Annotated in this window: 65 protein-coding genes (1 of these 65 cut by a window edge); 54 read left to right on the forward strand and 11 right to left on the reverse strand. The window is 70.4% G+C overall.

Annotated elements, in window-relative coordinates:
• The first annotated feature begins 171 nt into the window (after positions 1-171).
• The 36 genes from rpsJ (at position 172) to ACIGXJ_RS26090 (ending at position 24481) form a co-directional block, all read left to right on the forward strand.
• Positions 172-480 (forward strand): 30S ribosomal protein S10, encoded by a 309-nt coding sequence (gene rpsJ / locus ACIGXJ_RS25915; protein ID WP_003948644.1) that lies wholly within the window; start codon positions 172-174, stop codon positions 478-480.
• Between the two features lie 17 nt (positions 481-497).
• The gene (gene rplC / locus ACIGXJ_RS25920) at positions 498-1142 is read left to right on the forward strand and encodes a 50S ribosomal protein L3 (RefSeq protein ID WP_014674369.1); all 645 of its coding nucleotides are present in this window, start codon (positions 498-500) and stop codon (positions 1140-1142) included.
• 8 nt (positions 1143-1150) lie between these two features.
• On the forward strand, positions 1151-1801 hold the full coding sequence (rplD, locus tag ACIGXJ_RS25925; RefSeq protein ID WP_399649775.1) for a 50S ribosomal protein L4: 651 nt from the start codon (positions 1151-1153) through the stop codon (positions 1799-1801).
• Positions 1801-2220 carry a 50S ribosomal protein L23 gene (gene rplW / locus ACIGXJ_RS25930; protein ID WP_399649779.1) on the forward strand — a complete coding sequence of 140 codons (420 nt, stop codon included), beginning with the start codon at positions 1801-1803 and terminating at the stop codon, positions 2218-2220. Before rplD ends, rplW begins: the two co-directional genes overlap by 1 nt.
• Positions 2221-2259: 39 nt before the next feature.
• Positions 2260-3096, forward strand: a complete 837-nt coding sequence (rplB, locus tag ACIGXJ_RS25935) for a 50S ribosomal protein L2 (protein ID WP_399649782.1) — start codon at positions 2260-2262, stop codon at positions 3094-3096.
• A 12-nt stretch (positions 3097-3108) separates the two neighbouring features.
• Positions 3109-3390 (forward strand): 30S ribosomal protein S19, encoded by a 282-nt coding sequence (gene rpsS, locus ACIGXJ_RS25940; RefSeq protein WP_003992359.1) that lies wholly within the window; start codon positions 3109-3111, stop codon positions 3388-3390.
• 43 nt (positions 3391-3433) lie between these two features.
• On the forward strand, positions 3434-3781 hold the full coding sequence (gene rplV, locus ACIGXJ_RS25945; protein WP_003998827.1) for a 50S ribosomal protein L22: 348 nt from the start codon (positions 3434-3436) through the stop codon (positions 3779-3781).
• Positions 3781-4608, forward strand: coding sequence for a 30S ribosomal protein S3 (gene rpsC, locus ACIGXJ_RS25950; RefSeq protein WP_399649785.1), 828 nt, complete (start codon positions 3781-3783; stop codon positions 4606-4608). The genes rplV and rpsC overlap by 1 nt, the downstream gene beginning before the upstream one ends.
• A gap of 5 nt (positions 4609-4613) precedes the next feature.
• Entirely contained in the window at positions 4614-5033 is a 420-nt protein-coding gene (gene rplP / locus ACIGXJ_RS25955; RefSeq protein ID WP_009190136.1) for a 50S ribosomal protein L16, read from the forward strand.
• Positions 5033-5257, forward strand: a complete 225-nt coding sequence (gene rpmC / locus ACIGXJ_RS25960; protein WP_007494763.1) for a 50S ribosomal protein L29 — start codon at positions 5033-5035, stop codon at positions 5255-5257. Before rplP ends, rpmC begins: the two co-directional genes overlap by 1 nt.
• Positions 5254-5541 carry a 30S ribosomal protein S17 gene (gene rpsQ, locus ACIGXJ_RS25965; protein ID WP_020941675.1) on the forward strand — a complete coding sequence of 96 codons (288 nt, stop codon included), beginning with the start codon at positions 5254-5256 and terminating at the stop codon, positions 5539-5541. Before rpmC ends, rpsQ begins: the two co-directional genes overlap by 4 nt.
• Before the next feature lie 127 nt (positions 5542-5668).
• A complete protein-coding gene (gene rplN / locus ACIGXJ_RS25970; RefSeq protein ID WP_055718836.1) occupies positions 5669-6037 on the forward strand; it encodes a 50S ribosomal protein L14 in 369 nt (122 codons plus the stop codon).
• Between the two features lie 2 nt (positions 6038-6039).
• Positions 6040-6351 carry a 50S ribosomal protein L24 gene (gene rplX, locus ACIGXJ_RS25975; protein WP_399649790.1) on the forward strand — a complete coding sequence of 104 codons (312 nt, stop codon included), beginning with the start codon at positions 6040-6042 and terminating at the stop codon, positions 6349-6351.
• Complete coding sequence (gene rplE, locus ACIGXJ_RS25980) at positions 6348-6905, forward strand: 50S ribosomal protein L5 (protein ID WP_399650220.1); 558 nt, start codon at positions 6348-6350, stop codon at positions 6903-6905. The genes rplX and rplE overlap by 4 nt, the downstream gene beginning before the upstream one ends.
• 5 nt (positions 6906-6910) lie before the next feature.
• Positions 6911-7096: a type Z 30S ribosomal protein S14 gene (locus ACIGXJ_RS25985; RefSeq protein WP_003948630.1), complete on the forward strand. Its 186-nt coding sequence runs from the start codon at positions 6911-6913 to the stop codon at positions 7094-7096.
• Between the two features lie 212 nt (positions 7097-7308).
• Entirely contained in the window at positions 7309-7707 is a 399-nt protein-coding gene (gene rpsH, locus ACIGXJ_RS25990) for a 30S ribosomal protein S8 (protein WP_014674378.1), read from the forward strand.
• 24 nt (positions 7708-7731) lie between these two features.
• On the forward strand, positions 7732-8271 hold the full coding sequence (gene rplF / locus ACIGXJ_RS25995; RefSeq protein WP_399649792.1) for a 50S ribosomal protein L6: 540 nt from the start codon (positions 7732-7734) through the stop codon (positions 8269-8271).
• Between the two features lie 3 nt (positions 8272-8274).
• The gene (gene rplR / locus ACIGXJ_RS26000; RefSeq protein ID WP_399649794.1) at positions 8275-8655 is read left to right on the forward strand and encodes a 50S ribosomal protein L18; all 381 of its coding nucleotides are present in this window, start codon (positions 8275-8277) and stop codon (positions 8653-8655) included.
• A 36-nt stretch (positions 8656-8691) separates the two neighbouring features.
• Positions 8692-9297, forward strand: a complete 606-nt coding sequence (gene rpsE / locus ACIGXJ_RS26005; RefSeq protein WP_019753099.1) for a 30S ribosomal protein S5 — start codon at positions 8692-8694, stop codon at positions 9295-9297.
• A 2-nt stretch (positions 9298-9299) separates the two neighbouring features.
• Positions 9300-9482: a 50S ribosomal protein L30 gene (rpmD, locus tag ACIGXJ_RS26010; RefSeq protein WP_003998814.1), complete on the forward strand. Its 183-nt coding sequence runs from the start codon at positions 9300-9302 to the stop codon at positions 9480-9482.
• Between the two features lie 2 nt (positions 9483-9484).
• Complete coding sequence (gene rplO / locus ACIGXJ_RS26015; RefSeq protein WP_067018996.1) at positions 9485-9940, forward strand: 50S ribosomal protein L15; 456 nt, start codon at positions 9485-9487, stop codon at positions 9938-9940.
• Positions 9941-10174: 234 nt separating this feature from the next.
• Positions 10175-11488: a preprotein translocase subunit SecY gene (gene secY, locus ACIGXJ_RS26020; RefSeq protein WP_399649800.1), complete on the forward strand. Its 1314-nt coding sequence runs from the start codon at positions 10175-10177 to the stop codon at positions 11486-11488.
• Complete coding sequence (locus tag ACIGXJ_RS26025) at positions 11488-12144, forward strand: adenylate kinase (RefSeq protein WP_399649802.1); 657 nt, start codon at positions 11488-11490, stop codon at positions 12142-12144. Before secY ends, ACIGXJ_RS26025 begins: the two co-directional genes overlap by 1 nt.
• A 136-nt stretch (positions 12145-12280) precedes the next feature.
• Positions 12281-13117, forward strand: coding sequence for a type I methionyl aminopeptidase (gene map / locus ACIGXJ_RS26030; RefSeq protein ID WP_399649805.1), 837 nt, complete (start codon positions 12281-12283; stop codon positions 13115-13117).
• 220 nt (positions 13118-13337) lie between these two features.
• Positions 13338-13559: a translation initiation factor IF-1 gene (infA, locus tag ACIGXJ_RS26035; protein WP_003948620.1), complete on the forward strand. Its 222-nt coding sequence runs from the start codon at positions 13338-13340 to the stop codon at positions 13557-13559.
• 60 nt (positions 13560-13619) lie between these two features.
• The gene (gene rpmJ, locus ACIGXJ_RS26040) at positions 13620-13733 is read left to right on the forward strand and encodes a 50S ribosomal protein L36 (RefSeq protein WP_004984509.1); all 114 of its coding nucleotides are present in this window, start codon (positions 13620-13622) and stop codon (positions 13731-13733) included.
• A gap of 202 nt (positions 13734-13935) precedes the next feature.
• Positions 13936-14316 (forward strand): 30S ribosomal protein S13, encoded by a 381-nt coding sequence (gene rpsM / locus ACIGXJ_RS26045; RefSeq protein ID WP_208899296.1) that lies wholly within the window; start codon positions 13936-13938, stop codon positions 14314-14316.
• A gap of 65 nt (positions 14317-14381) precedes the next feature.
• The gene (gene rpsK, locus ACIGXJ_RS26050; RefSeq protein WP_003956432.1) at positions 14382-14786 is read left to right on the forward strand and encodes a 30S ribosomal protein S11; all 405 of its coding nucleotides are present in this window, start codon (positions 14382-14384) and stop codon (positions 14784-14786) included.
• 147 nt (positions 14787-14933) lie between these two features.
• Complete coding sequence (locus ACIGXJ_RS26055) at positions 14934-15956, forward strand: DNA-directed RNA polymerase subunit alpha (protein ID WP_003966937.1); 1023 nt, start codon at positions 14934-14936, stop codon at positions 15954-15956.
• Positions 15957-16134: 178 nt separating this feature from the next.
• Entirely contained in the window at positions 16135-16620 is a 486-nt protein-coding gene (gene rplQ, locus ACIGXJ_RS26060) for a 50S ribosomal protein L17 (RefSeq protein ID WP_399649809.1), read from the forward strand.
• 132 nt (positions 16621-16752) lie between these two features.
• On the forward strand, positions 16753-18156 hold the full coding sequence (locus ACIGXJ_RS26065) for a hypothetical protein (protein ID WP_399649812.1): 1404 nt from the start codon (positions 16753-16755) through the stop codon (positions 18154-18156).
• 64 nt (positions 18157-18220) lie between these two features.
• Positions 18221-19084, forward strand: coding sequence for a tRNA pseudouridine(38-40) synthase TruA (truA, locus tag ACIGXJ_RS26070; RefSeq protein WP_399649815.1), 864 nt, complete (start codon positions 18221-18223; stop codon positions 19082-19084).
• A 187-nt stretch (positions 19085-19271) separates the two neighbouring features.
• Positions 19272-20888: a glycosyltransferase family 2 protein gene (locus ACIGXJ_RS26075; RefSeq protein WP_399649818.1), complete on the forward strand. Its 1617-nt coding sequence runs from the start codon at positions 19272-19274 to the stop codon at positions 20886-20888.
• Entirely contained in the window at positions 20885-21904 is a 1020-nt protein-coding gene (locus ACIGXJ_RS26080) for a glycoside hydrolase family 26 protein (protein WP_399649821.1), read from the forward strand. The genes ACIGXJ_RS26075 and ACIGXJ_RS26080 overlap by 4 nt, the downstream gene beginning before the upstream one ends.
• Complete coding sequence (locus tag ACIGXJ_RS26085) at positions 21904-23661, forward strand: glycosyltransferase family 39 protein (protein ID WP_399649823.1); 1758 nt, start codon at positions 21904-21906, stop codon at positions 23659-23661. The genes ACIGXJ_RS26080 and ACIGXJ_RS26085 overlap by 1 nt, the downstream gene beginning before the upstream one ends.
• Before the next feature lie 73 nt (positions 23662-23734).
• Complete coding sequence (locus tag ACIGXJ_RS26090) at positions 23735-24481, forward strand: polyprenol monophosphomannose synthase (RefSeq protein ID WP_399649825.1); 747 nt, start codon at positions 23735-23737, stop codon at positions 24479-24481.
• Positions 24482-24484: 3 nt separating this feature from the next.
• On the opposite strand, the gene ACIGXJ_RS26095 is transcribed toward ACIGXJ_RS26090, so the two are convergent.
• Complete coding sequence (locus ACIGXJ_RS26095) at positions 24485-25366, reverse strand: hypothetical protein (RefSeq protein WP_399649828.1); 882 nt, start codon at positions 25364-25366, stop codon at positions 24485-24487.
• A 296-nt stretch (positions 25367-25662) separates the two neighbouring features.
• Between ACIGXJ_RS26095 and rplM the strand changes: the two genes are divergently transcribed.
• The 3 genes from rplM to glmM all read left to right on the forward strand — a co-directional run bounded on the left by rplM (position 25663) and on the right by glmM (position 28336).
• Positions 25663-26106, forward strand: coding sequence for a 50S ribosomal protein L13 (gene rplM, locus ACIGXJ_RS26100; RefSeq protein WP_019526965.1), 444 nt, complete (start codon positions 25663-25665; stop codon positions 26104-26106).
• A 42-nt stretch (positions 26107-26148) separates the two neighbouring features.
• Complete coding sequence (gene rpsI / locus ACIGXJ_RS26105) at positions 26149-26661, forward strand: 30S ribosomal protein S9 (protein WP_399649832.1); 513 nt, start codon at positions 26149-26151, stop codon at positions 26659-26661.
• A 316-nt stretch (positions 26662-26977) separates the two neighbouring features.
• Positions 26978-28336 carry a phosphoglucosamine mutase gene (gene glmM, locus ACIGXJ_RS26110; RefSeq protein WP_399649835.1) on the forward strand — a complete coding sequence of 453 codons (1359 nt, stop codon included), beginning with the start codon at positions 26978-26980 and terminating at the stop codon, positions 28334-28336.
• 110 nt (positions 28337-28446) lie between these two features.
• On the opposite strand, the gene ACIGXJ_RS26115 is transcribed toward glmM, so the two are convergent.
• Together ACIGXJ_RS26115 and coaA are read right to left on the reverse strand one after the other, a co-directional pair.
• Complete coding sequence (locus ACIGXJ_RS26115; protein WP_399649838.1) at positions 28447-29367, reverse strand: DUF389 domain-containing protein; 921 nt, start codon at positions 29365-29367, stop codon at positions 28447-28449.
• Positions 29368-29386: 19 nt separating this feature from the next.
• Complete coding sequence (coaA, locus tag ACIGXJ_RS26120) at positions 29387-30355, reverse strand: type I pantothenate kinase (RefSeq protein ID WP_399649841.1); 969 nt, start codon at positions 30353-30355, stop codon at positions 29387-29389.
• A 189-nt stretch (positions 30356-30544) separates the two neighbouring features.
• On the opposite strand from coaA, the gene glmS reads away from it, so the two are divergent.
• A complete protein-coding gene (gene glmS / locus ACIGXJ_RS26125; RefSeq protein WP_399649844.1) occupies positions 30545-32392 on the forward strand; it encodes a glutamine--fructose-6-phosphate transaminase (isomerizing) in 1848 nt (615 codons plus the stop codon).
• Between the two features lie 136 nt (positions 32393-32528).
• Here glmS and ACIGXJ_RS26130 read toward each other — a convergent pair whose 3' ends face one another.
• Together ACIGXJ_RS26130 and ACIGXJ_RS26135 are read right to left on the reverse strand one after the other, a co-directional pair.
• On the reverse strand, positions 32529-33962 hold the full coding sequence (locus tag ACIGXJ_RS26130; RefSeq protein WP_399649847.1) for an NAD(P)H-hydrate dehydratase: 1434 nt from the start codon (positions 33960-33962) through the stop codon (positions 32529-32531).
• Between the two features lie 16 nt (positions 33963-33978).
• The gene (locus ACIGXJ_RS26135; RefSeq protein WP_399649849.1) at positions 33979-34350 is read right to left on the reverse strand and encodes a holo-ACP synthase; all 372 of its coding nucleotides are present in this window, start codon (positions 34348-34350) and stop codon (positions 33979-33981) included.
• Positions 34351-34598: 248 nt separating this feature from the next.
• Between ACIGXJ_RS26135 and ACIGXJ_RS26140 the strand changes: the two genes are divergently transcribed.
• From ACIGXJ_RS26140 to ACIGXJ_RS26160, 5 genes are all read left to right on the forward strand, one after another.
• A complete protein-coding gene (locus ACIGXJ_RS26140; protein ID WP_399649852.1) occupies positions 34599-35483 on the forward strand; it encodes a L,D-transpeptidase family protein in 885 nt (294 codons plus the stop codon).
• A 49-nt stretch (positions 35484-35532) separates the two neighbouring features.
• Positions 35533-36705, forward strand: coding sequence for an alanine racemase (alr, locus tag ACIGXJ_RS26145; RefSeq protein WP_399649855.1), 1173 nt, complete (start codon positions 35533-35535; stop codon positions 36703-36705).
• Between the two features lie 50 nt (positions 36706-36755).
• Positions 36756-38006 carry an alpha/beta fold hydrolase gene (locus ACIGXJ_RS26150; protein WP_399649858.1) on the forward strand — a complete coding sequence of 417 codons (1251 nt, stop codon included), beginning with the start codon at positions 36756-36758 and terminating at the stop codon, positions 38004-38006.
• Positions 37975-38484, forward strand: a complete 510-nt coding sequence (gene tsaE, locus ACIGXJ_RS26155; RefSeq protein ID WP_399649861.1) for a tRNA (adenosine(37)-N6)-threonylcarbamoyltransferase complex ATPase subunit type 1 TsaE — start codon at positions 37975-37977, stop codon at positions 38482-38484. Before ACIGXJ_RS26150 ends, tsaE begins: the two co-directional genes overlap by 32 nt.
• 87 nt (positions 38485-38571) lie before the next feature.
• Positions 38572-38712: a hypothetical protein gene (locus ACIGXJ_RS26160; protein WP_399649863.1), complete on the forward strand. Its 141-nt coding sequence runs from the start codon at positions 38572-38574 to the stop codon at positions 38710-38712.
• 18 nt (positions 38713-38730) lie between these two features.
• Here the strand turns inward: ACIGXJ_RS26160 and ACIGXJ_RS26165 are convergent, their stop codons facing one another.
• Positions 38731-39285 (reverse strand): hypothetical protein, encoded by a 555-nt coding sequence (locus ACIGXJ_RS26165; protein WP_399649866.1) that lies wholly within the window; start codon positions 39283-39285, stop codon positions 38731-38733.
• 108 nt (positions 39286-39393) lie between these two features.
• On the opposite strand from ACIGXJ_RS26165, the gene tsaB reads away from it, so the two are divergent.
• The 4 genes from tsaB to ACIGXJ_RS26185 are packed head-to-tail and all read left to right on the forward strand — an operon-like array spanning position 39394 to position 41879.
• Entirely contained in the window at positions 39394-40050 is a 657-nt protein-coding gene (tsaB, locus tag ACIGXJ_RS26170) for a tRNA (adenosine(37)-N6)-threonylcarbamoyltransferase complex dimerization subunit type 1 TsaB (RefSeq protein ID WP_399649869.1), read from the forward strand.
• Positions 40047-40553, forward strand: a complete 507-nt coding sequence (gene rimI, locus ACIGXJ_RS26175; protein WP_399649873.1) for a ribosomal protein S18-alanine N-acetyltransferase — start codon at positions 40047-40049, stop codon at positions 40551-40553. Before tsaB ends, rimI begins: the two co-directional genes overlap by 4 nt.
• Entirely contained in the window at positions 40546-41631 is a 1086-nt protein-coding gene (gene tsaD, locus ACIGXJ_RS26180) for a tRNA (adenosine(37)-N6)-threonylcarbamoyltransferase complex transferase subunit TsaD (protein WP_399649876.1), read from the forward strand. Before rimI ends, tsaD begins: the two co-directional genes overlap by 8 nt.
• Positions 41628-41879 carry a hypothetical protein gene (locus tag ACIGXJ_RS26185; protein WP_399649879.1) on the forward strand — a complete coding sequence of 84 codons (252 nt, stop codon included), beginning with the start codon at positions 41628-41630 and terminating at the stop codon, positions 41877-41879. Before tsaD ends, ACIGXJ_RS26185 begins: the two co-directional genes overlap by 4 nt.
• Before the next feature lie 60 nt (positions 41880-41939).
• On the opposite strand, the gene ACIGXJ_RS26190 is transcribed toward ACIGXJ_RS26185, so the two are convergent.
• Genes ACIGXJ_RS26190 through ACIGXJ_RS26205 form a run of 4 tightly spaced genes read right to left on the reverse strand, consistent with a single transcriptional unit; the run spans position 41940 to position 47437 of the window.
• Positions 41940-44234: a glycoside hydrolase family 3 N-terminal domain-containing protein gene (locus tag ACIGXJ_RS26190; protein WP_399649882.1), complete on the reverse strand. Its 2295-nt coding sequence runs from the start codon at positions 44232-44234 to the stop codon at positions 41940-41942.
• A 44-nt stretch (positions 44235-44278) separates the two neighbouring features.
• Complete coding sequence (locus ACIGXJ_RS26195) at positions 44279-45184, reverse strand: carbohydrate ABC transporter permease (protein ID WP_399649885.1); 906 nt, start codon at positions 45182-45184, stop codon at positions 44279-44281.
• A 4-nt stretch (positions 45185-45188) separates the two neighbouring features.
• Positions 45189-46067 carry a carbohydrate ABC transporter permease gene (locus ACIGXJ_RS26200; protein ID WP_399649887.1) on the reverse strand — a complete coding sequence of 293 codons (879 nt, stop codon included), beginning with the start codon at positions 46065-46067 and terminating at the stop codon, positions 45189-45191.
• Positions 46064-47437, reverse strand: a complete 1374-nt coding sequence (locus ACIGXJ_RS26205; protein WP_399649891.1) for an ABC transporter substrate-binding protein — start codon at positions 47435-47437, stop codon at positions 46064-46066. The genes ACIGXJ_RS26200 and ACIGXJ_RS26205 overlap by 4 nt, the downstream gene beginning before the upstream one ends.
• Positions 47438-47576: 139 nt before the next feature.
• Here ACIGXJ_RS26205 and ACIGXJ_RS26210 point away from each other — a divergent pair, with 139 nt between their 5' ends.
• From ACIGXJ_RS26210 to ACIGXJ_RS26230, 5 genes are all read left to right on the forward strand, one after another.
• Complete coding sequence (locus ACIGXJ_RS26210) at positions 47577-48629, forward strand: LacI family DNA-binding transcriptional regulator (RefSeq protein WP_399649894.1); 1053 nt, start codon at positions 47577-47579, stop codon at positions 48627-48629.
• A gap of 126 nt (positions 48630-48755) precedes the next feature.
• Positions 48756-50123: an endo-1,4-beta-xylanase gene (locus ACIGXJ_RS26215; protein ID WP_399649896.1), complete on the forward strand. Its 1368-nt coding sequence runs from the start codon at positions 48756-48758 to the stop codon at positions 50121-50123.
• Between the two features lie 96 nt (positions 50124-50219).
• Positions 50220-51272: an LCP family protein gene (locus tag ACIGXJ_RS26220; RefSeq protein WP_399649899.1), complete on the forward strand. Its 1053-nt coding sequence runs from the start codon at positions 50220-50222 to the stop codon at positions 51270-51272.
• Positions 51273-51403: 131 nt separating this feature from the next.
• The gene (locus ACIGXJ_RS26225; RefSeq protein WP_399649901.1) at positions 51404-51769 is read left to right on the forward strand and encodes a YciI family protein; all 366 of its coding nucleotides are present in this window, start codon (positions 51404-51406) and stop codon (positions 51767-51769) included.
• A gap of 294 nt (positions 51770-52063) precedes the next feature.
• Positions 52064-53278 carry an RNA polymerase sigma factor gene (locus tag ACIGXJ_RS26230; RefSeq protein ID WP_399650222.1) on the forward strand — a complete coding sequence of 405 codons (1215 nt, stop codon included), beginning with the start codon at positions 52064-52066 and terminating at the stop codon, positions 53276-53278.
• 27 nt (positions 53279-53305) lie between these two features.
• Here the strand turns inward: ACIGXJ_RS26230 and ACIGXJ_RS26235 are convergent, their stop codons facing one another.
• On the reverse strand, positions 53306-53891 hold the 3' portion of the coding sequence (locus ACIGXJ_RS26235; RefSeq protein ID WP_399649903.1) for a methyltransferase domain-containing protein. 581 nt of this gene lie beyond the right edge of the window; the window shows 586 of its 1167 coding nt (coding positions 582-1167); its start codon lies off the right edge, out of view — the gene reads right to left on this strand; the stop codon is at positions 53306-53308.

The raw sequence follows: 53891 nt of genomic DNA on the forward strand, positions 1-53891 counted from the left end.
CCCGGCTTGCGGTTCCGGAAGGGCCGTGTGCATTCCCCGCAGGGATGTTCGGACAAGGGACATTCGTGTCAGCGGGAGCGCGACACGCCCGACCGCGTGGGTCGGAGAAAGAAGGCGGAAACACAACCGCCGGGTTCCAGAGCTGTAGAGAGACAGGACTACTGAGTAGCCATGGCGGGACAGAAGATCCGCATCCGGCTCAAGGCCTACGACCACGAGGTCATCGACAGCTCGGCGAAGAAGATCGTCGAGACGGTGACGCGCACTGGTGCGTCGGTCGCGGGCCCGGTGCCGCTGCCCACTGAGAAGAACGTGTACTGCGTCATCAAGTCGCCGCACAAGTACAAGGACTCGCGCGAGCACTTCGAGATGCGCACGCACAAGCGCCTGATCGACATCCTCGACCCCACCCCCAAGACCGTTGACTCTCTGATGCGACTCGACCTCCCGGCCGGTGTCGACATCGAGATCAAGCTCTGAGGGTCGGTGAGCTGAGAATGGCTAAGCAGATCAAGGGCATCCTGGGCGAGAAGCTCGGCATGACGCAGGTGTGGGACGAGAACAACCGTGTTGTTCCGGTCACCGTCGTCAAGGCCGGCCCCAACGTCGTGACCCAGGTTCGTACGAACGACGTCGACGGCTACGAGTCCGTTCAGATCGCCTTCGGCGAGATCGACCCGCGCAAGGTGAACAAGCCCCTCAAGGGCCACTTCGCCAAGGCCGACGTCACCCCCCGTCGCCACCTCGTCGAGATCCGCACCGCGGACGCCTCCGAGTACACGCTGGGCCAGGAGATCACCGCTGAGGTGTTCGAGGCCGGCGTGAAGGTCGACGTCACCGGCAAGAGCAAGGGCAAGGGCTTCGCCGGTGTCATGAAGCGCCACAACTTCCGTGGCCTCGGCGCCGGACACGGCACCCAGCGCAAGCACCGCTCGCCCGGTTCCATCGGTGGCTGCGCCACCCCGGGCCGTGTGTTCAAGGGCCTCCGCATGGCGGGTCGTATGGGCAACGAGCGGGTCACCACCCAGAACCTGACCGTCCACGCCGTTGACGCGGAGAAGGGTCTGCTGCTCATCAAGGGCGCGGTTCCCGGTCCGAACGGCGGCCTCGTCCTGGTCCGCACCGCGGCCAAGGGGGCCTGAGGTAACCGATGAGCACTGTTGACATCCTTTCGCCGGCGGGCGACAAGGCCGGTTCCGTCGAGCTCCCCGCGGAGATCTTCGACGCCAAGGTCAGCGTTCCGCTGATCCACCAGGTCGTCGTCGCGCAGCTGGCCGCTGCCCGCCAGGGCACGCACAAGACCAAGACCCGTGGCGAGGTCCGTGGTGGTGGCAAGAAGCCTTACCGCCAGAAGGGCACCGGTCGCGCCCGTCAGGGTTCGACCCGCGCGCCGCAGTTCGCCGGCGGTGGCGTCGTCCACGGCCCGCAGCCGCGTGACTACTCGCAGCGGACCCCGAAGAAGATGAAGGCCGCCGCCCTGCGCGGTGCCCTCACCGACCGGGCCCGCCACAACCGCATCCACGTCGTCTCCGGCGTGGTCGAGGGCGAGGTTTCCACCAAGGCCGCCAAGACGCTGTTCGGCAAGATCTCGGAGCGCAAGAACCTGCTCCTGGTCGTCGAGCGCTCCGACGAGGCCGCGTGGCTCTCCGCCCGCAACCTGCCCCAGGTCCACATCCTGGAGCCGGGCCAGCTGAACACGTACGACGTTCTCGTCTCGGACGACGTGGTCTTCACCCAGGCCGCTTTCGAGTCCTTCGTCGCCGGCCCGAAGGCCAACGACACCGAAGGGAGCGAGGTCTGATGGCCATCCGTCACCCCGCTATCGCCTCGAAGGCCGCCAAGGCCGCCAAGGCCGCGCGCGTCGCCAAGGCGCGTCGTCACGCCGCCGAGGGCAAGAACACCGTCGAGACCCCGCTCAGCAAGTCGTTCACGGACCCCCGTGACATCCTGCTGAAGCCGGTCGTCTCCGAGAAGAGCTACGCGCTCCTGGACGAGAACAAGTACACGTTCATCGTCGACCCGCGCTCCAACAAGACCCAGATCAAGCAGGCCGTCGAGACGGTCTTCGAGGTCAAGGTCACCGGGGTGAACACGATCAACCGCGTGGGCAAGCGCAAGCGCACCCGCACCGGTTTCGGCCAGCGTGCCGCGACCAAGCGCGCGATCGTGACCCTCGCCGAGGGCGACCGTATCGACATCTTCGGCGGTCCGACCGCGTAAGCGGTCAGGATCGTCCGAATATCGGACGAGGACTGAGAAATGGGTATCCGCAAGTACAAGCCGACGACTCCTGGCCGTCGTGGCGCCAGCGTCGCCGACTTCGTCGAGGTCACGCGGTCCACGCCGGAGAAGTCGCTGGTTCGCCCCCTGCACAGCAAGGGTGGCCGTAACAACTCCGGTCGCGTGACCGTCCGCCACCAGGGTGGTGGCCACAAGCGCGCCTACCGCGTGATCGACTTCCGTCGTCACGACAAGGACGGCGTGCCGGCGAAGGTCGCTCACATCGAGTACGACCCCAACCGCACCGCGCGCATCGCGCTCCTGCACTACGCGGACGGCGAGAAGCGCTACATCCTGGCCCCCAAGGGCCTCAACCAGGGCGACCGGATCGAGAACGGCCCCGCGGCCGACATCAAGCCCGGCAACAACCTGGCGCTGCGCAACATCCCCGTCGGTACGACGATCCACTCCGTGGAGCTTCGTCCCGGTGGCGGCGCCAAGTTCGCCCGCTCCGCCGGTGCCTCCGTGCAGCTGCTCGCGAAGGAGGGCACCATGGCCCACCTCCGCATGCCCTCCGGTGAGATCCGCCTGGTCGACGTGCGCTGCCGCGCCACCGTCGGCGAGGTCGGCAACGCCGAGCAGAGCAACATCAACTGGGGTAAGGCCGGCCGTAAGCGGTGGCTGGGCGTTCGCCCGACCGTCCGTGGTGTGGTCATGAACCCGGTCGACCACCCGCACGGTGGTGGTGAGGGCAAGACCTCCGGTGGTCGCCACCCGGTCAGCCCGTGGGGCAAGAAGGAAGGCCGTACTCGTTCGCCCAAGAAGGCGTCGAACAAGTACATCGTCCGCCGCCGCAAGACGAACAAGAAGCGCTAGGAGCGGGTTTAGATGCCGCGCAGTCTCAAGAAGGGGCCCTTCGTCGACGACCACCTGATCAAGAAGGTGGACGCCCAGAACGAAGCTGGCACCAAGAACGTCATCAAGACCTGGTCCCGTCGCTCCATGATCGTGCCGGCCATGCTGGGCCACACGCTGGCGGTGCACAACGGCAAGACCCACATCCCGGTGTTCGTCACCGAGTCGATGGTCGGCCACAAGCTCGGCGAGTTCTCGCCGACGCGCACCTTCCGGGGCCACGTCAAGGACGACCGGAAGTCGAAGCGCCGCTAGCAGCGGATCGCATTCAGACACGTAAGAAACTGAAGGGACAACCATGGAAGCCAGGGCCCAGGCGCGGTACATCCGCGTCACGCCCATGAAGGCCCGCCGCGTGGTGGACCTCATCCGTGGCATGGACGCCACGGAGGCCCAGGCCGTCCTGCGATTCGCTCCGCAGGCTGCCTCCGTGCCCGTCGGCAAGGTGCTCGACAGCGCCATCGCCAACGCCGCGCACAACTACGACCACACGGACGCCTCCTCGCTGTTCATCAGCGAGGCGTACGTCGACGAGGGCCCGACCCTGAAGCGGTTCCGTCCGCGTGCCCAGGGCCGTGCCTACCGGATCCGCAAGCGGACCAGCCACATCACCGTGGTCGTCGCCAGCAAGGAAGGAACCCGGTAATGGGCCAGAAGGTAAACCCGCACGGGTTCCGGCTCGGTGTCACGACCGACTTCAAGTCGCGTTGGTACGCCGACAAGCTGTACAAGGACTACGTCAAGGAAGACGTCGCCATCCGTCGGATGCTGACGTCCGGCATGGAGCGCGCCGGTATCTCGAAGGTTGAGATCGAGCGCACCCGTGACCGTGTCCGCGTGGACATCCACACCGCGCGTCCGGGCATCGTCATCGGCCGCCGTGGTGCGGAGGCCGACAAGATCCGCGGTCAGCTGGAGAAGCTGACGGGCAAGCAGGTCCAGCTGAACATCCTCGAGGTCAAGAACCCCGAGACCGACGCTCAGCTGGTTGCTCAGGCCGTCGCCGAGCAGCTGTCCTCCCGCGTCTCCTTCCGTCGGGCCATGCGCAAGAGCATGCAGTCCGCCATGAAGGCCGGCGCCAAGGGCATCAAGATCCAGTGCGGTGGCCGCCTCGGCGGCGCCGAGATGTCCCGCTCGGAGTTCTACCGCGAGGGCCGCGTGCCCCTGCACACGCTCCGCGCGAACGTGGACTACGGCTTCTTCGAGGCCAAGACGACCTTCGGCCGCATCGGCGTGAAGGTCTGGATCTACAAGGGCGACGTCAAGAACATCGCCGAGGTCCGCGCCGAGAACGCTGCGGCCCGTGCGGGTAACCGCCCGGCCCGTGGTGGCGCCGACCGCCCGGCCCGCGGTGGCCGTGGTGGAGAGCGTGGCGGGCGCGGTCGCAAGCCGCAGCAGGCTGCCGGTGCCGAGGCCCCCAAGGCCGAGGCTCCCGCCGCCGCTCCGGCTGAGAGCACCGGAACGGAGGCCTGACCGTCATGCTGATCCCCCGTAGGGTCAAGCACCGCAAGCAGCACCACCCGAAGCGCAACGGTATGTCCAAGGGTGGAACGCAGGTTGCGTTCGGCGAGTACGGCATCCAGGCGCTGACCCCGGCCTACGTCACGAACCGCCAGATCGAGGCGGCTCGTATCGCCATGACCCGCCACATCAAGCGTGGCGGCAAGGTCTGGATCAACATCTACCCGGACCGTCCCCTCACCAAGAAGCCGGCCGAGACCCGCATGGGTTCCGGTAAGGGTTCTCCGGAGTGGTGGATCGCCAACGTCAAGCCCGGACGCGTCATGTTCGAGCTGTCGTACCCCAACGAGAAGATCGCCCGTGAGGCGCTGACTCGTGCGGCCCACAAGCTGCCGATGAAGTGCCGGATCGTCAAGCGCGAGGCAGGTGAAGCGTGATGTCGGCCGGTACCAAGGCGTCCGAGCTGCGCGAGCTGGGCAACGAGGAGCTTCTGGCGAAGCTCCGCGAGGCCAAGGAAGAGCTGTTCAACCTCCGCTTCCAGGCGGCGACGGGTCAGCTCGAGAACCACGGCCGGCTGAAGGCCGTCCGTAAGGACATCGCGCGGATCTACACCCTGATGCGCGAGCGCGAGCTGGGCATCGAAACGGTGGAGAACGCATGAGCGAGAACAACGTGACTGAGCAGAACACCGAGGCGCGCGGCTTCCGCAAGACGCGCGAGGGCCTCGTCGTCAGCGACAAGATGGACAAGACCGTCGTCGTCGCCGTCGAGGACCGCGTCAAGCACGCGCTGTACGGCAAGGTCATCCGCCGTACCAACAAGCTCAAGGCGCACGACGAGCAGAACGCCGCGGGTGTCGGCGACCGTGTCCTCCTCATGGAGACCCGGCCGCTGTCCGCGACGAAGCGCTGGCGCGTCGTCGAGATCCTCGAGAAGGCCAAGTAGGCAATTCCCGCAAGGGAATTCCAACAAGTACGCCTGCGGGGTTTCCCGCAGGACAGTTCCGCCAGGCTCGGCAGGGGTCCGGTAACAGGACCCCTGCCGGGAACCGGCAGACGATCAGGAGATAGACGTGATCCAGCAGGAGTCGCGACTGCGTGTCGCCGACAACACTGGTGCGAAGGAGATCCTTTGCATCCGTGTGCTCGGTGGCTCCGGTCGCCGCTACGCGGGCATCGGTGACGTCATCGTCGCCACCGTCAAGGACGCGATCCCCGGTGGCAACGTGAAGAAGGGCGACGTCGTCAAGGCTGTCGTCGTGCGCACCGTCAAGGAGCGCCGTCGTCCGGACGGCTCGTACATCCGCTTCGACGAGAACGCCGCCGTCATCCTCAAGAACGACGGCGACCCTCGCGGCACCCGCATCTTCGGCCCGGTCGGCCGTGAGCTGCGCGAGAAGAAGTTCATGAAGATCATCTCGCTCGCGCCGGAGGTGCTGTAAGCATGAAGATCAAGAAGGGCGACCTGGTCCAGGTCATCACCGGCAAGGACAAGGGCAAGCAGGGCAAGGTCATTGCCGCTTACCCGCGCGACGAGCGTGTCCTGGTCGAGGGTGTCAACCGGGTCAAGAAGCACACGAAGACCGGTCCCAACCAGGCCGGCGGCATCGTGACCACCGAGGCGCCGATCCACGTCTCCAACGTCCAGCTGGTCGTTGAGAAGGACGGTCAGAAGGTCGTCACGCGTGTCGGTTACCGCTTCGACGAAGAGGGCAACAAGATCCGCGTTGCCAAGCGGACGGGTGAGGACATCTGATGGCTACCACCACTCCGCGTCTGAAGACGAAGTACCGCGAGGAGATCGCGGGCAAGCTGCGTGACGAGTTCAAGTACGAGAACGTCATGCAGGTTCCCGGCCTCGTCAAGATCGTGGTCAACATGGGTGTGGGCGACGCCGCCCGCGACTCCAAGCTGATCGAGGGCGCCATCCGCGACCTCACCACGATCACCGGTCAGAAGCCGGCCGTCACCAAGGCCCGCAAGTCCATCGCGCAGTTCAAGCTGCGCGAGGGTCAGCCGATCGGTGCTCACGTCACGCTCCGTGGCGACCGCATGTGGGAGTTCCTGGACCGCACCCTGTCGCTCGCGCTCCCGCGCATCCGCGACTTCCGCGGCCTGTCCCCCAAGCAGTTCGACGGCCGTGGCAACTACACCTTCGGTCTCACGGAGCAGGTCATGTTCCACGAGATCGACCAGGACAAGATCGACCGCGTCCGGGGTATGGACATCACCGTGGTCACCACGGCGACCAACGACGCTGAGGGCCGCGCGCTCCTTCGTCACCTCGGCTTCCCGTTCAAGGAGGCGTGAGCGAGATGGCGAAGAAGGCTCTGATCGCTAAGGCTGCTCGCAAGCCCAAGTTCGGTGTGCGTGGCTACACCCGCTGCCAGCGCTGCGGCCGTCCGCACTCCGTGTACCGCAAGTTCGGCCTGTGCCGCGTGTGCCTTCGTGAGATGGCTCACCGTGGCGAGCTGCCGGGCGTGACCAAGAGCTCCTGGTAATCCCCTAAACAAGGGATTCCTGGACCTCTCGGTAAGCAACCGGGGACGGCAGGGGCACCAGCCCTCATGGCTTAGGCTAGGAGGGTTGGGCCTCTGCCGCCCTGAACGACTTACTACGCCGTAGGTCCCCGCACCGCACCCGCCCCGTCCCTGTATGGGGAGAGGGATGGCGCATATAGGAAACCCCGGCGAGAAAGGCCACAGGCCAATTCATGACCATGACTGATCCGATCGCAGACATGCTGACGCGTCTGCGTAACGCGAACTCGGCATACCACGACTCGGTGTCGATGCCGCACTCGAAGATCAAGTCCCACATCGCGGAGATCCTCCAGCAGGAGGGCTTCATCACGGGCTGGAAGGTCGAGGACGCCGAGGTCGGCAAGAACCTCGTTCTCGAGCTGAAGTTCGGCCCGAACCGTGAGCGCTCCATCGCGGGCATCAAGCGGATCTCCAAGCCCGGTCTCCGGGTTTACGCGAAGTCCACCAACCTGCCGAAGGTGCTGGGCGGCCTCGGCGTGGCGATCATCTCCACGTCGCACGGGCTCCTCACCGACAAGCAGGCCGGCAAGAAGGGCGTGGGTGGGGAAGTCCTCGCCTACGTCTGGTAGCAGAAGGGAACGGAGGAAACAGCTATGTCGCGCATCGGCAAGCTCCCCATCGCGGTTCCCGCCGGCGTGGACGTCACCATCGACGGCCGTACGGTCAAGGTCAAGGGCCCCAAGGGCGAACTGACCCACACCGTCGTGGCGCCGATCGAGATCGCCAAGGGCGAGGACGGCACCCTGCAGGTGACCCGCCCCAACGACGAGCGTCAGAGCAAGGCCCTGCACGGCCTCTCCCGCACGCTGGTGGCGAACATGATCACCGGCGTGACCCAGGGTTACGTGAAGAAGCTCGAGATCAGCGGTGTCGGTTACCGCGTCACGGCCAAGGGCTCGAACCTCGAGTTCGCGCTCGGCTACAGCCACCCGATCGTCGTCGAGGCGCCCGAGGGAATCACCTTCAAGGTGGAGACCCCGACCCGCTTCCAGGTCGAGGGCATCGACAAGCAGAAGGTCGGCGAGGTTGCGGCCAACATCCGCAAGCTGCGCAAGCCCGACCCGTACAAGGCCAAGGGCGTCAAGTACGAGGGCGAAGTCATCCGCCGCAAGGTCGGAAAGGCGGGTAAGTAAGCCATGGCATACGGGCAGAAGATCCTGAAGGGCGACGCCTACAAGCGCGCCGCGATCAAGCGCCGCCACCTGCGGATCCGCAAGCGGATCAACGGTACGGCGGAGCGTCCCCGTCTCGTCGTGACCCGCTCGAACCGCCACATCGTGGCGCAGGTGATCGACGACCTGAAGGGCCACACCCTCGCGTCGGCGTCGTCTCTGGACGCGTCGATCCGCGGTGCCGAGGACAAGTCCTCGCAGGCCAAGAAGGTCGGCGCCCTGGTCGCCGAGCGTGCCAAGGCCGCCGGTGTCGAGGCCGTCGTGTTCGACCGTGGTGGCAACCAGTACGCCGGGCGCATCGCCGCCCTGGCGGACGCCGCCCGCGAGGCCGGGCTCAAGTTCTGAGCCGCTTGTAGCTAGCGGAAAGAGAGAGGTAATCCAATGGCTGGACCCCAGCGCCGCGGAAGCGGTGCCGGTGGCGGCGAGCGGCGGGACCGGAAGGGCCGTGACGGCGGCGCTGCTGCCGCCGAGAAGACCGCGTACGTTGAGCGCGTAGTCGCGATCAACCGCGTCGCCAAGGTTGTCAAGGGTGGTCGTCGCTTCAGCTTCACCGCGCTGGTCGTGGTGGGCGACGGTGACGGCACCGTGGGTGTCGGCTACGGCAAGGCCAAGGAGGTGCCGGCCGCCATCGCCAAGGGCGTTGAGGAGGCCAAGAAGCACTTCTTCAAGGTCCCCCGTATCCAGGGCACCATCCCGCACCCCATCCAGGGTGAGAAGGCTGCCGGCGTCGTCCTGCTCAAGCCGGCTTCGCCGGGTACCGGTGTTATCGCCGGTGGTCCCGTGCGCGCCGTGCTGGAGTGCGCCGGTATCCACGACGTGCTGTCGAAGTCGCTCGGCTCCGACAACGCCATCAACATCGTGCACGCGACCGTGGAGGCCCTCAAGGGCCTGCAGCGTCCCGAGGAGATCGCGGCCCGCCGCGGTCTGCCCCTCGAGGACGTCGCCCCCGCGGCTCTCCTTCGTGCGCGTGCCGGGGCGGGTGCGTAATCATGGCGCAGCTCAAGATCACGCAGGTCAAGTCCTACATCGGCAGCAAGCAGAACCACCGTGACACGCTTCGGTCGCTTGGTCTCAAGGGGATCAACACCGTGGTCGTCAAGGAGGACCGCCCCGAGTTCCGCGGCATGGTGCACACCGTCCGCCACCTCGTGACGGTCGAGGAGGTCGACTGATCATGGCGGAGAACAACCCGCTGAAGATCCACAACCTCCGTCCCGCCCCGGGCGCCAAGACCGCCAAGACCCGTGTCGGTCGTGGTGAGGCGTCGAAGGGTAAGACGGCCGGTCGTGGTACCAAGGGCACCAAGGCCCGCTACCAGGTTCCGGAGCGCTTCGAGGGTGGCCAGATGCCCCTCCACATGCGCCTCCCGAAGCTGAAGGGCTTCAAGAACCCGTTCAAGACCGAGTACCAGGTCGTGAACCTCGACAAGCTGGCCGCGCTGTACCCGGAGGGTGGCGAGGTCACCGTCGAGGGTCTCGTCGCCAAGGGTGCCGTTCGCAAGAACAGCCTCGTCAAGGTCCTCGGCCAGGGCGAGATCTCCGTGGCGCTGCAGGTGACGGTCGACGCCGTCTCCGGCTCCGCCAAGGAGAAGATCACCGCCGCCGGCGGTACCGTCACCGAGCTCGTCTGAGTCCCTCAGGCGTCTCGATGACTTGAGCGATCCCGACCGGGGATACCCCACAAATGGGGTATCCCCGGTTGGTCGTTCCTAGGGTGGCAGTCTCGCCGGTAAGGTGGCCTGCACTGCCAACTTCCACTGGATGCCTCACATGGGGCACCCTGAGCGGCAGTTGACCGTTACTTATTCGTCGAACCTCAAGACCGTCACCCTTGACGCACTGGCGCGGGGGTCGCAGGAGGCACCGTGCTCACCGCGTTCGCCCGGGCGTTCAAGACGCCCGACCTGCGCAAGAAGCTGCTCTTCACGCTCGGCATCATCGTGGTCTACCGGGTGGGTACGCACATTCCGATCCCCGGTGTCGACTACCGAGCCGTGCAGGCGTGTGTGGATCAGGCATCCGGGAACCAGGGCCTGTTCGGCCTGGTCAACATGTTCAGCGGCGGTGCGCTGCTCCAGATCACGATCTTCGCGCTCGGCATCATGCCGTACATCACGGCGAGCATCATTCTGCAGCTGCTGACCGTGGTCATCCCGCGCCTCGAAGCCCTCAAGAAGGAGGGCCAGGCCGGCACCGCGAAGATCACCCAGTACACCCGGTACCTCACGGTGGCCCTCGCCATCCTGCAGGGCACCGGCCTCGTCGCCACCGCCCGCAGCGGCGCGCTGTTCCAGGGCTGCCCGCAGGCCGCCTCGATCGTGCCGGACCAGTCGATCTTCATCACCATCACGATGGTGATCACCATGACCGCCGGCACCGCCGTCGTCATGTGGCTCGGTGAGCTGGTCACCGACCGCGGCATCGGCAACGGCATGTCCATCCTGATGTTCATCTCGATCGCCGCGACCTTCCCCTCCGCCCTGTGGGCGATCAAGGAGTCGGGCGACCTCGCGGACGGCTGGATCGAGTTCGGCACCGTCATCCTCGTCGGCCTCGTGATGGTCGGCCTGGTGGTCTTCGTCGAGCAGGCCCAGCGCCGTATCCCGGTGCAGTACGCGAAGCGGATGATCGGCCGTCGCTCCTACGGCGGTACGTCCACCTACATCCCGCTCAAGGTGAACCAGGCAGGTGTGATTCCTGTCATCTTCGCCTCGTCGCTGCTCTACATTCCCGCCCTGATCGCGCAGTTCTCGAACAGCACCGCAGGCTGGAAGACCTGGATCGAGAGCACTCTGGTCAGCGGCAACCACCCGATTTACATCAGCTTGTACTTCTTGCTCATCGTGTTCTTCGCTTTCTTCTATGTGGCGATCTCGTTCAACCCCGAGGAAGTCGCCGACAACATGAAGAAGTATGGTGGCTTCATCCCGGGCATCCGGGCTGGCCGACCGACCGCTGAGTACCTCTCGTACGTGCTCAACCGGATCACCTGGCCGGGTTCGCTGTACTTGGGCCTGATCGCTCTCGTGCCGACGATGGCGTTGGTTGGTTTTGGGGCGAACCAGAACTTCCCGTTCGGCGGGACCAGCATCCTGATCATCGTGGGTGTCGGTCTCGAGACGGTGAAGCAGATCGAGAGCCAGCTCCAGCAGCGCAATTACGAAGGGTTCCTCCGCTGATGCGAATCGTCCTCGTCGGGCCGCCGGGTGCCGGTAAGGGTACGCAGGCCACGCGCCTCGCTGAGAAGCTGCGGGTACCGCACATCTCCACGGGCGACCTGTTCCGGGCCAACATCAGCCAGCAGACCGAGCTGGGCAAGCTCGCGAAGTCCTACATGGACGCCGGCAACCTCGTCCCCGACGAGGTCACCATCGCCATGGCCAAGGACCGCATGGAGCAGCCCGACGCGGCGAACGGCTTCCTGCTGGACGGCTTCCCGCGCAACGTCTCGCAGGCCGAGGCGCTGGACGAGCTGCTGACCGACGAGGGCATCAAGCTGGACGCGGTGCTGGACCTGGAGGCCCCCGAGGAGGAGGTCGTCAAGCGGATCGCCGGCCGGCGCATCTGCCGCAACGACTCCGCCCACGTCTTCCACGTCACGTACAAGAAGCCCGCCGAGGAAGGCGTCTGCGACGTCTGCGGCGGCGAGCTGTACCAGCGTGACGACGACACCGAGGCGACCGTCCGCAACCGGCTCGAGGTCTACCACACGCAGACCGAGCCGATCATCGACTACTACAAGGCCCAGAGCCTGGTGGTCACGATCGAGGCCATGGGCCCGGTCGAAGAGGTCACCGAGCGCGCTCTCGCCGCGCTCACACGCGAAGACGCGTAAGCGTCCACGGCGTCCGTACGCTCCTGTAGCCGCGGTTCCCTGGGAAGGGGCCGCGGCTGCGGTGTGCCGAAGGGGTGCGTGGATACCTCGTATCGTTGGAAGCGCCCACCCGTTTATCCGAAAGGCCCCCGCCACCATGGTGCAGATCAAGTCCCCCGAGCAGATCGCCAGAATGCGAGCCGCGGGCCTGGTCGTCGCAGCCATCCACGCGGCCACGCGTGAGGCCGCCGTCCCGGGGGCCACGACCAAGGACCTCGACGAGGTCGCGCGCAAGGTGCTCGCCGAGCACGGCGCGAAGTCGAACTTCCTCGGCTACGGCGGCTTCCCCGCCACGATCTGCACCTCGGTCAACGAGGTCGTCGTCCACGGCATCCCCTCGGAGGACGTCGTCCTGAAGGACGGCGACATCATCTCCATCGACTGCGGCGCGATCGTCGACGGCTGGCACGGCGACGCCGCCTACACGGCCTTCGTCGGCTCCGGCCATGCCCCGGAGCTGATCGAGCTCTCCCGGGTGACCGAGGAGTCGATGTGGGCCGGCATCGCCGCGATGAAGCAGGGCAACCGGCTGATCGACATCTCCAGGGCCATCGAGACGTACATCCGCCGCCAGCCGAAGCCGGGCGGCGGCCGGTACGGGATCATCGAGGACTACGGCGGCCACGGCATCGGCACCGAGATGCACATGGACCCGCACCTGCTGAACTACGTCGACCGGCGCCGCGGCAAGGGACCCAAGCTGGTCCCCGGCTTCTGCCTGGCCATCGAGCCGATGGTGTCGCTGGGCACGCCCCGCACCGAGGTCCTGTCGGACGACTGGACCGTCATCACCACCGACGGCACGTGGTCGTCGCACTGGGAGCACTCGGTCGCGCTGACGGCGGAGGGGCCGCTCGTCCTGACTGCTCCCGACGGGGGCAAGGCCAAGCTGGCCGAGTACGGAGTGACCGCCGCTCCCGACCCGCTGGCCTAGGCCGCGTGCGGTCCGCGGACCGGTGGGGGCCGGCCGCGCAGTGCCCGCGCCCCTGGGTGGGCTGTGCTTAGGGATCTCCCCAGCAGGGCAGACTCCTCTGAACCCGGTCGATTCGTGTTTCTGGATGCGCTGACGTAGACTGACTCGTCGGCTCTCGTGTATCGGCATGTCCGCATGCCTCACGGAAGCCGATCAAGGTAGTCGATTCGAAGGGCGAAGCGTGGCCAAGAAGCAAGGTGCCATCGAGATCGAGGGCACTGTCGTCGAGTCTCTGCCGAACGCCATGTTCAAGGTCGAGCTCCAGAACGGCCACCAGGTCCTGGCACACATCAGCGGCAAGATGCGTATGCACTACATCCGCATCCTCCCTGACGACCGGGTCGTGGTGGAGCTGTCTCCGTACGACCTGACGCGTGGCCGGATCGTCTACCGGTACAAGTAGATCTTGCCCGCGCCCCGGGGCTTCCCGTGGCGATGGCACTGACCCGGAGAACCTCACCCCATGAAGGTCAAGCCGAGCGTCAAGAAGATCTGCGACAAGTGCAGGGTGATCCGCCGTCACGGCCGGGTCATGATCATCTGCGAGAACCCGCGCCACAAGCAGCGCCAGGGCTGATCGCAGCAGATCACACCCTCTGCACCTCTATTGCAGAGTCTTCGCGCGACGCGAGCTGAATTTGTTCATACGCAGAATCCAGGCGGGGGCTTTTTCCTGTCTGACACCCCCGGTTCGGAGGCCGGGGACCCAGTTCGTACCTGGTACGGCGGCTGGGAGTCGGTTCTGCGGAAGACCTCCGAAGATCACCAGGAGCCATTGAATGGCACGCGTTTCCGGTGTTGACATCCCGCGCGACAAGCGCGTGGAGGTCGCCCTCACCTACGTGTTCGGCATCGGCCGGACCCTCTCGAAGGAGACGCTGGCTGCGACCGGCGTCGACCCGAACACCCGCGTCCGCGACCTCTCCGAGGAGCAGCTCGTCGCGATCCGCGAGTACGTCGACAACAACATCAAGACCGAGGGTGACCTCCGTCGCGAGATCCAGGCCGACATCCGCCGCAAGGTCGAGATCGGCTGTTACCAGGGTCTGCGTCACCGTCGCGGTCTGCCCGTCCGCGGTCAGCGCACCAGCACCAACGCTCGTACCCGCAAGGGCCCGCGTCGCGCCATCGCCGGCAAGAAGAAGCCGGGCAAGAAGTAGTCCGCAGCGGACACCTGTCCACGGTCTTCGCTGTAGGACCGACCACCTCCCGTAGGAGTTAAAGGATGCCCCCCAAGGGACGTCAGGGCGCTGCCAAGAAGGTGCGCCGCAAGGAAAAGAAGAACGTCGCTCACGGCCACGCGCACATCAAGAGCACGTTCAACAACACGATCGTGTCGATCACGGACCCGTCCGGCAACGTGATCTCCTGGGCCTCCGCCGGCCACGTCGGCTTCAAGGGCTCCCGGAAGTCCACGCCGTTCGCCGCGCAGATGGCCGCCGAGTCGGCTGCCCGCCGCGCCCAGGAGCACGGCATGCGCAAGGTCGACGTGTTCGTCAAGGGCCCGGGCTCCGGTCGTGAGACCGCGATCCGCTCCCTGCAGGCCACGGGCCTCGAGGTCGGCTCCATCCAGGACGTCACCCCGACCCCGCACAACGGCTGCCGTCCGCCCAAGCGTCGTCGCGTCTGACGTTCGCTTTTCGGACTTCTCGGGCGGTACGGCTCCGTAAAGGGGCCGTATCGCCCGTACCCTTGCAGTACCCGCACTTTTCACCGGGTGCGGTTTCCGTCGGACGTCAAATAGCGGGCGTCCACGAAAGAAGGATCTGATCCACACATGCTGATCGCTCAGCGTCCCTCGTTGACCGAAGAGGTCGTCGACGAGTTCCGCTCCCGGTTCGTGATCGAGCCGCTGGAGCCGGGCTTCGGCTACACCCTCGGCAACTCCCTCCGCCGTACCCTCCTCTCCTCGATCCCCGGCGCTGCTGTCACCAGCATCCGGATCGACGGCGTGCTGCACGAGTTCACCACCGTGCCGGGCGTCAAGGAGGACGTCACCGACCTGATCCTCAACATCAAGCAGCTGGTCGTCTCCTCGGAGCACGACGAGCCGGTCGTGATGTACCTGCGCAAGCAGGGCCCGGGTCTGGTCACCGCCGCCGACATCGCGCCCCCGGCCGGTGTCGAGGTGCACAACCCCGACCTCGTCCTCGCCACGCTCAACGGCAAGGGCAAGCTGGAGATGGAGCTCACGGTCGAGCGTGGCCGCGGTTACGTCTCCGCCGTGCAGAACAAGCAGGTGGGCCAGGAGATCGGCCGTATCCCGGTCGACTCCATCTACTCGCCGGTGCTGAAGGTCACGTACAAGGTCGAGGCCACGCGTGTCGAGCAGCGCACCGACTTCGACAAGCTGATCGTCGACGTCGAGACCAAGCAGGCGATGCGTCCCCGTGACGCCATGGCCTCCGCCGGTAAGACGCTGGTCGAGCTGTTCGGTCTCGCCCGCGAGCTGAACATCGACGCCGAGGGCATCGACATGGGTCCGTCCCCGACGGACGCCGCGCTCGCCGCCGACCTGGCGCTGCCGATCGAGGAGCTGGAGCTCACCGTTCGGTCGTACAACTGCCTCAAGCGCGAGGGCATCCACTCCGTGGGTGAGCTCGTGGCGCGTTCCGAGGCCGACCTGCTCGACATCCGCAACTTCGGTGCGAAGTCGATCGACGAGGTCAAGGCGAAGCTGGCCGGCATGGGCCTGGCCCTCAAGGACAGCCCGCCCGGATTCGACCCGACCGCCGCCGCGGACGCCTTCGGCGCCGACGACGACGCGGACGCGGGCTTCGTCGAGACCGAGCAGTACTAGGAGCTCGGGCCTTCGGGCCCGTACTCGGGTGCGGGTGCACTGTGCTTTCCCGCGCAGTTCCCCGCGCCCCTTCCGGGGCTCCCTTCGGGGACGCCCCGGATCTCTGACGGACGACCGTCTGCTCAGATACTGACCCCGGTACCTCATACGGCCGGGGCAGACACCTAGGAGAAACACCATGCCGAAGCCCACCAAGGGTGCCCGTCTGGGCGGCAGCGCCGCGCACGAGAAGCTGCTCATCGCGAACCTCGCGAAGAGCCTCTTCGAGCACGGCCGCATCACCACCACCGAGGCGAAGGCGCGCAAGCTGCGTCCGTACGCCGAGCGTCTGATCACCAAGGCGAAGAAGGGCGACCTTCACAACCGCCGCCAGGTGCTTCAGGTCATCACGGACAAGAGCATCGTCCACACGCTCTTCACCGAGATCGGCCCGCGCTACGAGAACCGTCCCGGTGGTTACACCCGCATCACCAAGATCGGCAACCGTCGTGGCGACAACGCGCCCATGGCTGTCATCGAGCTGGTCGAGGCGCTGACGGTCGCGCAGCAGGCGACGGGTGAGGCCGAGGCCGCCACCAAGCGTGCGGTCAAGGAGACCGAGGAGACCAAGGTCGAGCAGACCGAGGCCGCCGAGGCTCCCGCCGAGGAGTCGAAGGACGCGTAAGCGTTCTGCGCCCCTCGAGGCGACTGCGGGCCCGCTCCCTTTCCCGGGGGCGGGCCCGTTCGCGTGTCCGGGGCAACCCTCCCGGAGGTTCGCGGGTCATGTATGTGTCTCGTTCAACTTTCGGGGGGTTTCATGGCCACCTACGCCGCCGTGCGGCGCAGCATGTCCGCTCTCGCTCTGGTCGTACTGGCCGGGACGGCCTTCGCCGGGCCCGCGCAGGCGCAGGAGGAGCCGTTGCCGGTGTCCGTCACCGGGCCGGACAGCGTGAGTCTGTCGCTGCACCCGGAGCCGGATGAGCCGGCCGAGCCGCAGGTGGAGCTGGGGCTGCGGGCGCCCGGGGAGCCGGTGCCCGACGAGAACGGGGTGATCTGGCCGGTCCACACCGGGGTCTACACGGTGACGGTGGACGCCAGTGCGCTGGCCGGGGTGGCCGCGGTGGACTTCTCCGCTCTGGGCGGCTGCTCGGTGCAGGGTCTGGTCGCCACCTGCCACGGGTCCGAGATATACGCGGGCGGGGACTACAACCGGCTCGGCGGGGTCCGCCTGGACGTGACGGACGAGAGCACCGCGGGTGACGTCGGCAGCATCGAGGTGACGGCCGAGGGGGAGGGGCTGGCCTTCACCGGGCACACGGTGGACGTGCTGGTCGGCGGGCCCGAGCTGCGGATGCGGCAGCTGGCCGAGCCGGATGGGTTCCGGGCCGGTGACACCTTCCAGGCGCCGCTGGGCTTCCGCAACGCCGGCGGCCTGGGCGGCGACGGCGTGGTGCTGCGGGTGTCCGGCAGCCGGGGCCTGTCCTTCCCGGGCACGTTCGGGAACTGCTGGTACGACCCGCGCGACCCCGAGGACCTGCTCGGGCGGTCGGCGGCGCTGTGTGTCCTCGACGGCCCCTTCGCCGGTGAGACGGCCTACGGGCTGAGCACGCCCTTCCCGGTCGCGACGGCCGGGTTCGCGCTCCAGGACGCCCTGTCCTACAGCTTCAGCGCGATGCCCGCCGCGCAGGCGAAGGAGTTCCTCGCCCAGGGCGACTACCAGCCGGGTGACGGGCCGGAGCTGCGGCTGGTGCCCCTGCCGGAGGCGGATCCGGCCGGGTACACGCGCTGGGCGGAGCTGGACCTGCCGACGGGGAACACCTTCGACCTGGACCTGACCGGTGAGCGGCTGCGGGCCCGCAAGGGCGACACCGTGTCGGTGGACGTCGGCTTCGCCAACCACGGACCGGCGTGGCTGGCGCTGCTGCGCTCCGGCGGCGAGCCGGTGACCTTCTGGGTGGACCTGCCCGCGGGGACCACGGCCACCACGGTCCCGGAGGGCTGCCGGGCCGCCGGCTGGGAGGGCGCAGAGGGCGACTACCTGTGCTTCCTGTCCACGCCGATCCTGGAGGACGACTCGCGCACCTTCACCTTCGGCCTGCGCGTCGACGAGGTGATCCGCAACGCCACGGGCCGGGCGTTCTTCTCGTACACGATGCCGAACGAGGGCGACCCGGCGAACGACTCCGGGGAGATCGTGCTGAACCCCACGGGCAGGCTGTGAGGGCCGCACCGTACGGCCCGCCCTGCGGGGCGGGCCCGCTCGCCGTTCCTGAGAGGATTCAGGGGTGAGTGACGAAGTGCAGCCCGGCCATGTCCGTGTCCGACTCGACCTGTCCTACGACGGGACCGACTTCTCCGGCTGGGCCAAGCAGGCCGGCGGGCGGCGGACCGTGCAGGGCGAGATCGAGGACGCGCTGCGGACGGTGACGCGGTCGCGGGAGACGTACGAGCTGACCGTGGCGGGCCGGACGGATGCCGGGGTGCACGCGAGGGGGCAGGTGGCGCATGTGGACCTGCCCGAGGACGTGTGGCGGGAGCATCACGAGAAGCTGCTCAAGCGGCTCGCCGGGCGGCTGCCGAAGGACGTGCGGGTGTGGGCGCTCCGGGAGGCGCCCAGCGGCTTCAACGCGCGGTTCTCCGCGGTGTGGCGGCGCTACGCCTACCGGGTCACCGACAACCCGGGGGGTGTGGACCCGCTGCTGCGGGGCCATGTGCTGTGGCACGACTGGCCGCTGGACGTGGACGCCATGAACGAGGCGGCCCGGGGGCTGCTGGGGGAGCACGACTTCGCGGCGTACTGCAAGAAGCGCGAGGGTGCCACGACCATCCGCACGCTCCAGGAGCTGAGCCTGGTCAAGGGCGCGGACGGGATCATCACGGCGACCGTGCGGGCGGACGCGTTCTGCCACAACATGGTGCGCTCGCTGATCGGCGCGCTGCTGTTCGTCGGGGACGGCCACCGGGCGCCGGACTGGCCCGCCGAGGTGCTGGCCGCGGGGGTCAGGGACTCGGCCGTCCATGTCGTACGACCGCACGGGCTGACGCTGGAAGAGGTCGGCTATCCGGCGGACGAGCTGCTCGCCGCGCGCAGCCGGGAGGCACGGAACCGGCGGTCTCTGCCCGGTTCGCCCGGCTGTGAAACCTGCTAGTTACCTGCATTTCTCACGAGAACTTCCGGCATATGGCGACATACCGGACGTAAGCCCTCACTCACCTCTTACGGCATTCACACCTCTCGTATAGCCTTTCCCCGCTCGGTCGTCGGTTCGAATGGGGAGACCGGGTCAGGGGTGGGGATCGACGGGCCCGTGACGGCCCAGGGTGGGTTTCTTTGGCATGAGTTCTGTGGGACCCGTGCGTACCGGCGGCCGTCGGGCCGTACGGCAGAGCGGTGGCCGGCGCAGGGCGGGGCGTGGGGGACAGGCTTCACTGGGCCTGCTGCCGCTGCCGCCGACGGACCGGGAGAAGTACTCGTACACCCGAAGGCATCTGTGGATCCTGACGGTCAGTTCGCTCGTCAGCTTCTGCTGTCTGACGGTGAGCCAGTTCAAGCTGGCGCAGTCCACGCCCATCCTGTGGGCGTACACGCCGCTGCTGGTCTTCACGGTGCTCTACTACCTGGTGTCGCTGCGGGTGAACGGCTTCACCCGCGACTTCGACATCGGCCACCACAAGCGCCTGGTGCACAACTGGCGCCCCGAGGTCTACCCGACCGTGGACGTCTTCCTGCCGGTGTGCGGTGAGCCCATCGAGGTGCTGCACAACACCTGGAAGCATGTGCGGCAGATGGCCGACCACTACCCGGGCCTGTGTGTGCCGTTCGTGCTCGACGACTCCGCCAGCCCCGAACTGGAGGCCATGGCGCGGGACTTCGGGTTCCGCTACGGCACCCGGGAGAACCGCGGCTGGTTCAAGAAGGCCGGCAACCTGCACTTCGGGTTCGCCCGGTCCGACGGCGAGTTCATCCTCATCCTGGACGCCGACTTCACCCCGCGCGCCGACCTCCTCGAAGAACTGCTGCCGTACATGGCCGAGGACCCGCGCGTCGGCATCGTCCAGTCGCCGCAGTACTTCCGGGTGCTGGACTCGCAGAACTGGATCGAGCGCGGCGCGGGAGCCGTGCAGGAGCTGTTCTACCGGTCCGTGCAGGTCTCCCGGCAGGGCAGCGACGGCGCGATCTGCGTCGGCAGCTGCGCCGTCTACCGGCGGGCCGCCCTGGAGACCAACGGCGGCACGACCCTCATCGAGCACTCGGAGGACGTGCACACCGGCTTCGACCTGCGCGGCCTCGGCTGGGACCTGCGCTATGTGCCGGTCGCCGTGTCCACCGGCGTGTGCCCCGACAACGCGGGCGCCTTCTTCAACCAGCAGTACCGCTGGTGCTCCGGCTCCATGAGCCTGCTCGGCAGCCGCAAGTTCTGGCAGGCGAGGATCAAGTTCTCCAGCCGGCTCTGCTACATGTCCGGCTTCTTCTACTACATCCACACGGCGCTGTTCACCTTCGCCGCCCCGGTCATCCCGATCGTGCTGCTGCTGGCCATGCCGGAGAAGCTGATGGTGGAGCATCTGCTGCTGGTCGCGCCCAGCATCCTCTACACCACCATCGTCTTCCCCATGTGGCACCGCGCCCCCTACCGGCTGGAGGCCTGGGCCGCCCGCATGATGTACGGCTGGGCGCACGTCTTCGCCATCTGGGACATCCTGCGCAAGAACCGCATGGGATGGCAGCCGACCGGCTCCTCGGGAGCCAAGAAGAACAAGACCCGGCGCTTCTGGACCGGCATGTGGGTCTGGAGCGGCGGCACGGCCCTCGTCTGGGTCCTCGCCGCGGTGTACCGCACCTTCACCATGGACGCCCCCGACTTCGCGCTGATCCTGTCCTCCGGACTCTTCTACGCGCTCGTCGTCGGGCGAGTCCTGGTCCAGCCCCGCGCGGAGGCGACGGCCCCATGACCTTCCTCACCCGTACCCGTACGGCCCTCGCGGCCCTGCTGATCTCGGTGCTCGCGCTCAGCGGCTGCTCGCTCCTCGGCGACGACGGCGCCGCCGGCGGCCCGGCGAACGGCGGCGGCAAGGGCGGCCCCCGGGTCTCCGAGAGCGCCGGGGCGGCCGTCCCCTACGACGTCGTCCCGCTGCTGCGGCCGCAGAAGAAGTACTTCGGCGCCGCCGTCGAGGGCGCGCCGAACTCGATGGACGGCTACCGCGCCTACTCCGGCATGGTCGGCAAGAAGCCCAACCTCATCGAGTACTACGCCGCCTGGGGCGACGGCTTCGACGCGACCGGGGTGCGCAACGCCTGGCGCGAGGGCGCCCTCACCCTGGTGTCCTGGGAGCCGTTCGACGTGTCCCTCGCCGACATCGCGGCGGGCAGGTCCGACACCTACCTCACCGAGTACGCGACGGCGGTCCGCAGGCTGAACCTGCCGATCGTGATCTCCTTCGCCGACGAGTTCAACGGCCACTGGGAGAAGTGGGGCACCGAGTACGCCACCCCCGGCCAGTACGTCGGCGCCTGGCGCCACATCCATGACGCGTTCGCCGAGGCCGGCGCCACCAACGTGATCTGGGCGTGGTCGCCGAACATCGTCAACCCGGTGGCGGGCGTCAAGCTCAAGCCGTACTACCCCGGCGACGGCTACGTCGACTGGGTCGGTCTGATCGGCTACTGGACCATCGAGCAGCCCAACGCCTTCGACAGCGTCTTCGGGCCCACCGTCGACCAGGTCCGCACCTTCACCGAGAAGCCGATGATCCTGCTGGAGACCGCCGCCATGGCCGGTGAGCGGCGCCGGGCCGACATCCGCGTCCTCTTCGAGAGCGTGGCCGCGGACGACGACCTCCTGGGCTTCATCTGGTTCAACCACAACAAGCGCGCCGACTGGCGGCTGGAGGCGAGCCCGCTGGCCCTCGAGGAGTTCAAGCGCCTGGCCGCCGACGACCGGTTCGGCTTCGACGTACGGACGCCGTGATGACCTCCCGATACGAGCACTACACGCCTCAGCCGTACGACCCTTACGCCGACCAGTACGACCAGTCCGAACAGTACGACCAGCCGTACCACCAGGAGACCTACCAGCAGCCCTCCTACGGCTACGACGTCCGGGCCGAGCCGTACCAGCAGCAGTACTGGCAGCAGCAGCCGGTGCAGGACCCCGCGCCCCAGGAGTTCTGGGAGCCGGAGCAGCCCGCGTACCACGTGCCCGAGACGCCCGACGCCGGCTGGGACGACAAGCCGAGCAGGCGCCGGGACTGGGTCAGCCGGGGCATCCTCCTGGTGATCCTGGCGGTCCAGGCGGCGCTGTCGCTGAGGCTGTCCAACACGGCCTTCCAGGACGAGGCGCTCTATGTGGCGGCCGGGCACAACATCATCGACCACTGGACCGACGGCACCCCGCTGAACAACGGCTACGAGAAGTACTTCTCCGGCTCGCCGATGCTCTACCCGGTGGCGGCCGCGTTTGTCGACGGCTACTTCGGCCTGACCGGGGCCCGGCTGCTCAGCCTCGCCTGCATGCTCGGCGCGACGGCCCTGCTGTACTCCTTCACCCGGCGCCTGTTCAACGAGCGCGTGGCCCTCGCCGCCGCGGCCCTGTTCGCGGTGACCCAGCCCAGCATCGTCCTCGGCTTCTTCGCCACCTACGACGCCCCGGCGATCTTCCTGCTGGCGCTCGCGGCGTGGATCGTCGTGCGCACCGGCCGGGGCCCGGTCCTCGCCGTGCTGCTCGCCGCGCCGGTCATGGTGCTGGCCGTCGCCGTGAAGTACGCCTCCGGGCTCTATCTGCCGACACTCGTCGTGCTCGCCGCGCTCACCGCCTGGCACCACCGGGGCTGGGGCAGCCTGCTGCGCGCCTTCGTGCTGGGCCTCGGCACCGCCGCCCTGGCCGGGGTGGGCCTGATGTACACCGACGTGCTCGCCGGTGTACGGCAGACCACCACCAACCGGCAGCACGGCACCGACTCCGCGATGTCGCTGATCGAGAAGTCCGTCGAGTGGGGCGGCCTGATGTTCGCCACCGCCGTCGCGGGCGCCCTCGCCTACATGCTGCGCGGCCGGATGAACGAGTCCCCGCGCTCCTACGGCCTGATGGGCCCCGGCTGGCGCTGGCGCGCCCTGCTCGGCACGGTGCTCACCTGCACCGCACTGCTGGCCCCGGCGTACCAGATCCATCTGCAGACCTCGGTCTCGCTGTACAAGCACCTCGACTTCGGACTGCTGTTCGCCGCACCGATGGCGGGCGTCGGGGTGATACGGCTGGTCGGCAAGCACTTCCGCTACCCGCAGCTGGGCATCCTGCTGTGGGTCTCCGCCCTGTGCCTCGGCGTCTCCCAGTCCGAGTGGCGGTTCGGGCTGTGGCCCGACTCCAGGGCGATGGTCCAGGCGATCGAGCCGTACATGAAACCCGACGGCCACTACCTCGGCGCGACCTACGAGGTGCCGACGTACTACCTGCGCGACAGGACCGGGCACGCCCAGTGGTCGTCGACGTACGGCTTCGGCTACTCGGACGACAAGGGCAGGCCCCACGAGGGCCGGGAGGCGTACCGCCTGGCCATCAGGGACGGCTACTTCGATCTCGTCCTGCTGGACGGCATCGCCACCCCGGACCTGGAGGAGTTCCTCGCTCGGGAGATCACCCTGAGCGGGCACTACCGGCTGATCGGCAAGATCCCGCACGAGATGCCGGGGGCGACCACCTCCTACCGGATCTGGGTCAAGACGTCCTGAGCGGCCGAGGGGGGCCGCAGCGGGTTTCGGGCGCAGGGGAGGACCGCGCCCGCAGGGGAGGGGAAGAAGAGAGATGACGTACGGCTCGGAGGGCGTCCGCGTCACCGTGGTGATGCCCACCTACAACGAGGCGGCGAATCTGCCGCGCATGGCCGAGGCGGTGCTGGCGCTGCCGCTGCCGGGGCTGCACCTGAAGATCGTCGACGACTCCAGCCCGGACGGCACCGGGCGGATCGCCGAGGAGCTGGCCGAGAAGTACGGCATCGACGGCCCGCGGATGAGCGTCCTGCACCGCACGGAGAAGGACGGCCTCGGCCGCGCCTACGTCGCCGGCATGAGCGCGGCGCTCGCCGAGGGCGCCGACTACGTCGTCCAGATGGACGCCGACGGCAGCCACCCCGTGGAGGCCGTGCCGCGCATGCTGCAGGCGGCCCTGGACGAGGGCGTCGGCCTGGTGATCGGCAGCCGGTACGTCGAGGGCGGAGCCCTGGACGAGGAGTGGGGCCGGCACCGGGTGCTGCTGTCCCGGTTCGCCAACCGCTACGCCCGGACCGTGCTCGGCACCGACATCCGGGACATCACGGCCGGCTTCAACCTGTGGTCGGCCGCCACGCTGCGCGACGTCGACCTGGCCGCCCTGGACAGCGCGGGCTACAGCTTCCAGGTGGAGCTGAAGTACAAGGCCGTACGCGCCGGGCACCGGGCGGTGGAGGTCCCCATCCGCTTCGAGGAGCGGATGGAGGGCACCTCCAAGATGACGCTGCGCACCCAGCTGGAGTCGGCGGTCGTGCCGATCCGGCTGCGGCTCAAGCACCGCTGACGGCTACGGCTGGGCCGCCGCCGACGCCTGGGCCTCACCGCGGCGGCGGATCTGGCGGAAGGCGAACTCGGCCAGGTCGTCGCCCTGCTTGAACACGGCCGTGTCCTTGGTGGTGACGTCCTTGCCGCTGGTGAACCCGGCGACGGTGAAGTAGGCGTAGCGGCCGTAGCTGTTCGTCGTCGAGCGGCACACGGCACCGTTGCAGAAGTCCTTGACGCCGTTGCCGGACAGCGACCGCACGAGGCTCTTGGAGTCGGCCTGCCCCTTGGCCCGGGTCGCCTGCGCCTCGGTGTCGAACACGGCCACGCCGACGGTCACCGCGACGCCGTCCTTGACATAGGTCACCCGCAGCAGGCGCCGGCAGGCGTTCGCCTTCAGGACGTTCGGGAGGGTGCCCTGGGTGGCCGAGGCGCAGTCGGGCGTGTCCGCGGTCGGGCCCTTGCGGTACACGGTCTCGCCCATGGTCAGCTGCGTGCCCGGGAAGAGGATGTCCGGGCTCAGCGGTGCCGTGTCCTTGTTCTTGCTGGACACGAAGTCCTTCGGGTCCAGCGGCGGCGGCGCGGTCGTCGGCTCGAAGGACGGCGCCGGGGCGGTGGAACCGGGGATGTCCGCCGTCGCGGGCAGCTGCGAGGACGGCGCGTCAGCCTCGGGTCCGCCGTCGTTCGCCGAGACGACGGCCACGGCGACGACCGCGCCCACCGCGACGGTGGCCAGCGCTCCGCCGACGACCATCAGCAGCCGGCGCCGCTTCTTGCGCGCCTCCGACGCCTCGGCCAGTGCCGCCCAGTCCGGGGTCCCGTCGGTGCCGCTGTTCCAGGACTGCTGCTGCGAATGCGGTGTCCAGGGATCCCACTGGGACTGGGGTCCCCCCTGCCCATAGTTCATGGGGGTGCATCTTAGAGGGGGCCGTCGCGGGCGTTGCCCGTAGACTGGGTGACTCGAACAGCGCAGTCCCGGTGGCGCTTCCGGCTCGTTTTGACCCGGCAGTGGCGCCCCAGGTATTCTGCGTGTTCGTTGTGTATTGGCTTGCTCATTCTCACGGGACGGGCCCTTACACCGGTCCACCGGGCCGATGACCAGCGACCAGCACGCGGTTTGCGTCACCGCAGTGCGGTCAGGGCTGTCGTGATCGTTTCGGTGACCTGTTCAGGACCATTCACTCGAAGCGAAGGCTACGAACCGTGCGTACGTACAGCCCCAAGCCCGGCGATGTGACGCGCCAGTGGCACGTCATCGACGCCCAGGACGTTGTCCTCGGCCGTCTCGCCAGCACCGCCGCCTCCATCCTGCGGGGCAAGCACAAGCCGATCTACGCGCCCCACGTCGACACCGGTGACTTCGTCATCATCATCAACGCCGACAAGGTGCACCTCTCCGGCAACAAGCGGACCCAGAAGATGGCGTACCGCCACTCCGGCTACCCGGGTGGTCTGCGTTCCGTCCGCTACGACGAGCTGCTGGCGAAGAACCCCGAGAAGGCCATCGAGAAGGCCGTCAAGGGCATGCTCCCCAAGAACACCCTGGGCCGTCAGATGCTCTCCAAGCTGAAGGTCTACTCGGGCGACCAGCACCCCCACGCTGCCCAGCAGCCGGTGCCGTTCGAGATCACCCAGGTCGCGCAGTAAGTCCGGCCACCCCCTAAGACTGAAGAGAATCTGAGGAGCATCGTGGCCGAGACCACTGCCGAGCAGCCGCTCGAAGAGCTTGACATCGACAGCTACACCACCGAGTCCGAGGTTCCGGTGGAGGGCGAGTACACCTCCGAGTCCCTCGCCTCCCGCTTCGGCGAGCCCCAGCCGGCCGCCGGCCTGGGCCGTCGCAAGAACGCCATCGCCCGCGTCCGGATCGTCCCGGGCACCGGCAAGTGGAAGATCAACGGTCGCACCCTCGAGGACTACTTCCCGAACAAGGTGCACCAGCAGGAAGTCAACGAGCCGTTCAAGGTTCTCGAGCTCGAGGGCCGCTACGACGTCATCGCCCGCATCTCCGGCGGCGGCGTCTCCGGCCAGGCCGGCGCCCTGCGCCTCGGCGTGGCCCGTGCGCTGAACGAGGCCGACGTCGACAACAACCGCGGCCCGCTGAAGAAGGCCGGCTTCCTCAAGCGCGACGACCGTGCGGTCGAGCGCAAGAAGGCCGGTCTCAAGAAGGCCCGCAAGGCCCCGCAGTACAGCAAGCGCTAAGCTTCGCTGCCTGCTCGTACGTCTGCGGGGCCCCGCCCCGCCCGCGTACTTCGAACGCCCCGGCGGCACGCCACTGTGCCGTCGGGGCGTTCGTCTATCCCCTCGCCGGGCCCTGCCCGGCGAGGGGCTTGTCCCAGGGACGCTTTTCCCGGGGATGGTTTTTCCCAGTGATGGGCGTATAACGACACAAGGCGATCGTGGGCCTGTGTCATCTGAACACCGGGCATCGAGTCCCTCGTGCGCCCGGTACGGAAGCGGTGTGCGCGAGCCGCACCGGCACGCCCTTCCCGAACTGACGCTTTTCTCAGGAGGACAAGTGGGACGACTCTTCGGCACGGACGGCGTGCGCGGTGTCGCCAACGCGGATCTGACGGCCGAGATGGCTCTCGGTCTCTCCGTCGCGGCGGCCCACGTGCTGGCCGAGGCGGGCACCTTCGCGGGCCACCGGCCGACCGCGGTGGTCGGGCGGGACCCGCGCGCGTCCGGGGAGTTCCTGGAGGCAGCGGTCGTCGCGGGCCTGGCCAGTGCCGGGGTGGACGTGCTGCGCGTCGGTGTGCTGCCCACGCCGGCCGTCGCGTACCTGACCGGTGCGCTCGGCGCCGACCTGGGCGTCATGCTCTCCGCCAGCCACAACGCCATGCCCGACAACGGCATCAAGTTCTTCGCGCGCGGCGGCCACAAGCTCGCCGACGAGCTGGAGGACCGCATCGAGTCCGTCTACGAGGAGCACCGCACCGGCGCGCCCTGGGACCGGCCGACCGGCTCGGGCGTGGGCCGGGTCCGCAACTACGACGAGGGCTTCGACAAGTACGTCGCCCACCTCGTCGGCGTGCTGCCGAACCGCCTCGACGGCCTGAAGATCGTCCTCGACGAGGCGCACGGCGCCGCCGCGTGGGTGTCGCCCGAGGCGTTCTCCCGGGCCGGCGCGGAGGTCGTCACCATCGGCGCCGAGCCCGACGGCCTCAACATCAACGACGGCTGCGGCTCGACCCACCTCGACAAGCTCAAGGCAGCGGTCGTCGAGCACGGGGCCGCCCTCGGTATCGCGCACGACGGCGACGCCGACCGGTGCCTCGCCGTGGACCACACCGGTGAGGAGGTCGACGGCGACCAGATCCTGGCCGTCCTCGCCCTCGCCATGCGGGAGTGGGGCGCGCTGCGGTCCGACACCGTCGTCGCCACCGTCATGTCCAACCTCGGGTTCAAGCTGGCCATGGAGCGTGAGGGCATCCAGCTGGTGCAGACCGCGGTCGGTGACCGGTACGTGCTGGAGTCGATGAAGGAGCACGGGTACGCGCTCGGCGGTGAGCAGTCCGGGCACGTGATCATCCTCGACCACGCGACCACGGGTGACGGCACTCTGACCGGCCTCATGCTGGCCGCGCGCGTGGCCGAGACCGGGAAGCCGCTGCAGGAGCTGGCCTCCGTGATGGAGCGGCTGCCTCAGGTGCTGATCAATGTGCCTGACGTGGACAAGTCCCGGGTGAAGACGTCCGGGGAGCTGGCCGCGGCCGTCACCGAGGCCGAGCGGGAGCTGGGGGCCACCGGGCGGGTGCTGCTGCGTCCCTCGGGCACCGAGCCGCTGGTGCGGGTCATGGTGGAGGCGGCCGACATCGAGCAGGCTCGGAGTGTTGCCGGGCGGCTGGCCGACGTCGTGAAGTCCGCGCTCGGATAGGGCCGACCCGGGTTCGGGGTGCGGGGTTGTGAGTCGCGGCCTTTCCGTCGTCGGTGGCTGCTCGCGCGCACGCGGCGGTAGCCGTATGTCGGACACAGCCCCGCGCCCCCTCAGAGGCGCTTCCGCCAGAGCCACTTCTGGATGAGCAGGGTCATCGTCCCCGCCACCACGATGCCGCCCAGGTTGGCCAGGAGCTGGCCGGCCGAGCCCCAGGTCTGGGAGTAGTCGCTGTAGGTGAACGCCATGGCGGCGTTGGCGGCGGCGGGGACGGTCGTGACCGAGATGGCGACGCCGATGAGGGCGCCGGACTTGGCCGAGGTCAGGGAGAGCGTGCCGGCGATGCCTGCGAGGAAGGCGACCACGAAGGACATCGAGTCCGGCTGCCAGATGAAGGCCGTGTTGGGGCGGGCCCCCTCGATCATGTCCTTGTTGAACAGGCCGACGGCGTCCATGAGCCAGCCGAACCCCGCGGTGAGGAGCATGGCGGCGGCGAAGCCGGCCAGCAGCGCCCACAGACAGCGCCACACGCGCTGCGGGGCGCGCTGGACCAGGGCCGTGCAGACGCCCGCCAGCGGGCCGAACTCCGGGCCGACCGCCATCGCGCCGACGATCAGGATCGCGTTGTCGAGCATCACACCGCAGGCCGCGAGCATGGTCGCCACCGCCAGGAAGCAGACGTAGGTGACGCTGAGCGTCGACTCCTCGTGGGTCATGTCCGTCAGGTGGTCCCACAGGACCGCGTCGGCCGCTTCGCCGGGGGCCTCCTCCTCGGCCTTGTCGGCGCGCTTGGACAGCGACAGGTCGATGTTCTCCACGGCGATCGAACCGGTCGCGTCCAGGCCCAGTTCCTGCAGCTCGCCGATGAGTTCGTCGGCGGCCTCGCGGGCCACGTCGCACAGGACGACGTCCCCGGCGGGGTTGCGGGCCGCGCCCGGCACCACCACCAGATGTGTGGTGCCCACCGTCTTCTCGAGCAGTCGGACCACGGTGTCGGTCCGGTCGGCCGGTGTGATCAGGCGCAGATGCAGCATGCGCCATTTGTAGCAGTGGTCAGAGCTTGCGCAGGCTGAGCCTCTGCACCTTGTGGTCCGGGCCCTTGCGCAGCACCAGGGCGGCGCGGCCGCGGGTCGGGGCGATGTTCTCCACCAGGTTCGGCTTGTTGATCGTGCGCCACATCGTGCGGGCGTAGTCCAGGGCCTCCTCCTCGGAGACCTGGGTGTAGCGGCGGAAGTACGAGGACGGGTTCTGGAACGCCGTCTCGCGCAGCCGCTTGAAGCGGTTGAGGTACCAGCGCTCGATGTCCTCGGTGCGGGCGTCGACGTACACGCTGAAGTCGAAGTAGTCGGCGAGGCCGACCCGGGTGCGGCCGTCCTTGCCGGGCAGGGCGGGCTGCAGGACGTTCAGGCCCTCGACGATCAGGATGTCCGGGCGGCGGACGGAGAGCTTCTCGCCGGGGACGATGTCGTAGATCAGGTGCGAGTAGACGGGTGCGGTCACCTCGCCCTTGCCGGCCTTGATGTCGGCGACGAACCGGGTCAGCGCCCGGCGGTCGTACGACTCCGGGAAGCCCTTGCGGGACATCAGGCCGCGCGCCTGGAGCTCGCGGGTCGGCAGCAGGAAGCCGTCCGTGGTGACCAGCTCGACGCGCGGGTGCTCGGGCCAGCGCGACAGGAGGGCCTGGAGCAGACGGGCCACGGTCGACTTGCCCACGGCGACCGAACCGGCGACCCCTATGACGAAGGGGGTGCCCGACTGGGAGCCCTGCTCGCCGAGGAAGGTGTTCAGGGCGCCGCGCAGGCCGTCCGTGGCGCCGACGTAGAGATTGAGGAGCCGGGACAGCGGCAGGTAGATGTCCCGCACCTCGTCGAGGTCGATGACATCGCCGAGACCGCGCAGTTTCTCGACCTCCTCGGCGCTGAGCGGCAGCGGCGTCTTGTCGCGCAGCGCGCTCCATTCCGCTCGGGTGAGGTCGACGTAGGGAGTCGCCTCCGGCCTGGGCCGGTGGGCGCTCCGGGGCATCGAGGGGACCGGAGAGATCACAGTCCATTGTTAACGGAGTTTGAACGGGGTGGTGGGTGTGCTCCGTCACGCCCGGTCGGGCGTACAGGCGGAAGTGGTCGTTCCGAAGGGCTGAACGGGGCTGATTTTTTCCGAATTCGGGCACGCGGAGGGGTGTTCGGGTGTTGATCCGCCCGTAGGCTGCCTCGCATGTGCGGAATCGTGGGATACGTAGGGCCGCAGTCGGCGCTCGAGGTCGTGATGGCCGGACTGAAGCGGCTGGAGTACCGGGGGTACGACTCGGCGGGCGTCGCCGTGCTCGCGGACGGCGGGCTCGCCGCCGCCAAGAAGGCCGGCAAGCTGGTCAACCTGGAGAAGGAGCTGGCCGAGCGCCCGCTGCCGACCGGCTCGACCGGCGTCGGGCACACCCGCTGGGCCACGCACGGCGGCCCGACCGACGCCAACGCCCATCCTCATCTGGACAACGCCGGGCGAGTGGCGGTCGTGCACAACGGCATCATCGAGAACTTCGCGGTGCTGCGCGCCGAACTGGCCGAGCGCGGACACGAACTGGCCTCCGAGACGGACACCGAGGTGGTGGCCCACCTGCTGGCGGAGGAGTTCTCCGCGACGGCGGACCTGGCGGAGGCGATGCGGCTGGTGTGCCGCCGGCTGGAAGGCGCGTTCACGCTGGTCGCGGTGCACGCGGACGAGCCGGACGTGGTGGTGGGGGCGCGGCGCAACTCGCCGCTCGTGGTCGGCGTGGGGGAGGGCGAGGCGTTCCTCGCCTCGGACGTGGCCGCGTTCATCGCCCACACCCGGTCGGCCGTGGAACTGGGCCAGGACCAGGTCGTGGAGCTGCGCCGGGACGGGGTCACGGTGACGGGCTTCGACGGCACACCGGCCGACGTCCACGCCTACCACGTCGACTGGGACGCCTCGGCCGCGGAGAAGGGCGGCTACGACTACTTCATGCTCAAGGAGATCGCCGAGCAGCCCAGGGCGGTCGCCGACACCCTGCTGGGCCGCATCGACGCGGCCGGCTCGCTCACCCTGGACGAGGTGCGGATCTCGGCGGCCGAGCTGCGGGAGGTCGACAAGGTCGTCATCATCGCCTGCGGTACGGCGTACCACGCCGGCCTGATCGCCAAGTACGCCATCGAGCACTGGACCCGCATCCCCTGCGAGGTCGAGCTGGCGAGCGAGTTCCGCTACCGGGACCCGATCCTGGGGCCGAGGTCCCTGGTGATCGCCGTCTCCCAGTCCGGCGAGACCATGGACACGCTGATGGCCCTGCGGCACGCCCGTGAACAGGGCTCGAAGGTCCTGGCCATCTGCAACACCAACGGCTCGACGATCCCCCGCGAGTCGGACGCGGTGCTGTACACGCACGCGGGCCCGGAGGTGGCCGTCGCCTCGACGAAGGCGTTCCTGACCCAGCTGGTCGCCTGCTATCTGGTGGCCCTGTACCTCGGCCAGGTGCGCGGCACCAAGTGGGGCGACGAGATCCGCGCGGTCGTCAGGGACCTCGCGCAGATCGCGGGCGAGGTGGAGCGGGTCCTGGAGACGATGGAGCCGGTGCGTGAGCTGGCCCGCTCCCTGGCCTCGAAGGACACGGTCCTGTTCCTCGGCCGCCACGTCGGCTACCCCGTCGCCCTCGAAGGCGCCCTCAAGCTCAAGGAACTCGCCTACATGCACGCGGAGGGCTTCGCCGCGGGCGAGCTCAAGCACGGGCCGATCGCCCTGATCGAGGAGGACGTGCCCGTGGTGATCGTCGTGCCCTCACCGCGGGGCCGCTCGGTCCTCCACGACAAGATCGTCTCCAACATCCAGGAGATCCGCGCGCGCGGTGCCCGCACGATCGTCATCGCGGAGGAGGGCGACGAGGCGGTCGTCCCGTACGCGGACCACCTCGTACGCATTCCGGCGACTCCCACCCTGCTCCAGCCGCTGGTCGCGACCGTCCCGCTCCAGGTCTTCGCCTGCGAGCTGGCCACGGCCCGCGGCAACGAGGTGGACCAGCCGCGGAACCTGGCGAAGTCGGTGACGGTGGAGTAGCCCTTCAGGGCGCTCGACGAAGACGACGAGCGCGCGCGGCGGCGAGGTCCATGGCGAGGACCGCCCGGCCTGGGGACGAGGGAGCCCCGGCCGGGGGACGAGGGAGCCCCGGCCGGGGACGAGGGAGCCTCCGGCCCTAGCCGCACACGTCCCGCCAGGCCCTGCCCAACGCCCCCGCCACGTCCTGCGCGCTGACCGGTGCGCCCTGTGCCGCGTACCGGCCCGCCAGGCCGTGCAGGTACGCCGCCGCGCTTCCGGCGTCCAGCGGGGACAGGCCCGCGGCCAGCAGGGAGCCCGCCAGGCCCGACAGGACGTCGCCGCTGCCCGCTGTGGCGAGCCAGGGGGTGCCGGTGGGATTCACTCGTACCGGGGTGTCCGGGGACGCGTCCGCCACCAGGGTCGTCGAGCCCTTGAGGAGGACCGTCGCCCCGTAGCGGCGGGCCAGTTCGCGGGCCGACCTCAGGCGGGCCCGCTCCACCTCCTCCCGGGTCACTCCCAACAGGGCCGCCGCCTCTCCCGCGTGAGGGGTCATCAGGGTGGGCGCCGTGCGCGCGTGTACCGCCTCCCGGTCCGCCAGGCGCAGGCCGTCCGCGTCGAGCAGGACGGGGACGTCCGCGGACAGCACCTCGGCCACCGTCGCCGCGTCGTCGCCCGCGCCCGGGCCCACGACCCACGCCTGGACCCGGCCCGCCCTGGCCGGCCCCCGGTCCGAGACCAGGGTCTCCGGGAAGCGGGCGAGCACCGCCTCCGCGGCGGGGCCCACGTACCGGACGGCTCCCGCGCCGCCCCGCAGGGCGCCTGCCACGGCCAGGACCGCCGCGCCCGGGTAGCGGGCCGAGCCGGCCGCCACGCCGACCACGCCCCGCCGGTACTTGTCGCTCTCCGCGGCCGGGGCCGGCAGCAGCGCCGCCACGTCCCCGTGCTGGAGCGCCTCCGCGTCAGGGACCTCCGGCAGGGCCAGGCCGATGTCCACCAGGCGCACCGTGCCCGCGTGGTCACGCGCCGGGTCGATCAGCAGGCCCGGCTTGTGCGTGCCGAAGGTGACCGTGAGGTCGGCGCGGATCGCGGTGCCGTGCACCTCGCCCGTGTCGGCGTCCACACCGCTCGGCAGGTCCACCGCCACCACCGGCGCGGCGGAGGACCCGCACCAGGCCGCCAGCCGCTCCGCCTCCGGGCGCAGGCCGCCCTTGCCGCCGATGCCCACGATGCCGTCCAGGACGAGGTCCGCCCGGGAGACCCACCGCTCCGCGTCCGCCGTGCCCGTCACCGTGCCGCCCGCCCTGCGCAGGGCCGCCAGGCCGCCCTCGTGCGCCCGGTCCGGCGACAGCAGCACCGCCGTCACGCCCGCGCCCCGGCGGGCCAGCCGCGCCCCCGCGTACAGGGCGTCGCCGCCGTTGTCGCCGCTGCCGACGAGCAGCACCACCCTGCTGCCGTAGACCCGGCCGAGCAGGTCGGCGCAGGCGGCCGCCAGTCCGGCCGCCGCCCGTTGCATCAGCGTCCCCTCCGGGAGGCGTGCCATCAGGCTCCGCTCGGCGGCCCGTACCGTTTCCACGCTGTAGGCAGTACGCATGACGACGAGTCTGCCCTCAGCCCTCCGCGATCACCACCGCCGAGGCCACTCCGGCGTCATGGCTGAGCGACACATGCCAGGCACGGACGCCGAGTTCGGCCGCGCGGGCCGCGACGCTGCCCCGTACGCGAAGGCGCGGCTGCCCGCTGTCCTCCACGTACACCTCGGCGTCCGTCCAGCGCAGGCCCGACGGAGCGCCCAGCGCCTTGGCCAGGGCCTCCTTCGCCGCGAACCGGGCGGCCAGCGAGGCGTTGCCCCTGCGCTCGCCGCCCGGCAGCAGCAACTCGCTGTCCAGGAACAGGCGGCGGGCGAGTCCGGGCGTGCGTTCCAGGGACGCGGTGAAACGGTCGATCTCCGCCACGTCGATACCGACCCCGATGATGCTCATGCCGAGCACCCTAGAGCCGGGGCGGGCGGGGCGCGGCAGGAGGGCGGGGCGTTCGCGCGACCCGGCGCCACGCGCAGCGGCTGCGCCCACCCGTCCCGTCCCGTCGGCACGATCGCGCGCCACGCGCAGCGGCTGCGCCCACCCGTCCCGTCCCGTCGGCACGATCGCGCGCGGCCCGGGGCGTACGTCCGGGTGACTCCCGTGCGCGGCGCCCCCGCCCCGTCGCGGCCGGCCGTTTTGCTGATGGTGTGACGAGTGGACCGACTGTCCCGAAGAGCGCGGCCGTACTCCTCGCCGCCGTGACCCTCCTCCCCGCCGGCACCGCGGCCGCCGCCCCGGTGCCGCCCGGGCCCGCCCCCGGCGTCGTCGGTAGGCAGCTGGTGCCCGGTGCGGCGCCGGCCTGGCAGATCGACACGCCGGACCAGGTGCTGCCGCCACGCGTCTACGTCCCCTCCGCGCGGGAGGACGCCGTCGAGCCGCGGCCCGCACCCGCCGGCGCGTACGACCCGGTCGAGTACGTGCCCCTCGGGGATGCCGTCACACGCGTGGCGTGCAGCAGGCAGACCGGGCCGTATCAGCGGCAGGTCGAGAAGTGGCTGAAGCTGAAGGTGGACGGGAAGCAGTCGGCGGCCGACTGCCGTGCCGTCCGGGCGTTCCAGCTGAAGTACCGGATCAAGCCCGCCATCGGGTTCGCCGGACCCGTCACCTGGGCGCACATGATGCTGCTGTCCGCGCGGAAGAACCCCAACGCGGCGAAGAAGTGCCCGGTGCGCACGTACCGGGTCGCCTGTGTCGACCTCGCCCGGCAGGTGACGTGGGTGCAGAAGGGGAAGAAGGTCGTCTTCGGGCCGGTACCGATGCGGAGCGGGCGGGCCGGGTACCGGACGCGGACCGGGTGGCACACCGTCTACTGGCGGCACAAGAACCACGTGTCCACGCTGTACGGCCAGCCCATGCCCTACGCGCAGTTCTTCGACGGCGGGCAGGCCTTCCACGCCGTGTACGGGACCATCTTCACCACCGTCGGCTCGATGGGCTGCGTCAACCTCCGGCTCGGGGACGCAAGGAAGCTGTGGGGCGTGCTGAGGAAGGGCGACCGGGTGTACGTGTGGGGCCGCAGGCCCGGCACCTGAGGACGCGCCCTCTCGGGGGCCGTCCCGCCCCTCTGAGACACTGGGCGGGATGAGTACGACTGCGTTCCCGCCCTCCGCCCCGCTGCGCGCCCGCGCCGAGATCGACCTGGCCGCGCTGCGGGCGAATGTGCGCACCCTGCGGGAGAAGGCGTCCGGCGCGGCCGTCATGGCCGTGGTGAAGTCCGACGCGTACGGCCACGGGGCGGTGCCGTGCGCCCGCGCGGCCCTTGCGGCGGGGGCGGCCTGGCTGGGCACGGCCACGCCCGAGGAGGCGCTGGCGCTGCGGGCCGCGGGGCTGACGGACGTACGCATCCTGTGCTGGCTGTGGACGCCCGGCGGGCCCTGGCGCGAGGCGATCGACGCCGACGTCGACGTCTCCGTCAGCGGGATGTGGGCCCTGCGCGAGGTCACCGCCGCCGCGCGGGAGGCGGGCCGTCCGGCGCGGGTGCAGCTCAAGGGCGACACCGGGCTCGGGCGCAACGGCTGCCAGCCGGGCGACGACTGGGCCGGACTGGTCGGCGAGGCCCTGCGCGCCGAGCGCGAGGGGCTGATCCGGATCACCGGCCTGTGGTCGCACTTCGCCTGCGCCGACGAGCCCGGCCACCCCTCCATCGAGGCCCAGCTCACCCTCTTCCGGCAGATGCTGGCGTACGCCGAGCAGCGGGGCGTACGCCCCGAGGTGCGGCACATCGCCAACTCGCCGGCCACGCTCACGCTGCCCGAGACCCACTTCGACCTGGTCCGCGCCGGCATCGCCGTCTACGGCGTCTCGCCCGCCCCCGAGCTGGGCACCCCGGCCGAGCTGGGCCTGCGCCCGGTGATGACGCTGTCGGCGTCCCTGGCCCTGGTCAAGCACGTGCCCGGCGGCCACGGCGTCTCCTACGGCCACCACTACACGACCCCCGGCGAGACCACCCTCGCCCTGGTCCCGGTCGGCTACGCCGACGGCATCCCGCGCCACGCCTCCGGGGCCGGTCCGGTCCTGGTCGGCGGCAAGTGGCGCACGGTCGCGGGGCGGATCGCGATGGACCAGTTCGTCGTCGACCTCGGCGGCGACGAGCCCGCGGCGGGGGACGAGGCCGTCCTGTTCGGCCCCGGCGACCGCGGCGAGCCCACCGCGCAGGACTGGGCGCAGGCCGCGGGCACCATCGCGTACGAGATCGTCACCCGGATCGGAAGCCGTGTGCCCCGCGTCTATGTGAACGGGGAAGAACAGGGGTAACCGACCCCTGACCCGGCCGAGCCGGCGCATCACCGAGTGAGGAGCGGTACGTGAGCGAGAGCAGCGCGGAGGCCGTCGCGGCCGTCGAGGCCGTCGCCTCCGCCACGGGGGCGGCGGCCGCGGCGGCGAGCTGGCGCCGGGCCACCGGCATCGCCGGAGTGGCGATAGGCGTCGTCGCGGCGGGCGCGGCGGCGGGTCTCGCCATAGAGCGGATGACCGTGGGACGCGGCATGCGGCAGAAGGCGCGCCTCGCCCTCGACTCCGCGGGCCCCTACGGCGCGTTGCGCGGCACGCCCGGCAAGGCGTACGCCGACGACGGCACCGAGCTGTACTACGAGGTGGACGAACTCGACCCCGAGGGCGGTGAGGCGCCCCGGCGGCGCCGGCTGTTCGGCCGCAAGGCACCCGCCCCCGTCACGGTCGTCTTCAGCCACGGCTACTGCCTCAGCCAGGACTCCTGGCACTTCCAGCGGGCCGCGCTGCGGGGTGTCGTACGGACCGTGCACTGGGACCAGCGCAGCCACGGCCGGTCCGGGCGCGGGGTGGCGCAGGTCCAGGACGGGGCGCCGCTGAGCATCGACCAGCTGGGGCAGGATCTGAAGGCCGTCGTCGACGCGGCCGTGCCCGACGGGCCGGTCGTGCTGGTCGGGCACTCCATGGGCGGCATGACCGTCATGGCGCTGGCGGCGCAGTACCCCGAGCTGATCCGCGACCGGGTCGTCGCGGTCGCGCTCGTCGGTACGTCGTCCGGGCGGCTCGGCGAGGTCAACTTCGGGCTGCCCGTCGCCGGGGTGAACGCGGTGCGTCGGGTGCTGCCGGGCGTGCTGAAGGCGCTGGGGCAGCGGGCCGAGCTGGTGGAGAAGGGGCGCCGGGCGACGGCCGACCTGTTCGCCGGGATCATCAAGCGCTACTCGTTCGCCTCCCGGGACGTCGACCCGGCCGTGGCCCGGTTCGCCGAGCGGATGATCGAGGGCACGCCCATCGACGTGGTCGCCGAGTTCTACCCGGCCTTCACCGACCACGACAAGACGGAGGCGCTCGCGCACTTCCGCGAGCTGCCGGTGCTGGTGCTGGCCGGCGTGCAGGACCTGGTCACGCCGAGCGAGCACAGCGAGGCGATCGCCGACCTGCTGCCGGACGCCGAGCTCGTGCTGGTGCCGGACGCCGGGCACCTGGTGATGCTGGAGCACCCGGAAGTGGTCACCGACCGGCTCGCCGATCTCCTCACCCGTGCGGGGGCCGTCCCGGCAGGGGCTACCGTGGGTGGCTATGGAAGCAGCAGCACCGCACAGCCGCGTTGAGACCCGGCTGACCGTGACCTCCCCCGACCAGATGCGCGAGCTCGGCCGGCGCCTGGCCGAGGTGGTGCGCGCGGGGGATCTTGTGATGCTCAGCGGGGAGCTGGGCGCGGGGAAGACCACGCTGACCCGGGGGCTCGGGGAGGGGCTGGGGGTGCGCGGAGCCGTCACCTCGCCGACCTTCGTCATCGCCCGGGTGCACCCCTCGCTGGTGGACGGGCCGCCCCTGGTCCATGTCGACGCCTACCGGCTGGGCGGGGGCCTCGACGAGATGGAGGACCTCGACCTCGATGTGTCGCTGCCGGAGTCGGTGGTGGTCGTCGAGTGGGGCGAGGGCAAGGTCGAGGAGCTGACCGAGGAGCGGCTGCAGGTCGTCATCCACCGGGCCGTGGGGGACACGGACGACGAGGTGCGGCGGGTGACCCTGACGGGGCTCGGTGAGCGGTGGGCTTCCGTGGATCTGGACGCACTGGGCGCCTGAGCCCCTGAGCGACAGGGCGTTGTCCCGCCCCGCGTTTCGTGGTTAGGTTTGCCTTACTTACTCCGGCATCCGTCCCAGGAGGCGTCCGTGCAGGTCGACGAACCACACGAGAAGCAGCCCGGTGAGCCGTCCGTCGTTCCCATGCGGGAGCTGCTCGCGGCCTGCGCCGCCGCCACCGTCGTCTCCACGCCGCCCCCGGCGCCCCGGCCGCGCGCCGAGGCCGCGTAGGGCTGTCGGACACCAGGGCTAACGGATCACCACGACCTTCCGGCCGATCGTCGCGAACTCCCACATCGCGTCGCCGTCCTCGCGGGACTCGCGGATGCCGCCCGTCCGGCGGCGCGGGTCGGGCCGGGGCGTGGAGCCGTCGCGGGCCGCGCTGAAGCCGACGGACACGCCCCGCACGCTGGCGAAGCGGACCACGTGCTCGATGGGCGTGCCGTCGGTGCCGGTGACCGTGCTGGAGCGGGAGCTGACGGTGTACGTGCCGGGGGCGGGGTCGACGGTCCCGGGGGTGACCTCGAAGGTGCGCAGGATCCGGTGGCGGGGGCCGACGAGCCAGACGCGGTCGTCGTCCACCGAGTACACGACCCGTTCACCCGATCCGGACCCCGGCGGCAGGGCCGCGGGATGCCGCGTGTCGCGGGGGGCCCGGGTGAGGGACACGTCCGAGGGGGACAGCGGGTGCGGCCGGCCCAGCTCCGGGGGGACGTTCGCGGAGGCCTGGTAGGTGAGGAAGCCGACCGTGGCGACGGCCGCCGCGGTGAGGGCGGCCACGAACCCCGAGCTGCTGCTTGTCACCGTCGTCCACCTCTGTGTCGTACGTCCCGGTTCGTGCCGACGTTAGCAGTCACCGCGAGGCCGACCGGGGCGGCCGTGCGGGCGGCGCGGGGGCCGTAGGCTGTTTGCGTGCTCTTGCTCGCTCTGGATACCGCCACCCCCGCCGTCACCGTCGCGCTGCACGACGGCTCGGACGTCATCGCCTCGTCGAGCCAGGTGGACGCGCGCCGGCACGGCGAGCTGCTGCTGCCGGCCGTGGACCGTGTGCTGGGCGAGGCCGGGCTGAAGCTCGACGCCGTCACCGGCGTCGTCGTCGGCATCGGCCCCGGCCCCTACACCGGACTGCGCGTCGGCCTGATGACCGCCGACACCTTCGCCCTCGCCCTCGGCGTGCCCGTGCACGGCGTGTGCACGCTGGACGGCCTCGCCTACGCCGCCGACATCGAGCAGGGCCCCTTCGTCGTGGCGACCGACGCCCGGCGCAAGGAGGTCTACTGGGCGACGTACGCCGACTCCCGGACCCGGCTCACCGACCCGGCCGTCGACCGGCCCGCCGACATCGCCGAGCGGGTGGCCGGACTGCCCGCCGTCGGCGCGGGCGCGCTGCTCTACCCGGACACCTTCCCCAGCGCCCACGAGCCCGAGCACGTGTCGGCCGCGGCGCTGGCCTCGCTGGCCGCCGAGCGGCTCGCCGCGGGGGAGGAGCTGCCGGCTCCCCGGCCGCTGTACCTGCGCCGGCCGGACGCGCAGGTGCCGAAGAACTACAAGGTGGTCACCCCCAGGTGACCGCGCCCGTGACGAGCCCCCGACTGCGCGAGATGCGCTGGTGGGACATCGACCCCGTGCTGGAGCTGGAGCGGGACCTCTTCCCCGAGGACGCCTGGTCGCGGGGCATGTTCTGGTCGGAGCTGGCCCACGCCCGCGGCCCCGGCTCCACCCGCCGCTACGTCGTCGCCGAGGACGGCGGGCGGATCGTCGGCTACGCGGGCCTGGCCGCCTCCGGGGAGCTCGGCGATGTGCAGACCATCGCCGTGGCCCGGGACCAGTGGGGCACCGGGCTCGGCGCGCGGCTGCTGTCCGAGCTGCTGCGCGCGGCGACCGCCTTCGAGTGCTCCGAGGTGATGCTGGAGTGCCGGGTGGACAACACCCGCGCGCAGCGGCTGTACGAGCGCTTCGGCTTCGAACCCATCGGGTTCAGGCGCGGCTACTACCAGCCGGGGAACGTGGACGCCCTGGTGATGCGCCTGAACGACCCAGCGAACGCACAAGGAACCGAGATCAATGGCTGACGAACCCCTGGTTCTGGGGATCGAGACCTCCTGCGACGAGACCGGCGTCGGCATCGTCCGGGGCACCACGCTCCTCGCGGACGCCGTCGCCTCCAGCGTCGACGAGCACGCCCGGTTCGGCGGCGTCGTGCCCGAGGTGGCCTCGCGCGCCCATCTGGAGGCGATGGTCCCCACCATCGACCGCGCCCTGAAGGAGGCCGGGGTGAGCGCCCGCGACCTCGACGGCATCGCGGTCACCGCCGGGCCCGGCCTGGCGGGCGCGCTGCTGGTCGGCGTCTCGGCGGCCAAGGCGTACGCCTACGCCCTGGGCAAGCCGCTGTACGGCGTCAACCACCTGGCCTCGCACATCTGCGTCGACCAGCTGGAGCACGGCCCGCTGCCCGAGCCGACGATGGCCCTGCTGGTCAGCGGCGGCCACTCCTCGCTGCTGCTGTCCTCCGACATCACCTCCGACGTCCGCCCGATGGGCGCCACCATCGACGACGCGGCCGGCGAGGCCTTCGACAAGATCGCCCGGGTGCTGAACCTGGGCTTCCCCGGCGGCCCGGTCATCGACCGGTACGCCAAGGAGGGCGACCCGGAGGCGATCGCGTTCCCGCGCGGGCTGACCGGGCCGCGCGACCCGGCGTACGACTTCTCCTTCTCGGGTCTGAAGACGGCCGTGGCCCGCTGGATCGAGGCCAGGCGGGCCGCGGGCGAGGAGGTGCCGGTGCGTGACGTGGCGGCCTCCTTCCAGGAGGCGGTCGTCGACGTGCTCACCCGCAAGGCCGTACGCGCCTGCAAGGACGAGGGCGTCGACCACCTGATGATCGGCGGCGGTGTCGCGGCCAACTCGCGGCTGCGGGCGCTCGCCCAGGAGCGCTGCGAGCGGGCGGGCATCCGGCTGCGGGTGCCGCGGCCGAAGCTGTGCACCGACAACGGCGCGATGGTGGCCGCGCTCGGCGCCGAGATGGTCGCCCGGGGCCGGGCCGCCTCCGGCTGGGACCTGTCGGCGGACTCCTCCCTGCCGGTGACGGACCCGCACGTGCCGGGCCACGACCATGTGCACGAGGTCAGCAAGGAGAACCTGTACCCGTGACGGTCGCCCTGATGTGGGAGGCCCGGGCCGTGCCCGGCCGCGGCGCGGAACTGCTGGCCTGGGCACGGGCGCAGGAGCTCACCCCCGAGCCCCTGCGCCGGGAGACCTTCCGCGCCCCGCAGGACCGGGTCCTGGTCATCACCTGGTGGGACGCGCCCTTCGACGCCGGCCTCCCCGAACTGCCGGAGCCGGACGGGGAGCTGGTGACCCGGGCGGTGCACCGCTGGCGGTTCGAGCCGGTCGGCTGACACCCCTCGGGCTCAGCGCGCCCCGAGACTCGGCCCGCCTGCGACTCGGCCCGCCTGAGCTCAGTGCGCCTCCGACTCGCACCGCAGCCGTCGCGTCCCGTCCAGCACCCGTGTCTCCCCGCTCAGCCGCAGCCGCACGGTGTGCCGTACGTCCGCGCTGGAGGCGGCGACCCGCAGCTCCAGGTCGCCCGGCTCGACGATGCGCCGGCCGTGGGCGTCCGTGAAGGACGACAGGTCGGCATGGAAGCGGAAGCGGACGCGGGCGGCCTCACCGGGGGCGAGGTCGACGCGGTGGTAGCCGACGAGACGGACGTCGGGGCGGGTGACCGAGGCGACGGGGTCGTGCAGATAGAGCTGGACCACCTCCGTGCCCGCCCGCTCGCCCGTGTTGCGGACGGTGAGCCCGAGGTCCAGGGAGCCGTCGGTGGGCAGATCGCCGCCGTCGGTGAAGTCCTCCCAGGCGAAGGACGTGTAGGAGCGGCCGTGCCCGAAGGGGTAGAGCGGCGTCGGGTCGAGGCTGCTGACGTCCCCGGCCAGGCCCAGCGGCGGCTGGAGGTAGGTCCACGGCTGCCCGCCGGGCCCGCGCGGCACGCTCACCGGGAGGCGGCCGGAGGGGTTCACCCGGCCGGACAGCACACCGGCCAGCGCCGGGCCGCCCTCCTCGCCGGGGAAGAATGCCTGCACGGTCGCGGCCAGCCGGTCGTGCCAGCGGCCCAGCGCGTAGGGCCGGCCGGTGAGCAGGACCAGGACGACGGGGACGCCGGTCGCGAGCAGCGCGTCGAGCAACGCGCCCTGCACTCCCGGCAGCTCCAGGTCGGCCACGTCGCAGCCCTCGCCCGAGGTGCCCCGCCCGAACAGGCCGGAGCGGTCGCCGAGCACCGCCACGCACACATCGGCCTCGGTGGCCCGGGCGACGGCCTCCTCGAAGCCGGAGGTGTCCGCGGTGTCGACGCCGCAGCCCTCGGCGAACGTCACCTTGGCGTCGGGGAGTTCGGTGCGCAGCGCGTCCAGGACGGTGGGGATGTCGACGCCCATGGGGATGTCGGGGTGCTGGACGCCGACATGGGAGGGGAAGGAGTAGCAGCCGAGCATGGCGAGCGGGTCGGTCGCGCGCGGGCCGACCACGGCGATCCGCGCGTCCGGGGAGAGCGGCAGCGTGGCCTCGGGGTCGGCGAGCAGGACGACCGACTGCTCCGCGAGGCGCCGGGCCAGCGCGCGGTTCTCCGCCGAGTCCAGGTCGACCGACTCGGGCACCTCGGGCTGCCAGTCCTCGTCCAGCAGGCCCAGTTCGCACTTCTGCAACAGCACCCGCCGGGCCGCCCGGTCCACCACCTCCTCGGGGATCCGGCCCTCCTCCACGGCGGTCACGAGCGGGTCGCCGTAGCAGTCCAGGGTGGGCAGCTCGACGTCCACGCCCGCCGCGAGGGCCGCGTGCGCCGCGTCCGCCGAGCCCGCGGCCACCCGGTGCAGGGTGCGCAGGAAGTCGACGCCGAAGTAGTCGGAGACGACCGTGCCGGTGAACCCCCAGGTCTCCCGCAGCAGTTCGGTCAGCAGCCGGGCGTCGGCGGTCGCGGGCACACCGTCGGTCTCGTTGTACGCCGCCATCACCGACCGCGCCCCGCCCTCGCGCAGCGCCATCTCGAACGGCGGCAGCGTCACGTCCCCGAACTCGCGCACCCCCGCCCGTACCGGCGCGAGATTGCGGGCGCCCGCGGAGGACGCGTACCCGGCGAAGTGCTTCAGCGTCGCCACGATCCCCGCCGACTCAAGGCCCCGCACATAGGCGGCGCCGATGGTGCCCACCAGGTACGGGTCCTCGCCGATGGTCTCCTCGACCCGGCCCCAGCGCGGATCGCGTACGACGTCCAGGACCGGCGCGAGGCCCTGGTGGACGCCGACCGTGCGCAGGTCGCGGCCGATGTGCCGGGCCATCTCCTCGACCAGGGCCGGGTCGAAGGAGGCGCCCCAGGCGAGCGGCACCGGGTAGGCGGTGGCGCCCCAGGCGGTGAAGCCGGCCAGGCACTCCTCGTGAGCCATCGCCGGGATGCCGAAGCGGCTCGCGGCGGCGATCGTGCGCTGGGCGGCTGCCAGCGAACGGGCGCCCGCCGCCGCCTCGACGGGGGCCGTGCCGAAGGGACGGGTGAGCTGCCCGAGCCCATGGGTGATCAGCTCGTCCCAGTCGTAGTCGGCGTTCATCTGGTCCTGGTGCGGGGCGACGCCGTCGCCGTCGGTGCCGGCGCCCACCCAGACGCCGTACAGCTGGGCGGTCTTCTCCTTCAGGGTCATCCGGGAGAGCAGGTCGGCGACGCGGTCGGAGGGGGGCAGGGCGCGGTCGCGCCAGGGGGCGGTGGTCATGGAACTCCTGTCAGAGTCGAGTGGGACGGCGTGGGGGCGTCGGTTCACTTGCCGCCCACGCCCATCAGGCCGCCCACGAGCGCGCGCCGGGCCACCAGGTAGACGGCGAAGATGGGGATGCCGGAGAGGACGACCGAGGCGAGCAGGGCGGGGATGTTCACGCCGAACTGGCTCACGTAGTTGAACAGGCCGAGGGTCAGCACCCGCGGTTCGTCGGACTGGGTGAAGATCAGCGGGAAGAGGAAGCCGTTCCAGGCCTGCAGCGCCGAGTAGATGACGACCGTGCTGATCCCGCCCTTGGCCAGCGGGATCGTCAGCCGGAAGAGCTGCCTGAGCGCGCTCGCCCCGTCCAGCGCCATCGCCTCGTACAGCTCCTCCGAGATGTCCCGGAGCGTGCCGACGAGCACCAGCACCGACACCGGCATCGCGAACGCGGCCGTCGGCAGGATCACCGCGAGCAGGGTGTCGTAGAGGTCGAGCTTGGCGATCAGCAGGTACAGCGGGACGACCACCGCCTGCGCGGGGATCGCCACGCCCAGCAGGAACAGCCGGAAGGCGGCGCCGGACCAGCGGTCGCGGGTGCGCACGACGGCGTAGGCGAGCGGCACGCACAGCACGAGGACGATCCCGACGACCGCGATCGCGACGATCGCGGTGTTGCTCAGCAGATGCCAGAACCCGCTGTGCAGGACGGTGTTGTAGTTCTCCAGGGTCGGGTCGGCGGGCGGCTTGAGGGGGTTTCCGGTGAGGGCCTGGTCGGGGCCGGTCAGGGACGCGGAGAGCATCGCGTAGACCGGGATCAGCACGATCACCAGCCAGATCAGCGCGCCCGCGCCCGCGACCGGGTTGGGGCGCCGGGTCCAGTGGCGCCTGCGGCGAGGGGACTTGTGCGGCGGCGGTGTCGTACGGCCGGAGGTCTTCGCCGGGCGCGGCAGCGTGTCGTGGGACATCTCGTCACATCCCTTCGCGGGTGCTGCGCATGCCGCCGAAGCCGGTCAGCTTCACCAGCAGCAGGGACAGTCCGGTGGCGGCCACGACCAGGAAGGAGGCGATGGCGCTGGCGTAGCCGAAGTCGTAGGAGCGGAAGCCCGCCTCGTACATCAGGTACGGCAGGATCGCGGTGTCCGTGCCGGGGCCGCCCTTGGTCAGGATGAGGACCGTCTCGAAGTAGGTCAGGGAACCCACGACGATCAGGACGGTGGAGGTCGTGATGGTGTGCCGCAGCTGCGGCAGCGTGATGGAGAAGAACTGGCGCCAGCGGCCGGCGCCGTCGATGGCCGCCGCCTGGTAGAGCACCGGCGGGATCTGACGGGCACCGCCCTGGTAGATGAGGGTGTGCAGCGGGATGAACTGCCAGCCGCCGACGAAGACGATCGCGAGGAAGGCACCGGAGGACGAGCCGAGGGTGTCCTTCTGGATGATGCCGAAGTTCGGGTCGAGCAGGGCGTAGAAGAGCAGTGCGACGGCGGTCGACGACAGCAGCAGCGGCACGAAGAAGATCGCCGACAGCACGGCCCGGTTGCGCTGCGGTCCGGCCGCCCAGACCCCGAGCAGCAGCGAGACGACCGTCTGGAACAGCCAGCTGGTGACCGTGAGCAGCACGGTCAGCTTGAAGGACTGGGTCAGCCGGGGGTCGTCCAGGAGCTTTCGCCAGTTGTCCAGGCCCACCGGGCGCGGGTCTCCCAGGCCGTCCCAGGACGTGAAGGACAGGTAGAAGGCCAGCGCCATCGGGACCACGGCGAAGAAGGTGAAGAACAGCACGCCCGGCAGGACCCAGGAGGCATGGGGCCGGATCCTGGCGGAACGCGCTCCAGCCGTCTTGGTGGGGCTCACTTCAGCCCCTTGCACGCCGCCACGAACTCGCTCGGCGAGGCCTTGCCCGCGAACAGCTTGCCGATCTCCGTGTGCATCCGGGTGCCCAGCTCGTCACCGAGGGCCTGGTCCCAGGAGAGGGTGAAGGCGGGGGCGTCCTCGACCATCTTGTACTGGAAGAGGGCGTACTCGGAGTTCGGGGCGTCGTTGAGCAGCAGCGCCGCGTTCGAGGTGGTCGGTACGTCGCCGTTGGCGACCAGCGCCCGCGCGTACTCCTTGGACGCGCAGTCCCTGAGGAAGGCGATCGCCGCGTCCTTGTTGCGGGTACGGGCGTTGATGGACCAGTAGTTGGTGGGGTTGCCCACCACGTTGCGCGGGGAGCCCGTGCCACCCTCGATCTCCGGGAAGACCGCCCAGCCCAGGTTCTTCTTCGCGAAGTCCGGGAACTTGCCGAGCTGCGTGGAGTACTCCCAGGAGCCCATCAGATGCATGGCCGCCTTGCCCCGGGCGAAGACCGCCGGGGCGCCGCCGTTGACGTACGACACGGAGGTGAACTTCGAGCCGAAGGCACCGTCGTCGACCAGCTCCTTGACCATCTCGGCGGCCCGCAGCACCGCCGGGTCGCCCCAGCCCTCGGCGTCACCGTCCTGGATGCGCTTGAACACCTCGGGGCCGCCGAGCCGGTCGACCAGGTACTCCAGCCACATCAGCTCCGGCCAGATGTCGGACCCGCCGAGCGCGAACGGGGTGATGCCGGCCTTCTTGAGCTTGGTGTTGTTGTCGAGCAGCTGGTCCCAGGTGGTGGGCGGCTTGAGCCCCTGCTCGGCGAAGACGGTCTTGTTGTAGAAGAGGATCACCGGCTGCATGCCGCGCATCGGGACGCCGTAGTGGCGCCCCTTGAGGTCGCCGGCCGCGAGCACCGAGGGCAGGAAGCCGCCCTTGAGGACCGAGTCGTTCTCGATGACGTCGGTGAGGTCGACGAGCTTGTCCGCCTCCTGGTACGCCTTGATGGAGCCGCCGCCCCAGTTGAAGAAGATGTCCGGCGCGCTGGGCGAGCCCATGGCCGTGCGCAGCTTGGGCGCGTAGTCGGAGCCGGGCACCTTCTGCAGGCGGACCTTGCCGCCCGTCTTCTTGGCGGCGGCGGAGGCGTTGAAGCGGTCGACGGCGGCCTGCTGCACCTTGACCGCGTCGTCGCCGTATACGAAGGCGGTGAGCGTGCCGCCGCTCCCGCCCTGGCCACCGTCGCCGTCGCCGCAGGCGGCGAGGGCGGGCGTGGCGAGCGCGGCGGCCCCCGCGCCGAGGACCCAGCGCCTGCTGAAGGTGCGTCCGCCGCCGGACGCCAGGGCGGACGGCGTGGTGGTTGGCGTGGTGGACGGCGTGGTGGATCCCATGACAGCACCTCTCCCGGGAAGTGTCGGAACCGCTGACGAAAGCCTGAGCGAAAGATTCGGGCTGAATTACGAATGTTCCGGGAAGGTATGGCGACAGAGGGGCTCCGTCAAGAGTGTGCGCAGAGATACGATCGCCGGCATGACAGCTTCGGAATCCGCTGAAACCCAGACGGCAGCGCGCTCGGCACAGACCGCGACCCTCGCCGAGATCGCCCGCGAGGCCGGGGTCTCGGCGCCGACTGTTTCGAAGGTCCTCAACGGCAGAGCCGATGTGGCGCCCGGGACGCGGCTGCGCGTCGAGGAGCTGCTGCGCGCCCACGGCTACCGGCGCCGACGCGCCGACGCGACCCGCTCTCCGCTGATCGACCTGGTCTTCCACGAGCTGGAGAGCGCCTGGGCGCTGGAGGTCATCCGGGGCGTGGAGAACGTCGCCCGCGAGTCCGGGCTGAGCGTGGTGCTCTCCGAGATCGCCGGGCGCCTCACTCCCGGCCGCACCTGGGCCGACCAGGTCGCGGCGCGCCGCCCGCACGGCGTGATCCTGGTGCTGTCCGAGCTGGACGAGTCCCAGCGGGCCCTGCTGACCAGCCGCTCGATCCCGTTCGTGGTGATGGACCCGGCCGGCGACCCGGGCTCCGACGTGCCGTCGATCGGCGCCACCAACTGGCAGGGGGGCCTGGCCGCCACCCGGCACCTGGTGGAACTCGGCCACACCCGCATCGGAGCGATCAGCGGGCCCTTGCGGATGATGTGCAGCCGCGCCCGCGTCGACGGCTACCGGGCCGCGCTGGAGACGGCCGAGCTGCCGGTCGACCCCTCCCTCGTCGTCACCGGCGACTTCCACCACGAGGCCGGCTACCGGCTGGGCCTTGAGCTGCTGCGCCGCCCCGACCGGCCGACCGCCGTCTTCGCGGGCAACGACCTCCAGGCGCTCGGGCTCTACGAGGCCGCGCGCGAGCTGGGGCTGCGCGTCCCGGAGGACCTGAGCGTGGTCGGCTTCGACGATCTGCCGGTGGCCCGCTGGGTGGGCCCGCCGCTGACGACCGTACGGCAGCCGCTGACCGAGATGGCCGAAGCGGCGGCCCGGCTGGTGCTGGAGCTGGCGCGGGACGCGGGCGCCCCGGCCGCCACCCGGGTGGAGCTGGCGACGAGCCTGGTGGTGCGCAGCAGTACGGCGGCGCCGGGCGCCTCCTGACGGGGACGGTGGGACTGGAATGGCCGAAAGTTGACCTATTGACGGGTGGGGTGGGCGCCTCCACACTCCTCCGAAGCCAATCGGTTGCACCACCGAAACTTTCGGAACTTTCGGAGGCACCCGCACATGAGATCCCTGCGACCCCCGCGATCCCTGAGATCAGGCTTCGCATCCCTCGTCACCGGCCTCACCGCCGTCGGCGCGCTGCTGGTCGCGGCGCCCGGCGCCCAGGCCGCCGACACGCCCCTGCGCGACCTCGCGGCCGCCAAGGGCAAGGTCATCGGCTCGGCGGTGAACCCGGCCAAGCTCACCGGCACCTACGGCGACATCGCCGGCCGTGAGTTCAACTCGGTCACCCCCGACAACGCCATGAAGTGGGAGTCGGTCGAGCCGAGCCGCGGCAGCTTCAACTGGGCCCCGGCCGACCAGGTCGTCAGCTTCGCCACCGCGCACGACCAGCAGGTGCGCGGCCACACCCTGGTCTGGCACAGCCAGAACCCCGGCTGGCTGACCAACGGCAGCTGGACGCAGGCGCAGCTCAGCAGCATCCTCCAGGACCACATCACCACCGAGATGACCCGCTACAAGGGCCGCATCGCCGCCTGGGACGTGGTCAACGAGGCGTTCAACGAGGACGGCACCTACCGGTCGACGATCTGGTCCAACGGCCTCGGCCAGGACTACATCGCGCAGGCGCTGACCTGGGCGCGGGCCGCCGACCCCGGCGCCAAGCTGTACATCAACGACTACAACGTCGAGGGCGTCAACGCGAAGTCCACCGCCCTGTACAACCTGGTCAGGTCGCTGAAGGAGCGCGGCGTCCCGATCGACGGCGTGGGCCTGCAGGCCCACCTGATCCTCGGTCAGGTCCCCTCCAGCCTCCAGCAGAACATCCAGCGCTTCGCCGACCTCGGGGTGGACGTGGCCATCACCGAGCTCGACGTCCGGATGCAGCTGCCGGCGACCGAGGCCAAGCTCACCCAGCAGGCCGCCGACTACAAGGCGGTCATGGACGCCTGTGTGGCCGTCAGCCGCTGTGTCGGGGTGACCGTGTGGGGCTTCACCGACTCCGACTCCTGGGTCCCGGACGTGTTCTCCGGCTACGGCGCGGCGACGCCGTACGACGAGAACTTCGCACCGAAGCCGGCGTACCACGCGATCGCCGGCTCGCTGGGCGGCGGCACGACCGAGCCCCCGGGTGACGGCTGCACCGCGGTCTACAGCGTCGTCAACCAGTGGAACACCGGCTTCACCGGGCAGGTGCGGATCTCCTGCTCGGGCGGCGCGCTGTCGTCGTGGCGGGCGAACTGGACCTTCGGCGCCGGACAGCGCGTCACCCAGGCCTGGAACGCGAACTGCACCCAGTCGGGGACGGCCGTCACCTGCTCCAACGCCTCGTACAACGGAACGGTTCCCGACGGCGGTTCGGTGACCTTCGGGTTCAACGGCACCTGGAGCGGCAGCAATCCGGCGCCCACGGTGACGCTGAGCTGACGTGGCGGTGCCGTCAAGCGGGGAAATCTGAGAATTGCCGAAGAAAGTACGGTGTGACGTTCCCGCCCGTAATGGTTCGGACGTACGTTCCTGCCCGTGACGGGACGCGAGGGGAACGGCAGCGGCGGGAACGAGGACGAGGGCAGAGGAACGGGCCGGCGGTCGGCGGTGCTGAGGACCGTCGGCCTGACTCTGGCGGGGGTGCTGGTGCTGGCCGGCGGCGCGGCGGGCTGGGCGTACTGGCGGCTCGACGACAACATCACGGGCGTCGACATCGACCAGGCCCTCGGCGACGACCGGCCGCCCAGGCCGACGCCGACAGGGTCCGCCGAGCCCGTGCCCAGCGGGCCGCTGAACATCCTGGTGCTGGGCTCGGACACCCGCAGCGGCCCCGAGAACCAGCGGCTCGGCGGCGGGGACAGCGACGGAGGCCGCTCCGACAGCGCGATGATCGTCCACCTCGGCCCGGGCCGTACGTCGGCCACGGTCGTCAGCATCCCGCGCGACACCCTGGTCGACCGGCCGTCCTGCCCGCTGCCTGCCGGAGGCACCTCACGGCCCCGGGAGGGGGCGATGTTCAACTCGGCGTACGCGATCGGCGGTCCGGTGTGCGCGGTGAAGACCGTCGAGGAGCTCACCGACGTGCGGATGGACCACTACGTCGAGCTCGACTTCGCCGGGTTCGCGGGGCTGGTGGACGCCGTCGGCGGGGTCACCGTCACCACGGACGTGGACATCGACGACGAGGACAGCCATCTGCGCCTGGACGCCGGGACCCATCTGCTGGACGGCGAGCGGGCGCTCGCCCTGGCCCGCACCCGCCACGGGGTCGGCGACGGCAGCGACCTCGGCCGGATCGCCCTCCAGCAGCAGCTCGTCAAGGCCCTGCTGGAGCAGGTGTCCTCGGCGGGCCTGCTCACCGACCCGGGCCGCCTCTACCGGGTCGCCGACACGGTGACCTCCCACCTGACCACCGACACCGGCCTCGACTCGCTCGCCGAGCTGACGAGCCTCGGCCGCAGCCTGACGGGGCTGTCGGCGGACCGGGTGAACACGGTCATGATGCCGGTGGTGCAGGCGCCCTGGGACCGCAACCGGGTGGTACCGGACGAGCCGGAGGCCGGGGCGCTGTGGGAGTCGCTGCGCTGAGGGGAGTCCTGCGCGCGGGCGGTCCCGAGGGGCGCAAAACTTTTTCGTACGGGGTGTCGAAACGGCCTTCTCCCGTTCGACGCACAGGGTGAGAGCGGGGAGAGACCCCGCCCACGACCCGAGGAGCGATCATGCCCCGCTATCTGTCCCTGGTCCGTGTCGAGGAGAACACCATCGACATGGCGTCCGCAGACCCCGGCTTCGAGGAGCGCATGGGCGCGCTGTTCGAGGAGATCACCAAGGCGGGCGTCATGCTGGACACGGCCGGACTGCGGCCGACCGCCCAGTCCACCCGCATCACCTGGTCGGACGGCAGGCTGTCGTACACCGACGGCCCGTTCACCGAGACCAAGGAGGTCGTCGGCGGCTACGCCCTGATGCAGTGCAAGGACATGGCCGAGGCGATCGAGTGGGGGAAGCGGTTCCTGGAGGTCCACCCCAAGGAATGGACCGTGGGCCTGGAGATCCGCGAGGTCGAGGAAGCGCCGGGGGCCTGAGCGCCCGTCCCGCACGAGCCCGGCCCGTTCTCAGGACGGCCGTTGTCAGTGCCGTGTGCTGTCATGTGAGGTGTGACGGCACACGGCGAGCACGCGGACGGCCGCACGGCCGGCCTCCCGGGCGGGGAGCCGGCCGGGGGCGCGGAGCGGGTCCTGGGCGGGGAGGCGGACCGGGGGGCGGCTGGGGGCGCGCACATCGACGCGGGCCGGGCCGAGGGACGGGTCGCGGGCGGGGACGTGGGCCAGTCGTCGGGCAGGGGCGCTGTCGTGGAGTCCCTCGGCACCGTCTTCCGGATGGAGTCCGCGCGGATCATCGCCACCGTCGCGCGGATCGTCCGGGACGTCGGCATCGCGGAGGAGATCGCCCAGGACGCGCTCGTCGCCGCCCTGGAGCAGTGGCCCGAGTCGGGCGTCCCGGACCGGCCGGGCGCCTGGCTGACGGCCACCGCCAAGCACCGGGCGATCGACCTGGTCCGGCGGCGCGAGACGTACGCGCGCAAGCTCGCGGAGGCCGGCCGTGAGCTGCCGGGCGAGGTGACCCACGACCCCGAGCCGTCGGGGCCGGGCGACATCGACGACGACATGCTGCGGCTGATCTTCACCGCCTGCCATCCGGTGCTGTCCGCCGAGGCCCGCACCGCGCTGACCCTGCGGCTCGTCGGCGGGCTGCGCACGGACGAGATCGCCCGCGCCTTCCTGGTCCCCGAGCCCACCCTCGCCCAACGGATCGTGCGCGCGAAACGGACCCTGGCCAAGGCCGGCGTGCCCTTCGAGGTGCCGTACGGGGCGGACCGGGCGGCCCGGCTCGGCTCGGTCCTGGAGGTCATCTACCTCGTCTTCAACGAGGGGTACGCCGCCACCGCGGGCGACGACCTGCTGCGCCCCGCTCTGTGCGAGGACGCGCTGCGGCTCGCCCGGGTGCTGGCCGCGCTGATGCCGAAGGAGCCCGAGGCGCACGGCCTGGCCGCGCTGCTGGAGTTCCAGGCCTCGCGCACGGCCGCGCGGACCGGACCCGACGGGCGGCCGGTGCTGCTCGCCGACCAGAACCGGCGGCTGTGGAACCGGCTGCTGATCCGGCGCGGCTTCGCCGCACTGGAGCGGGCCGTCGAACTGGGCGGCGCCCCCGGTCCGTACGCCCTGCAGGCCGCGATCGCCGGGTGCCACGCGCGTGCGGCGGCCTACGAGGACACCGACTGGGCCCGGATCGCCACGCTCTACGGCCTGCTCGCGGCCCGCACGCCCTCCCCGGTGGTCGAGCTCAACCGGGCGGTGGCCGTCTCGATGGCCGAAGGGCCCGCCGAGGCCCTCGCGCTCGTCGACGCCCTCGCCGCCGACGGCGCCCTGCGCGACTACCACCTGCTCCCCAGCGTCCGCGGCGACCTCCTCGTCCGCCTCGGCCGTACGGCGGAGGCCCGCGCGGAGTTCGAACGGGCCGCGGGGCTGGCGCGCAACGACCGGGAGCGGGAACTGCTGCTGCGCCGCGCGCGGGAATCACCGGGCACGGCCTAGAGCACGGCAGGCCTGGAGACGGCAGGCCTAGAGCACGGCAGGCCCGCCGATGAGCATGGTCGGGGCGCCGGCCACGCGCGTGAGGAACACCGTCGCCGCGTTCGGCCCCTGCGGCTTGACCTTCCTGCGCAGCTCCTCCGGCTCGACGGCCGAGCCGCGCTTCTTGACGGTCAGCACGCCGACCCCCCGCTCGCGCAGGAGGGCCTTGAGCTTCTTGACGTTGAAGGGCAGCTGGTCGGTGATCTCGTAGGCGGTGGCGTACGGGGTCGGGCGCAGGGTGTCCGAGGTGACGTAGGCGATGGTCTCGTCGAGCAGGCCGCCGTCGAGGGACTCGGCGACCTCGGCGACCAGGTGGGCGCGGATGACGGCGCCGTCGGGCTCGTAGAGGTAGCGGCCGAGGGGGCGGACCGGCGGGTCGGGCAGGCCGGTGCCGTGCAGGGTGTGCGGTCCCGGCAGGAGGGTCGCCCGGACCGCGCCCGGCTCGGTCCCGAACCACAGCACGGCCTCCTTCACGTCCCCGCCGTCCGAGATCCACTCGGCCTCGGCGTCGGCGGGGACGGCCTCGTGCGGGATGCCGGGTGCGACCTTCAGCGCCGCGTGCCGGGCCTGGCCG

The organism is Streptomyces sp. NPDC053367, assembly GCF_044545925.1.
In the GTDB taxonomy this organism is placed as follows: Bacteria; Actinomycetota; Actinomycetes; order Streptomycetales; family Streptomycetaceae; genus Streptomyces.

Bases quoted from the DNA above. Each gene is read 5' to 3' on its own strand.
- rpsJ (WP_003948644.1), top strand. From the start codon at position 172: ATGGCGGGACAGAAGATCCGCATCCGGCTCAAGGCCTACGACCACGAG.
- rplC (WP_014674369.1), top strand. From the start codon at position 498: ATGGCTAAGCAGATCAAGGGCATCCTGGGCGAGAAGCTCGGCATGACG.
- rplD (WP_399649775.1), top strand. From the start codon at position 1,151: ATGAGCACTGTTGACATCCTTTCGCCGGCGGGCGACAAGGCCGGTTCC.
- rplW (WP_399649779.1), top strand. From the start codon at position 1,801: ATGGCCATCCGTCACCCCGCTATCGCCTCGAAGGCCGCCAAGGCCGCC.
- rplB (WP_399649782.1), top strand. From the start codon at position 2,260: ATGGGTATCCGCAAGTACAAGCCGACGACTCCTGGCCGTCGTGGCGCC.
- rpsS (WP_003992359.1), top strand. From the start codon at position 3,109: ATGCCGCGCAGTCTCAAGAAGGGGCCCTTCGTCGACGACCACCTGATC.
- rplV (WP_003998827.1), top strand. From the start codon at position 3,434: ATGGAAGCCAGGGCCCAGGCGCGGTACATCCGCGTCACGCCCATGAAG.
- rpsC (WP_399649785.1), top strand. From the start codon at position 3,781: ATGGGCCAGAAGGTAAACCCGCACGGGTTCCGGCTCGGTGTCACGACC.
- rplP (WP_009190136.1), top strand. From the start codon at position 4,614: ATGCTGATCCCCCGTAGGGTCAAGCACCGCAAGCAGCACCACCCGAAG.
- rpmC (WP_007494763.1), top strand. From the start codon at position 5,033: ATGTCGGCCGGTACCAAGGCGTCCGAGCTGCGCGAGCTGGGCAACGAG.
- rpsQ (WP_020941675.1), top strand. From the start codon at position 5,254: ATGAGCGAGAACAACGTGACTGAGCAGAACACCGAGGCGCGCGGCTTC.
- rplX (WP_399649790.1), top strand. From the start codon at position 6,040: ATGAAGATCAAGAAGGGCGACCTGGTCCAGGTCATCACCGGCAAGGAC.
- ACIGXJ_RS25985 (WP_003948630.1), top strand. From the start codon at position 6,911: ATGGCGAAGAAGGCTCTGATCGCTAAGGCTGCTCGCAAGCCCAAGTTC.
- rpsH (WP_014674378.1), top strand. From the start codon at position 7,309: ATGACCATGACTGATCCGATCGCAGACATGCTGACGCGTCTGCGTAAC.
- rplF (WP_399649792.1), top strand. From the start codon at position 7,732: ATGTCGCGCATCGGCAAGCTCCCCATCGCGGTTCCCGCCGGCGTGGAC.
- rplR (WP_399649794.1), top strand. From the start codon at position 8,275: ATGGCATACGGGCAGAAGATCCTGAAGGGCGACGCCTACAAGCGCGCC.
- rpsE (WP_019753099.1), top strand. From the start codon at position 8,692: ATGGCTGGACCCCAGCGCCGCGGAAGCGGTGCCGGTGGCGGCGAGCGG.
- rpmD (WP_003998814.1), top strand. From the start codon at position 9,300: ATGGCGCAGCTCAAGATCACGCAGGTCAAGTCCTACATCGGCAGCAAG.
- rplO (WP_067018996.1), top strand. From the start codon at position 9,485: ATGGCGGAGAACAACCCGCTGAAGATCCACAACCTCCGTCCCGCCCCG.
- ACIGXJ_RS26025 (WP_399649802.1), top strand. From the start codon at position 11,488: ATGCGAATCGTCCTCGTCGGGCCGCCGGGTGCCGGTAAGGGTACGCAG.
- map (WP_399649805.1), top strand. From the start codon at position 12,281: ATGGTGCAGATCAAGTCCCCCGAGCAGATCGCCAGAATGCGAGCCGCG.
- rpmJ (WP_004984509.1), top strand. From the start codon at position 13,620: ATGAAGGTCAAGCCGAGCGTCAAGAAGATCTGCGACAAGTGCAGGGTG.
- rpsM (WP_208899296.1), top strand. From the start codon at position 13,936: ATGGCACGCGTTTCCGGTGTTGACATCCCGCGCGACAAGCGCGTGGAG.
- rpsK (WP_003956432.1), top strand. From the start codon at position 14,382: ATGCCCCCCAAGGGACGTCAGGGCGCTGCCAAGAAGGTGCGCCGCAAG.
- ACIGXJ_RS26055 (WP_003966937.1), top strand. From the start codon at position 14,934: ATGCTGATCGCTCAGCGTCCCTCGTTGACCGAAGAGGTCGTCGACGAG.
- rplQ (WP_399649809.1), top strand. From the start codon at position 16,135: ATGCCGAAGCCCACCAAGGGTGCCCGTCTGGGCGGCAGCGCCGCGCAC.
- ACIGXJ_RS26065 (WP_399649812.1), top strand. From the start codon at position 16,753: ATGGCCACCTACGCCGCCGTGCGGCGCAGCATGTCCGCTCTCGCTCTG.
- ACIGXJ_RS26075 (WP_399649818.1), top strand. From the start codon at position 19,272: ATGAGTTCTGTGGGACCCGTGCGTACCGGCGGCCGTCGGGCCGTACGG.
- ACIGXJ_RS26080 (WP_399649821.1), top strand. From the start codon at position 20,885: ATGACCTTCCTCACCCGTACCCGTACGGCCCTCGCGGCCCTGCTGATC.
- ACIGXJ_RS26085 (WP_399649823.1), top strand. From the start codon at position 21,904: ATGACCTCCCGATACGAGCACTACACGCCTCAGCCGTACGACCCTTAC.
- ACIGXJ_RS26090 (WP_399649825.1), top strand. From the start codon at position 23,735: ATGACGTACGGCTCGGAGGGCGTCCGCGTCACCGTGGTGATGCCCACC.
- ACIGXJ_RS26095 (WP_399649828.1), bottom strand. From the start codon at position 25,366: ATGAACTATGGGCAGGGGGGACCCCAGTCCCAGTGGGATCCCTGGACA.
- ACIGXJ_RS26115 (WP_399649838.1), bottom strand. From the start codon at position 29,367: ATGCTGCATCTGCGCCTGATCACACCGGCCGACCGGACCGACACCGTG.
- coaA (WP_399649841.1), bottom strand. From the start codon at position 30,355: ATGCCCCGGAGCGCCCACCGGCCCAGGCCGGAGGCGACTCCCTACGTC.
- glmS (WP_399649844.1), top strand. From the start codon at position 30,545: ATGTGCGGAATCGTGGGATACGTAGGGCCGCAGTCGGCGCTCGAGGTC.
- ACIGXJ_RS26130 (WP_399649847.1), bottom strand. From the start codon at position 33,962: ATGCGTACTGCCTACAGCGTGGAAACGGTACGGGCCGCCGAGCGGAGC.
- ACIGXJ_RS26135 (WP_399649849.1), bottom strand. From the start codon at position 34,350: ATGAGCATCATCGGGGTCGGTATCGACGTGGCGGAGATCGACCGTTTC.
- alr (WP_399649855.1), top strand. From the start codon at position 35,533: ATGAGTACGACTGCGTTCCCGCCCTCCGCCCCGCTGCGCGCCCGCGCC.
- tsaE (WP_399649861.1), top strand. From the start codon at position 37,975: ATGGAAGCAGCAGCACCGCACAGCCGCGTTGAGACCCGGCTGACCGTG.
- tsaD (WP_399649876.1), top strand. From the start codon at position 40,546: ATGGCTGACGAACCCCTGGTTCTGGGGATCGAGACCTCCTGCGACGAG.
- ACIGXJ_RS26190 (WP_399649882.1), bottom strand. From the start codon at position 44,234: ATGACCACCGCCCCCTGGCGCGACCGCGCCCTGCCCCCCTCCGACCGC.
- ACIGXJ_RS26195 (WP_399649885.1), bottom strand. From the start codon at position 45,184: ATGTCCCACGACACGCTGCCGCGCCCGGCGAAGACCTCCGGCCGTACG.
- ACIGXJ_RS26205 (WP_399649891.1), bottom strand. From the start codon at position 47,437: ATGGGATCCACCACGCCGTCCACCACGCCAACCACCACGCCGTCCGCC.
- ACIGXJ_RS26210 (WP_399649894.1), top strand. From the start codon at position 47,577: ATGACAGCTTCGGAATCCGCTGAAACCCAGACGGCAGCGCGCTCGGCA.
- ACIGXJ_RS26215 (WP_399649896.1), top strand. From the start codon at position 48,756: ATGAGATCCCTGCGACCCCCGCGATCCCTGAGATCAGGCTTCGCATCC.
- ACIGXJ_RS26225 (WP_399649901.1), top strand. From the start codon at position 51,404: ATGCCCCGCTATCTGTCCCTGGTCCGTGTCGAGGAGAACACCATCGAC.
- ACIGXJ_RS26230 (WP_399650222.1), top strand. From the start codon at position 52,064: ATGGAGTCCGCGCGGATCATCGCCACCGTCGCGCGGATCGTCCGGGAC.